This is a genomic window from Mycobacterium nebraskense, assembly GCF_002102255.1.
GTDB lineage: Bacteria > Actinomycetota > Actinomycetes > Mycobacteriales > Mycobacteriaceae > Mycobacterium > Mycobacterium nebraskense.
In genome coordinates, this window is sequence record NZ_LQPH01000107.1 from 1 (window position 1) to 57017 (window position 57017).

Annotated in this window: 51 protein-coding genes, 1 tRNA gene and 3 pseudogenes (1 of these 55 running past the window's edge); 17 read left to right on the plus strand and 38 right to left on the minus strand. The window is 69.3% G+C overall.

The window, feature by feature from the left end:
• Positions 1–132 precede the first annotated feature (132 nt).
• Together AWC17_RS11490 and AWC17_RS11495 are read right to left on the minus strand one after the other, a co-directional pair.
• Entirely contained in the window at positions 133–663 is a 531-nt protein-coding gene (locus AWC17_RS11490) for a YbhB/YbcL family Raf kinase inhibitor-like protein (RefSeq protein WP_046186607.1), read from the minus strand.
• Positions 664–692: 29 nt separating this feature from the next.
• Complete coding sequence (locus tag AWC17_RS11495) at positions 693–2057, minus strand: M20/M25/M40 family metallo-hydrolase (RefSeq protein ID WP_046186606.1); 1365 nt, start codon at positions 2055–2057, stop codon at positions 693–695.
• Positions 2058–2155: 98 nt separating this feature from the next.
• Here AWC17_RS11495 and AWC17_RS11500 point away from each other — a divergent pair.
• From AWC17_RS11500 to AWC17_RS11520, 5 genes and pseudogenes are all read left to right on the plus strand, one after another.
• Positions 2156–2241 (plus strand) — tRNA-Leu (locus AWC17_RS11500).
• A 187-nt stretch (positions 2242–2428) separates the two neighbouring features.
• On the plus strand, positions 2429–4105 hold the full coding sequence (locus AWC17_RS11505) for a PP2C family protein-serine/threonine phosphatase (protein ID WP_046186605.1): 1677 nt from the start codon (positions 2429–2431) through the stop codon (positions 4103–4105).
• Between the two features lie 17 nt (positions 4106–4122).
• Positions 4123–5205 carry a cobalamin B12-binding domain-containing protein gene (locus tag AWC17_RS11510; RefSeq protein WP_085164690.1) on the plus strand — a complete coding sequence of 361 codons (1083 nt, stop codon included), beginning with the start codon at positions 4123–4125 and terminating at the stop codon, positions 5203–5205.
• The gene (locus AWC17_RS11515; protein ID WP_085164654.1) at positions 5202–5588 is read left to right on the plus strand and encodes an STAS domain-containing protein; all 387 of its coding nucleotides are present in this window, start codon (positions 5202–5204) and stop codon (positions 5586–5588) included. Before AWC17_RS11510 ends, AWC17_RS11515 begins: the two co-directional genes overlap by 4 nt.
• 37 nt (positions 5589–5625) lie before the next feature.
• A pseudogene (locus AWC17_RS11520) lies at positions 5626–6306 on the plus strand (phosphoribosyltransferase); the annotation flags it as partial.
• A gap of 3 nt (positions 6307–6309) precedes the next feature.
• Here the strand turns inward: AWC17_RS11520 and AWC17_RS11525 are convergent.
• The 20 genes and pseudogenes from AWC17_RS11525 to AWC17_RS11620 form a co-directional block, all read right to left on the minus strand.
• Positions 6310–6669, minus strand: a complete 360-nt coding sequence (locus AWC17_RS11525) for a hypothetical protein (protein WP_046187117.1) — start codon at positions 6667–6669, stop codon at positions 6310–6312.
• Between the two features lie 97 nt (positions 6670–6766).
• Positions 6767–7573, minus strand: coding sequence for a DivIVA-like cell division protein Wag31 (wag31, locus tag AWC17_RS11530; protein ID WP_047323638.1), 807 nt, complete (start codon positions 7571–7573; stop codon positions 6767–6769).
• A 260-nt stretch (positions 7574–7833) separates the two neighbouring features.
• Positions 7834–8124, minus strand: coding sequence for a YggT family protein (locus AWC17_RS11535; RefSeq protein ID WP_046187069.1), 291 nt, complete (start codon positions 8122–8124; stop codon positions 7834–7836).
• 145 nt (positions 8125–8269) lie between these two features.
• The gene (locus AWC17_RS11540; protein WP_046187068.1) at positions 8270–8911 is read right to left on the minus strand and encodes a cell division protein SepF; all 642 of its coding nucleotides are present in this window, start codon (positions 8909–8911) and stop codon (positions 8270–8272) included.
• Positions 8912–8973: 62 nt separating this feature from the next.
• The gene (locus AWC17_RS11545; RefSeq protein ID WP_046187071.1) at positions 8974–9762 is read right to left on the minus strand and encodes a YggS family pyridoxal phosphate-dependent enzyme; all 789 of its coding nucleotides are present in this window, start codon (positions 9760–9762) and stop codon (positions 8974–8976) included.
• A gap of 5 nt (positions 9763–9767) precedes the next feature.
• On the minus strand, positions 9768–10475 hold the full coding sequence (gene pgeF, locus AWC17_RS11550) for a peptidoglycan editing factor PgeF (protein ID WP_047323637.1): 708 nt from the start codon (positions 10473–10475) through the stop codon (positions 9768–9770).
• Positions 10476–10566: 91 nt separating this feature from the next.
• Positions 10567–11721, minus strand: coding sequence for a cell division protein FtsZ (gene ftsZ, locus AWC17_RS11555; protein WP_046187108.1), 1155 nt, complete (start codon positions 11719–11721; stop codon positions 10567–10569).
• A 235-nt stretch (positions 11722–11956) separates the two neighbouring features.
• Positions 11957–12892, minus strand: a complete 936-nt coding sequence (gene ftsQ, locus AWC17_RS11560; RefSeq protein ID WP_047323636.1) for a cell division protein FtsQ — start codon at positions 12890–12892, stop codon at positions 11957–11959.
• Positions 12889–14349 (minus strand): UDP-N-acetylmuramate--L-alanine ligase, encoded by a 1461-nt coding sequence (murC, locus tag AWC17_RS11565; protein WP_047323635.1) that lies wholly within the window; start codon positions 14347–14349, stop codon positions 12889–12891. The genes ftsQ and murC overlap by 4 nt, the downstream gene beginning before the upstream one ends.
• A pseudogene (gene murG, locus AWC17_RS11570) lies at positions 14347–15566 on the minus strand (undecaprenyldiphospho-muramoylpentapeptide beta-N-acetylglucosaminyltransferase); the annotation flags it as partial. The gene murC and the pseudogene murG, both read right to left, overlap by 3 nt.
• Positions 15563–17203 (minus strand): putative lipid II flippase FtsW, encoded by a 1641-nt coding sequence (gene ftsW / locus AWC17_RS11575; protein ID WP_047323633.1) that lies wholly within the window; start codon positions 17201–17203, stop codon positions 15563–15565. The gene ftsW and the pseudogene murG, both read right to left, overlap by 4 nt.
• Positions 17204–17209: 6 nt before the next feature.
• The gene (gene murD, locus AWC17_RS11580; RefSeq protein ID WP_141224589.1) at positions 17210–18667 is read right to left on the minus strand and encodes a UDP-N-acetylmuramoyl-L-alanine--D-glutamate ligase; all 1458 of its coding nucleotides are present in this window, start codon (positions 18665–18667) and stop codon (positions 17210–17212) included.
• A gap of 1 nt (position 18668) precedes the next feature.
• Entirely contained in the window at positions 18669–19748 is a 1080-nt protein-coding gene (gene mraY, locus AWC17_RS11585) for a phospho-N-acetylmuramoyl-pentapeptide-transferase (RefSeq protein ID WP_046187176.1), read from the minus strand.
• Positions 19745–21304 (minus strand): UDP-N-acetylmuramoyl-tripeptide--D-alanyl-D-alanine ligase, encoded by a 1560-nt coding sequence (locus tag AWC17_RS11590; protein ID WP_047323632.1) that lies wholly within the window; start codon positions 21302–21304, stop codon positions 19745–19747. Before AWC17_RS11590 ends, mraY begins: the two co-directional genes overlap by 4 nt.
• Positions 21301–22881 (minus strand): UDP-N-acetylmuramoyl-L-alanyl-D-glutamate--2,6-diaminopimelate ligase, encoded by a 1581-nt coding sequence (locus AWC17_RS11595; RefSeq protein WP_047323631.1) that lies wholly within the window; start codon positions 22879–22881, stop codon positions 21301–21303. The genes AWC17_RS11590 and AWC17_RS11595 overlap by 4 nt, the downstream gene beginning before the upstream one ends.
• A gap of 96 nt (positions 22882–22977) precedes the next feature.
• Positions 22978–25044 (minus strand): peptidoglycan D,D-transpeptidase FtsI family protein, encoded by a 2067-nt coding sequence (locus AWC17_RS11600; RefSeq protein ID WP_046187184.1) that lies wholly within the window; start codon positions 25042–25044, stop codon positions 22978–22980.
• Positions 25041–26198: a cell division protein FtsL gene (gene ftsL, locus AWC17_RS11605; RefSeq protein ID WP_085164658.1), complete on the minus strand. Its 1158-nt coding sequence runs from the start codon at positions 26196–26198 to the stop codon at positions 25041–25043. Before ftsL ends, AWC17_RS11600 begins: the two co-directional genes overlap by 4 nt.
• Positions 26195–27385 carry a 16S rRNA (cytosine(1402)-N(4))-methyltransferase RsmH gene (rsmH, locus tag AWC17_RS11610; protein WP_167385573.1) on the minus strand — a complete coding sequence of 397 codons (1191 nt, stop codon included), beginning with the start codon at positions 27383–27385 and terminating at the stop codon, positions 26195–26197. The genes ftsL and rsmH overlap by 4 nt, the downstream gene beginning before the upstream one ends.
• A complete protein-coding gene (gene mraZ / locus AWC17_RS11615) occupies positions 27360–27791 on the minus strand; it encodes a division/cell wall cluster transcriptional repressor MraZ (RefSeq protein WP_046183993.1) in 432 nt (143 codons plus the stop codon). The genes rsmH and mraZ overlap by 26 nt, the downstream gene beginning before the upstream one ends.
• Positions 27792–28236: 445 nt before the next feature.
• The gene (locus AWC17_RS11620) at positions 28237–28641 is read right to left on the minus strand and encodes a DUF3040 domain-containing protein (protein ID WP_046183994.1); all 405 of its coding nucleotides are present in this window, start codon (positions 28639–28641) and stop codon (positions 28237–28239) included.
• Between the two features lie 332 nt (positions 28642–28973).
• Here AWC17_RS11620 and AWC17_RS11625 point away from each other — a divergent pair, with 332 nt between their 5' ends.
• Together AWC17_RS11625 and lppM are read left to right on the plus strand one after the other, a co-directional pair.
• Complete coding sequence (locus AWC17_RS11625) at positions 28974–29582, plus strand: GNAT family N-acetyltransferase (protein WP_047323629.1); 609 nt, start codon at positions 28974–28976, stop codon at positions 29580–29582.
• A gap of 142 nt (positions 29583–29724) precedes the next feature.
• On the plus strand, positions 29725–30372 hold the full coding sequence (gene lppM / locus AWC17_RS11630; RefSeq protein WP_047323642.1) for a lipoprotein LppM: 648 nt from the start codon (positions 29725–29727) through the stop codon (positions 30370–30372).
• Here the strand turns inward: lppM and AWC17_RS11635 are convergent.
• Positions 30369–31265 carry a mycobacterial-type methylenetetrahydrofolate reductase gene (locus AWC17_RS11635; protein WP_046183996.1) on the minus strand — a complete coding sequence of 299 codons (897 nt, stop codon included), beginning with the start codon at positions 31263–31265 and terminating at the stop codon, positions 30369–30371. The two genes, lppM and AWC17_RS11635, sit on opposite strands and share 4 nt — an antisense overlap.
• 284 nt (positions 31266–31549) lie before the next feature.
• Between AWC17_RS11635 and idsA2 the strand changes: the two genes are divergently transcribed.
• Together idsA2 and AWC17_RS11645 are read left to right on the plus strand one after the other, a co-directional pair.
• Positions 31550–32599 (plus strand): bifunctional (2E,6E)-farnesyl/geranyl diphosphate synthase, encoded by a 1050-nt coding sequence (idsA2, locus tag AWC17_RS11640; protein ID WP_046183997.1) that lies wholly within the window; start codon positions 31550–31552, stop codon positions 32597–32599.
• A 4-nt stretch (positions 32600–32603) separates the two neighbouring features.
• Positions 32604–34151: an alpha-(1->6)-mannopyranosyltransferase A gene (locus tag AWC17_RS11645; protein ID WP_046183998.1), complete on the plus strand. Its 1548-nt coding sequence runs from the start codon at positions 32604–32606 to the stop codon at positions 34149–34151.
• A gap of 7 nt (positions 34152–34158) precedes the next feature.
• Here AWC17_RS11645 and AWC17_RS11650 read toward each other — a convergent pair whose 3' ends face one another.
• Positions 34159–34563 (minus strand): Rv2175c family DNA-binding protein, encoded by a 405-nt coding sequence (locus AWC17_RS11650; protein ID WP_046183999.1) that lies wholly within the window; start codon positions 34561–34563, stop codon positions 34159–34161.
• Positions 34564–34643: 80 nt separating this feature from the next.
• Here AWC17_RS11650 and AWC17_RS11655 point away from each other — a divergent pair, with 80 nt between their 5' ends.
• Positions 34644–35885, plus strand: coding sequence for a protein kinase domain-containing protein (locus AWC17_RS11655; protein WP_197083408.1), 1242 nt, complete (start codon positions 34644–34646; stop codon positions 35883–35885).
• Positions 35886–35889: 4 nt separating this feature from the next.
• Here the strand turns inward: AWC17_RS11655 and AWC17_RS11660 are convergent, their stop codons facing one another.
• The 3 genes from AWC17_RS11660 to AWC17_RS11670 are packed head-to-tail and all read right to left on the minus strand — an operon-like array spanning position 35890 to position 38745.
• Positions 35890–37278 carry a class II 3-deoxy-7-phosphoheptulonate synthase gene (locus AWC17_RS11660; RefSeq protein ID WP_046184000.1) on the minus strand — a complete coding sequence of 463 codons (1389 nt, stop codon included), beginning with the start codon at positions 37276–37278 and terminating at the stop codon, positions 35890–35892.
• Between the two features lie 60 nt (positions 37279–37338).
• Complete coding sequence (locus tag AWC17_RS11665; protein ID WP_047323628.1) at positions 37339–37863, minus strand: polyadenylate-specific 3'-exoribonuclease AS; 525 nt, start codon at positions 37861–37863, stop codon at positions 37339–37341.
• Between the two features lie 9 nt (positions 37864–37872).
• Positions 37873–38745 (minus strand): hypothetical protein, encoded by an 873-nt coding sequence (locus AWC17_RS11670; protein WP_141224600.1) that lies wholly within the window; start codon positions 38743–38745, stop codon positions 37873–37875.
• A 108-nt stretch (positions 38746–38853) separates the two neighbouring features.
• Here AWC17_RS11670 and AWC17_RS11675 point away from each other — a divergent pair, with 108 nt between their 5' ends.
• Complete coding sequence (locus AWC17_RS11675) at positions 38854–40137, plus strand: glycosyltransferase 87 family protein (protein WP_085164660.1); 1284 nt, start codon at positions 38854–38856, stop codon at positions 40135–40137.
• A gap of 13 nt (positions 40138–40150) precedes the next feature.
• Here the strand turns inward: AWC17_RS11675 and AWC17_RS11680 are convergent, their stop codons facing one another.
• The 5 genes from AWC17_RS11680 to AWC17_RS11700 all read right to left on the minus strand — a co-directional run bounded on the left by AWC17_RS11680 (position 40151) and on the right by AWC17_RS11700 (position 43555).
• On the minus strand, positions 40151–40888 hold the full coding sequence (locus tag AWC17_RS11680; protein ID WP_085164662.1) for a lysophospholipid acyltransferase family protein: 738 nt from the start codon (positions 40886–40888) through the stop codon (positions 40151–40153).
• 84 nt (positions 40889–40972) lie between these two features.
• The gene (locus tag AWC17_RS11685; RefSeq protein ID WP_085164664.1) at positions 40973–41353 is read right to left on the minus strand and encodes a hypothetical protein; all 381 of its coding nucleotides are present in this window, start codon (positions 41351–41353) and stop codon (positions 40973–40975) included.
• Entirely contained in the window at positions 41350–42600 is a 1251-nt protein-coding gene (locus AWC17_RS11690) for an ArsA family ATPase (protein ID WP_208618373.1), read from the minus strand. The genes AWC17_RS11685 and AWC17_RS11690 overlap by 4 nt, the downstream gene beginning before the upstream one ends.
• Before the next feature lie 14 nt (positions 42601–42614).
• Complete coding sequence (locus tag AWC17_RS11695; protein WP_046184007.1) at positions 42615–43049, minus strand: SRPBCC family protein; 435 nt, start codon at positions 43047–43049, stop codon at positions 42615–42617.
• 116 nt (positions 43050–43165) lie between these two features.
• Positions 43166–43555, minus strand: coding sequence for a hypothetical protein (locus tag AWC17_RS11700; RefSeq protein WP_046184011.1), 390 nt, complete (start codon positions 43553–43555; stop codon positions 43166–43168).
• Between the two features lie 155 nt (positions 43556–43710).
• Here AWC17_RS11700 and AWC17_RS11705 point away from each other — a divergent pair, with 155 nt between their 5' ends.
• Positions 43711–45513, plus strand: a complete 1803-nt coding sequence (locus AWC17_RS11705) for an AMP-dependent synthetase/ligase (protein ID WP_047323626.1) — start codon at positions 43711–43713, stop codon at positions 45511–45513.
• Between the two features lie 68 nt (positions 45514–45581).
• On the opposite strand, the gene pimB is transcribed toward AWC17_RS11705, so the two are convergent.
• The 4 genes from pimB to AWC17_RS33435 all read right to left on the minus strand — a co-directional run bounded on the left by pimB (position 45582) and on the right by AWC17_RS33435 (position 49265).
• A complete protein-coding gene (gene pimB, locus AWC17_RS11710; protein WP_047323625.1) occupies positions 45582–46739 on the minus strand; it encodes a GDP-mannose-dependent alpha-(1-6)-phosphatidylinositol monomannoside mannosyltransferase in 1158 nt (385 codons plus the stop codon).
• A 47-nt stretch (positions 46740–46786) separates the two neighbouring features.
• Positions 46787–47626 (minus strand): hypothetical protein, encoded by an 840-nt coding sequence (locus AWC17_RS11715; protein ID WP_046187295.1) that lies wholly within the window; start codon positions 47624–47626, stop codon positions 46787–46789.
• A 46-nt stretch (positions 47627–47672) separates the two neighbouring features.
• Positions 47673–48824, minus strand: a complete 1152-nt coding sequence (gene ripC / locus AWC17_RS11720) for a peptidoglycan hydrolase RipC (RefSeq protein ID WP_047323624.1) — start codon at positions 48822–48824, stop codon at positions 47673–47675.
• Between the two features lie 186 nt (positions 48825–49010).
• The gene (locus tag AWC17_RS33435) at positions 49011–49265 is read right to left on the minus strand and encodes a hypothetical protein (protein WP_082123251.1); all 255 of its coding nucleotides are present in this window, start codon (positions 49263–49265) and stop codon (positions 49011–49013) included.
• A 169-nt stretch (positions 49266–49434) separates the two neighbouring features.
• Between AWC17_RS33435 and AWC17_RS11730 the strand changes: the two are divergent.
• Positions 49435–51276, plus strand: a pseudogene (locus AWC17_RS11730) (DEDD exonuclease domain-containing protein); the annotation flags it as partial.
• On the opposite strand, the gene trpD reads toward AWC17_RS11730, so the two are convergent.
• Positions 51214–52311, minus strand: a complete 1098-nt coding sequence (gene trpD, locus AWC17_RS11735; RefSeq protein WP_046185787.1) for an anthranilate phosphoribosyltransferase — start codon at positions 52309–52311, stop codon at positions 51214–51216. The pseudogene AWC17_RS11730 and the gene trpD overlap by 63 nt on opposite strands.
• 138 nt (positions 52312–52449) lie before the next feature.
• Between trpD and ctaE the strand changes: the two genes are divergently transcribed.
• From ctaE to qcrB, 4 genes are read left to right on the plus strand one after another with little or no spacing between them, the layout of a single operon-like run.
• The gene (gene ctaE, locus AWC17_RS11740) at positions 52450–53061 is read left to right on the plus strand and encodes an aa3-type cytochrome oxidase subunit III (RefSeq protein ID WP_046185788.1); all 612 of its coding nucleotides are present in this window, start codon (positions 52450–52452) and stop codon (positions 53059–53061) included.
• Between the two features lie 40 nt (positions 53062–53101).
• Positions 53102–53968, plus strand: a complete 867-nt coding sequence (qcrC, locus tag AWC17_RS11745) for a cytochrome bc1 complex diheme cytochrome c subunit (RefSeq protein ID WP_082123140.1) — start codon at positions 53102–53104, stop codon at positions 53966–53968.
• A gap of 49 nt (positions 53969–54017) precedes the next feature.
• Positions 54018–55223 carry a cytochrome bc1 complex Rieske iron-sulfur subunit gene (gene qcrA, locus AWC17_RS11750; protein WP_046185794.1) on the plus strand — a complete coding sequence of 402 codons (1206 nt, stop codon included), beginning with the start codon at positions 54018–54020 and terminating at the stop codon, positions 55221–55223.
• Complete coding sequence (gene qcrB / locus AWC17_RS11755; RefSeq protein WP_046185789.1) at positions 55220–56920, plus strand: cytochrome bc1 complex cytochrome b subunit; 1701 nt, start codon at positions 55220–55222, stop codon at positions 56918–56920. The genes qcrA and qcrB overlap by 4 nt, the downstream gene beginning before the upstream one ends.
• Here qcrB and AWC17_RS11760 read toward each other — a convergent pair.
• Positions 56917–57017 carry the final stretch of a DUF5994 family protein gene (locus AWC17_RS11760; RefSeq protein WP_046185790.1) on the minus strand. It continues 361 nt past the right edge of the window, so the window shows 101 of its 462 coding nt (coding positions 362–462); the start codon falls outside the window, past its right edge — the gene reads right to left on this strand; it ends in the stop codon at positions 56917–56919. The two genes, qcrB and AWC17_RS11760, sit on opposite strands and share 4 nt — an antisense overlap.

Genomic DNA, 57017 nt, shown 5'->3' on the forward strand with positions numbered 1-57017 from the left:
TCCATCCCGCCAACCGGACTCACACCAGCAAAATCCACACCGACCAGCGTAAGTCCACTTAAGCAGATAAGCAGTACGCATGTTCGAATGCTAACGCCGGCCACCGACAAGAAGTGGCGGCGGCCCCGCTGCCTACTTCTGTTCGTAGACGCCGTGGATGACGGCGCGAGCTATCGCGTGCTGGAACAGGTTGAACCCGAGGTAGGCGGGGCTGACATCCTCGGCGAGATCCAGCTTGTCGACGTCCACGGCGTGCACGGCGACGTAGTACCGGTGCGGCCCGTGTCCCGGCGGCGGCGCGGCACCGATGTAGCGACGCATCCCCGCGTCGTTCACCAGCGTCAGCGCATCACCGGGCAGGTTGCTCCCGTCGCCCGCACCCGCGGGCAGTTCGGTAACGTCGGCGGGCAGGTTGGCCACCGCCCAGTGCCAGAACCCCGAGGCCGTCGGCGCATCGGGGTCGTAGACGGTGACGGCGAAGCTGCGGGTCTCCCCCGGGAATCCCGACCAGCTCAATTGCGGGCTGACATCTTCTCCGCCCGCGCCCATGATCCCGCTGACCTGCGGCATGGCCAGCGACTGGCCGTCGGTGATCGAGTCCGACGTCAGGGTGAACGACGGCAGCTGCGGCAGCGCGGCGTACGGGTCGGGCGCGGTGCTCATGGGGAATCCTCTCGTTACGTGTCGTGTGTTCAGCAGTGTGTCAGGAAGTGTGCCAGCACCTCGGTGCCGAACCTCAGCGCATCCACGGGTACCCGCTCGTCGACACCATGGAACAACGCGGTGAAATCGAGGTCCGGCGGCAACCGCAGCGGGCTGAAACCGAAACAGCGAATGCCCAAGCGCGCGAAGGATTTTGCGTCGGTACCACCGGAGAGCATGTAGGGCACCGTGCGGCCATCCGGGTCGAGGGCGAGCACGGCGGCGTTCATGGCGTCCACCAGGTCGCCGTCGAAGCTCGTCTCATACGACTCGAAGTCCTTGATCCACTCCCGTGTCACGTCCGGTCCGAGCAGTTCGTCGACCTCGGCCTCGAACGCCGCCTTGCGGCCCGGAAGGACCCGGCAGTCGACCACCGCTTCCGCCACGGCCGGGACGACGTTGGCCTTGTAACCGGCCTTGAGCATCGTCGGGTTGGCGGTGTCTCGCAGCACGGCCTTGAGCATGCGGGCCATGGGGCCGAGCTTTTCGATCGCTCCCGCCAGGTCGCCCGACTCGACGTCGAACGTCAGCCCGGTCTCCTCCCCGACGGCCGCCAGGAACTGTGCGACGGTGTCGGTCACGACAAGCGGAAACTGGTGCCGGCCCAGCCGGGCGACCGCCTCGGCGACGGCGGTGACGGCGTTCTGGTCATGCACCATCGATCCGTGTCCGGCCGGGCCGCGGGCGGTCAGCCGCATCCACGACAGGCCCTTCTCGGCCGTCTCGATCAAATAGAGCCGGCGCTCACCCCCGTCGCGGCGTGGCACGGTCAACGAGAACCCACCCACTTCGCCGATCGCCTCGGTGACGCCCTCGAACAGGTCGGGCCGATTGTCGACCAGCCATCGCGCCCCGTAGCTGCCGCCGTGTTCCTCGTCGGCAAGAAACGCGAACACCAGATCGCGTGGCGGCACGATCCCGGCCTGCTTCAACTGCCGGGCCACCACGATCATCATGCCGACCATGTCCTTCATGTCGACCGCGCCGCGGCCCCAGACGAAGCCGTCCTTGACCGCACCGGAGAACGGGTGCACGCTCCACTCGGCCGGCTCGGCCGGCACCACGTCGAGATGCCCGTGGATCAGCAGCGCGCCGCGCGAGCTGTCCGCGCCCGCGAGGCGGGCGATCACATTGCCGCGGCCCGGGGCGCCCGATTCCACATACTGCGGCAAGTAGCCGACCTCGGCGAGCTGCTCGGCGACCCACTGCGCGCACTCGGCCTCGCCCCGCGTCGTCTCTGGTTCGCCGGTGTTGGTGGTGTCGAACCGGATCAACCTGCTGACGACCTCGACCACGTCGTCACTCGGGGCGGTCGGGAACTCGGTCTGGGCGGTCACAACCACCTTTCCTACCATTGCGGAGGCCGCTCGGCTCGGTGCTGAGCGGCCCGGCTGGATTGGGTCCCCGTGAGACAATCCGATAGCCTTAGCTGCCAACCCATGCGGTTGGTTTTGTCCGAGTGGCGGAATGGCAGACGCGCTAGCTTGAGGTGCTAGTGCCCTACTAATGGGCGTGGGGGTTCAAGTCCCCCCTCGGACACGCGTGGTGCAGGGTCGTGACGCGACGGGCGCTGCCGAAGTCCCGCCAACCGGGGGTCGAGAAATGGCTCCTCCGCTGCACGTTCGACGCACAGCCAGCACGAACAACCCTCTCCCCCAATCCAGTACGTCTAGAGTCGGCTGTAACGTTAGCCATATCTCATTCCCCGCGTTGACAGGTCAACTGTATGCACGATGGTGCCCACCTAGGCGTCGAGATCGACCTTGACGCTTTGTGGGCGGCCGTGCCCTGCCCCACGCTGGTCATCGATCGCGAGGGAATCGTACGGGCGCTGAGCGGGTCGGCGGGATCGCTGCTGCCCGGCGCCGTACAGGGCGGCCGGATCGACGAATCGGTTGACTGGCTTTCGCGCGCACATCATCGTCTCGTCCAAACTTCGCTCGGCGCGGTTGATCGGGACACGTCGGTGATCTCGGGAAGTGTGATCTCGGGAAGTGTGGGAAGCCGCAAGTTCGACGCGCACGCCGCGGTGCTGCCCAGCGGCGAGGTGGCGTGGTCGCTGGTAGAGGACACCGGCCAGTTATTGCGGGAGGCGCAGGAAGCGCTGGCGCGCGAGCAGGAACGCACGGCGATCCTGCTCGAGGCATCTTCGGTGTTGACGGCGTCGCTGAACGTCGACCGCTGCCGGGAAGCGACGGTGCAGATGGCCGCGCGGCACCTGGCGGACGCGGCGGTGCTGGTGGCCCCCGCGGGCCGGGGCCGGCGCCTGCCCGTCTTCTACAGCGGCGCGACCGGCGCGGTGGAGCAGTGCAGTGTCGACGCCGACCCCGCGGTGGTGGCGGGGTTGAGCGAGGCGCTGCACGGGTTCCCGCCCGTCTCCTCGGGCTGGATCGATCCCGTGACGGTACCGGATTGGCTTGTGCCGCAACATTTCTCGGGTCCAATCGGGTCCGTGATGATCCTGACGCTGCCGGGACACGGCGCTTCGGCGGGGGCATTGGTGTTGCTGCGGCGCACCGATCGGCCGGCGTACAGCGCGGACGAAGAACTCTTCGCCGGCCTGTTCGCCGCCCGAGCCGGGGCGGCGTTGTCGGCCGCGCGGCTCTACGCGGAGCAGGCCGCCATCACCCGCACGCTGATGCGTGACCTGCTGCCCCCACCGCTGCACGGCTTGCACGGCATCGAATTCGCCGGCGGTTACCGGGCTTCGAAGGATTACGAGGTTGTAGGCGGCGACTTCTACGACTTTCACCCGGCGGCACGCCCCGAGGACGAGACGCTGGTGGTGCTGGGCGACGTGTGCGGGAAGGGGCTAGAGGCCGCGGTGATGACCGGCAAGATCCGCAACACACTGCAGGCCCTGACGCCGCTGGCGCAGGACCACGAGGGTGTGCTCACGCTGCTCAACCGCGCCATGTTGTCGTCGGACCACACCCGGTTCGCCACGTTGGTCCTGGCCTCCGTCGCATGCCGGGACGGTCAGGTGGCGCTGCGGTTGACCTGCGCCGGACATCCACCGCCGTTGATCGTGCGCGCCAACGGGCAGGTGGAAGAGGCCAATACCAAGGGCACACTGGTCGGCGCCTTGGAGCGCATCACCGTGCAATCGTTTGAGACTTCCCTGGCGCCGGGCGAAACGTGCGTGCTGTACACCGACGGAATCACCGAGGCACGCGGCGGCCCGCTTGGCGATGACTTCTTCGGTGAGCAGCGGCTGGCGGCCGCACTGACCGGATGTGCCGGAATGCCGGCTGAAGCGGTCGTCGAACGCGTCCTGATGCTGGCCACGCAATGGGTGGGGCAACGCGTGCACGACGACATCGCGGTGGTCGCCATCACCGCCCCGCAGCGCACCCACCTCAGCGCCGTCGACGGCCACACCAGGGGCAGGTACGTGGCATGAGGTCCTACGACACCGAAATGACCGCCTCCCGCGCTACCGGTGCCGCTGATGAAGTCCTTGTCCGCGAGCAACTGTGGGGGGCCCTCGCCGACCGTGACGAGTACGCGGCGGCCGCCACGGTGTTCGCCGCGATGGATGCGGGCATGACGCCCGAGGACGTGCTGCTGGAGGTGATCGCCCCCGTCCAGCACAAGGTGGGCACCGAGTGGGCCGCCAACCGCCTCAGCATCGCGCAGGAACATGCGGCCACGGCCATCAACGATCGCGTCATCGCCGCGCTGGCTCATCACCCCGCCGGCAAAGCCCCGACCCGCGGCGGTCGCGTCACTTTGGCGTGCGTGGACGGGGAGTGGCACGCTTTGCCCGCCCGGCTGCTGGCGGAGGTGCTGCGGCTGCGCGGCTGGCAGGTCGACTTCCTCGGGGCGCAGGTCCCGACCCGCCACCTGATCGCCCACCTGCACCAGCACGGCCCCGATGTCGTGGCACTCTCCTGCTCGATCCCGACCCGGCTGCCCGCCGCGCACGCCGCGATCGTCGCGTGCCAGTCCGCCGGTTTTCCCGTCCTGGCCGGCGGCGCGGCCTTCGGCCGCGACGGCCGCTTCGCCCGCCGGCTGGGCGCTGACGCGTGGGCGCCGGATGCGCGGACCGCCGACGAACGCCTGAGTCGCGGATTCCCCGCCGTGCGAAGCGTTTCCAACCGCCAGCCGGTCGACGATCTGCCGCATCTGGTCGACCAGGAATACACCATGGTGAGCCGGAGCGCGACGCAGCTCGTCAAGTCCACCGTCGCCGACCTGGAGGACCGCTTTCCCGCCATGCGCGCCTACTCCACGCAGCAGCACCAGCACACCGTCGAAGACATCGCCCACATCGTCGACTTCCTCACCGTGAGCCTCTACACCGACGACGACGCGTTGTTCACCGACTTCATCGCCTGGACCGCCGAGATCCTCACCGCGCGCGGCGTTCCGGCGGCATCGCTGCACCCGTCGTTGGATTTGCTGACGGCGCAATTGAAGGACTTCCCCCGCAGCCAGCGCCTACTGCAGGCAGCAAACGATGCCCTCACCGCCGTCGCCGGCCCAGGAGCGTCCGAATGAACCTCTGCCTGAGCGTCGCCACCACTGGGCCGTCGGCCTGCGTGCAGGTGTCCGGTGACCTGGTCTACGAAACCGTGGATGCCATGGTGGACGCGGTCGGTCAGCTGCTGAGCCAGCAGCCCGCCCTGGCGCACCTGCATCTTGACCTCTCCGAGTTGGTTTTCTGCGATTCGTCCGGCCTGTCCGGCCTGCTCCTCGTCCATCGCCGGAGCTGTCAGGCGGACGTGCATCTGCACCTCGACCATCGACCGCGATTCCTCGACCGCATCCTGGACCTCACCGGTACGTTCGAGCACCTGGTCACCGCGTCCAGCTCCGAGGCGGGAACGGCAAGCCCGGACCGGCGGGGCCAGAACACTCCGGGAGAGACCCGGGCTCGCTGACCGGCCCGGCCGCTACGAAAGCCCGTAGGCTGGATCGCGACCGATGACACCCAACGGATTCCTCCGGCGCACTGCGACGCGCACGTTCCGCGACCGTCGCGAGGCCGGTCGCGCGCTGGCCGAGCAGCTGATGTCCTACCGCGACAGGGACGACGTGCTGGTCTTCGGGCTGGCCCGCGGCGGCGTGCCGGTGGCCTGGGAGATCGCCGCGGCGCTGCACGCGCCCCTCGATGTGTTCCTGGTCCGCAAGCTCGGGGTGCCGCACTGGTCGGAACTCGCGATGGGCGCGTTAGCCAGCGGCGGTGGCGTCGTGATCAACGACGACGTGGTATCCAGCTTGCGCATCACCGACGAGCAGGTGCGCGAGGTGATCGAGAGCGAGACGGCCGAACTGGCCCGCCCCGAGTACGCGTACCGAGGCGGGCGCCCGATGGCCGACCCGCGCGCCAAGGTGGTGATCTTGGTCGACGACGGGATCGCCACCGGCGCAAGCATGTTGGCCGCGGTCCGAGCGGTGCGGGCGGCGGGCCCGAAATCAATAATTGTCGCCGTCCCGGTGGGACCGCCGTCGACCTGCCGTGAGCTCGGGCTCGAGGCCGACGGGGTGGTCTGCGTGACGATGCCGCCCGGATTCGAAGCCGTCGGCCAGGTGTACGCCGATTTTCACCAGGTCAGTGACGACGAGGTGCGGGAGACGCTCGCCACGCCCACCGGCTGAGTACTACTTGGCGGCCTCGTCGCCGCGGCCCTCTGCCGACACCGCCGACTCCTCCGTGGCCTCGGCGCCGGGCGCTCCCGACGATTCGTAGCCGCCCTCGTGCGGGGCTTCCTCGGGGTAGTCGACGGCCTCGTCGCCGGCGTCGGCCTCGGAGTGGGCCTCGGAGTGGGCCTGGTCCTCGTGCTCCTCGGCGCCGACCGCGTCGCGCCGCTGCCGCTCCTGCAACGCGTCGACGATCAACAGCACCACGCCGAGCACGCTGGCGCCGATGCACACCCAGGCCACCAACTCATTGCTCGTGACCACGGCGAACACCAACGCGACGAGGCCAACCAGGGCCAGTACCAGCGCAATGATCAGCATCGGTCATCCTCCAAGCGACGAGCGGGACAGCCAGTTCGTGTGCAGGTCTAGTGTGCCAACCGCGCAGCCTGGGCGAGTCTCCGGCACGCCTGTGAGGCTAGTTGTTCCCCCGGTTGAATTGGTCGAATCCACCGGCGTCGGCGCTGGAGTCGACGGGCGCCGCCGATCCGCGCTGGCCGAGCTCCTCCAGCTGCGATTCCAGGTACGTCTTGAGCCGGGTCCGGTATTCGCGTTCGAAGGTACGCAGCTGCTCGAGGCGGCCTTCCAGGACGGTGCGCTGCTGGTTGATCGTTCCCATGATCTCGGAGTGCTTGCGTTCGGCGTCGGCCTGCAGGGCGTCGGCCTTCTCCTGGGCCTGGCGCAACTGGGTCTCCGAGCGGGTCTGGGCATCCGCGAGCATCGCGTCGGCGCGCTGCCGGGCCTCGGTGACGGTGGTCTCGGCGGTCTGGCGGGCCTCGCTGAGGATCTGGTCGGCGTTGGCGCGGGCGTCGGCCAGCATCTTGTCCGACTCCGCCTTGGCGGTGCTGGTCAGCCGGTCGGCGGTGTCCTGGGCCAGGCTGAGCACCCGAGCGGCCTTCATGGCCTGCTCCTCGTTGCTCCCCGCGGCGGCGGCGGGTGCGGCCACCGGTGCCGCCTTGGGCGCCGGCTCCGGCTCGGGGACGGGAATCGCCTGCGTGGGCGCAGCCGCGGCGACGGGAGCGGCACCGGCGCCACCGCCGGCGGCCAGCTCCTGGTCCAACTCCTCGATCCGCTGACGCAGATCGCTGTTCTCTTCGATGAGCCGCGTCAGCTCCGCCTCCACCAGATCGAGGAAGGCGTCGACCTCATCTTCGTTGTAGCCCCGCTTGCCGATCGGTGGCTTACTGAACGCCACATTGTGGACGTCGGCTGGTGTAAGCGGCATTGTTTCGTCCCCTCAAGTTCCTGTCTAACGTTCTGGAAAGTGTAGAACGCAGTGGTAGCCGTCGTGCAACTGCCGTCCATCCTGTCACATGAGGCGCGACCGTTGCTGTTTAGGCCAATAAATAAGAACCAATTTCAAACACTGAGGGCAATAAAATCCGAAACCTTAGATTTTTTAAATCGCGGCCACCAAACCGAGGCTAAAACGTGGCCGAACCGTCTCCGCGCCCGGAGATGGCTCGCGCCGGGGCCCGAACCGGCTTACGCCGCGGCGCCGAAGGCCAGTTGCATGCCGATGAACGCGACCAACAGCAGCACCATGATGGACAGGTCGAAGCGGACCGCCCCGATGGTGAGTTGCGGGATCAGCCGGCGCAACAGCTTCACCGGCGGGTCGGTGATCGACATGATGATCTCGAGGATCACCACGGTGAAACCCGTGGGATGCCAGTCACGGCTGAACGAGCGAATGAACTCGACGACGACCCGGGCGATGAGCAGCAGCCAGAAGATGAACAGCGCGAAGCCAAGGATCTGAAAGAACAGCACCAACTGAGGAGTCCCGACCTTACCGATGAGATTTCAGGTGCCGCGGGCTTGCGCGGCGCCTGCCAGCGTACCGACTCCGAGCCTGGGGCCACATCTCAGCCGGTCGAGCGACGGAACACAGGGACGAAACGACGCTGCCGAACCGGGGTTATTGGTAAGCGTAGAAGCCGGTTTCGGCGATCCGGCGGCGCTCCTCCGGGGAGACATCGACATCGGCGGGCGACAGCAGAAACACCTTGGTCGCCACCTTGTCGAAGGAGCCGCGCAACGCGAAGGCCAGGCCGGCCGCGAAGTCGACGAGCCGCTTCGCGTCGGCGTTGTCCATCGACACCAGGTCCATGATGACCGGGGTGCCGTCGCGGAACCGCTCGCCGATGGTGCGGGCCTCGCTGTAATCCTTCGGCCGCAGCGTGGTGATCTTCGAGAGCGGGTGGCCCTCTTCGAACATCATCGCCATCCGGCGTGGGTCCATCGCCAGCGCGCCGCGGGTGGAGTTGCGCAGCCACGACCCGAAGCGGGGCCTGCCCATCTCGGGCCGCTCGAACTCGCGGGGATGCATGGCGCCGTAGCGCGACTCCTCCCCGTAACCGGCGCGGTAGCCGCTCGGCGGCGGGTAGTCGGCGGGCTCGCGCGGGTCGTCATAGTCGCGCCCCTCGTAGCGGCCGTACCCGTCGTCGAAACGCGGGCGCGGGAAACCGCGGGAGGGAGCGTGGTCGTCGTAGTACTCGTCGTCGTAGTCGTCCATCGGGGCCATACCGAAATAGGCCTTGACTTTGTGCAGTGTGCTCATTGCGTTGACCCCTTCTAGCCCCTGATGCTTGGTGTCAGTGATGAAGATGTGACTACAGTGACTTAATACGGTGACGGTAGCGGCCGTGGACCCAATAGCGCGGTACCGACACGCACACACGTCGAACCGTATTTGACGGCAATTTCGAAATCGTCGGACATGCCGGCGGACAGGCCGACTGCGTTCGGATGGGATTCCAGGACGCGCAGGTGCTCCTGTCGCAGGCGGTCGAAGGCCGCGTCGGGATCCGCGCCCAGCGGCGGGATGGCCATCAGCCCGGCCAGTTCCAGGCATTTTGCCTCCTCGGCCTGCGCGCACAACTGGTCGACCGCCCCCGGCGTGGAGATGTCGACGCCGCCGCGCGTCTCGTCGCCATCGAGACTGATCTGGACGTAGATCCGCATCGGATCGGCGCGGCGGCCCTCCGCCAGGGCCGCCGACACGCCCCGATCGAGGGCGCTGAGCAGGTGTGAGCTGTCGACCGAGTGGGCGGTGTGCGCCCAGCGGGCAACCGAGCGGGCCTTGTTCCGCTGAATGTGGCCCACCATGTGCCAGCGCAGAGCCGGTACATCCGCCCGCGAAGATGACGCTAAAAGTCTGGTGACTTCGCTCACTTTCGCCGACGCTTCCTGATCCCGCGATTCGCCGACGGCCCGGCAACCCAATCGGGACAAAGTCACGACATCGGTTGCTGGAAAGAATTTGGTAATCGGCAGAAGTTCGATTTCACCGACATTGCGACCCGCCGCTTCCGCGGCGGCCGCAAGGCGCGAGCGCACGGCCGCTAATGCGTGTGTCAATTCCGTTTCGCGGTCGCTGTGACTTTCCGGGGCCGGCGTCCTTTCCGCCATCGCGGTCACTCCATCCACACCAGCGAGGCCAGCCGCCCGGTCGGCGCGTCCCGGCGATGGCTGAACAGGGTGCGATCGGCGACCGTGCACCGCGGATCGATGTCGATGGCTGTGACGCCCAAATGCTTTAGCTGACAAGCGATTCCGGTCCGAAGGTCGAGGCCAGGAGTGCCGGCGGCGGTCACGGTGCGGCTGCCGGGCAGTGTCTCCTCCACCTCGTCGGCCATGGCGGCGGGCACCTCGTAGTTGCGCCCGCTGACCGCCGGGCCCAGCAGGGCCGATATGTCCTCGGCGTGCGCGCCCAGCGCCAGCATCGCCTCCACGGTGCGCGCAACCACGCCATACTGGGCGCCGACCCGGCCTGCATGCACCGCCGCGGCCACACCGGCGCGCGCGTCGGCCAGCAGCACCGGGACGCAGTCGGCGGTCACCACCGCCAGCGCCAAGCGCGCGGTGTTGGTCACCAACGCGTCCGTGTCGTCGACCGCGACGTCGCGGGGGCCGTCGACCACCTCGACCCGGTCGCCGTGGACCTGGTTCATCCACACCACGCGCTCAGGCTTGAGGCCGATGGCGGCGGCGAGCCGATTCCGGTTGGCGGCCACCGCCGCCGGGTCGTCACCGACGTGGTCGCCCAGGTTGAAGGTGTCGAACGGTGGACCGGAGACACCGCCCGAGCGGGTCGTGGTCACCCGCCGAATGCGCACGCTCACCTGTTCAGTATCCGGAACGCACCGCCTGCCAGGGGGCAGCGCCATCCGGCCGCGGCCGGTTCGTCGCGCACTGGCAAGCAAATCGAGACCCTCAGCGGCGCATGAATGGCGGCACGTCGACGTCGTCGTCGTCGCCGCCGATATTCAGCGTGGCACCGTTGGTGTGGACCGGCACGCTGACCGCGTCGACCGGCTCGAAAAGCGTGGAACTGAGCTTGCCGGACTTCGCCGACTCGATCCGGTGCGCACCACCGGCTTTCTCTCCGGCACTACCCCCGATGACCGCCTTGCGTCCCGCTCCGGTGGCGTCGAAGCCCGCCGCGATGACGGTGACGCGCACCTCGTCACCCAGCGAGTCGTCGATGACCGTGCCGAAGATGATGTTGGCGTCCTGATGGGCGGCGTCCTGCACGAGCGAGGCCGCCTCGTTGATCTCGAACAGCCCTAGGTCGCTGCCGCCGGCGATGGACATCAGCACGCCCTGGGCGCCCTCCATCGACGCCTCCAGCAGCGGCGAGTTGATCGCGATCTCGGCGGCCTTGAGCGACCGGCCCTCGCCGCGCGCAGAGCCGATGCCCATCAACGCGGTGCCGGCCCCGGACATGATGCCCTTGACGTCGGCGAAGTCGACGTTGATCAGCCCGGGCGTGGTGATCAGGTCGGTGATGCCCTGCACACCGTTGAGCAGCACCTCGTCGGCGCTCCGGAACGCGTCCATCAGCGATACCGCGGCGTCGCCCATCTGCAGCAGCCGGTCGTTGGGGATCACGATGAGGGTGTCGCAGCTCTCCCGCAGCGAGGCGATGCCGCTTTCTGCCTGATTGCCGCGCCGCTTGCCCTCGAAGGAGAACGGCCGGGTGACCACGCCGACGGTCAGCGCGCCCAGCTTGCGGGCGATGCTGGCCACGACGGGCGCGCCGCCGGTGCCGGTCCCGCCGCCCTCGCCGGCGGTGACGAACACCATGTCCGCCCCGCGCAGCAGCTCCTCGATCTCGTCCTTGGCGTCGTCGGCGGCCTTGCGGCCGACCTCGGGGTCCGCGCCGGCGCCCAGCCCGCGGGTGGAGTCGCGGCCGACGTCGAGTTTGACGTCGGCATCGCTCATCAACAGCGCCTGCGCGTCGGTGTTGATCGCGATGAACTCCACGCCCTTGAGGCCCTGCTCGATCATCCGGTTCACGGCGTTGACACCGCCGCCACCGATACCCACGACCTTGATGACGGCCAGGTAGTTATGTGGGGGGGTCATCATTCGTTTTCCTCCCTGGTGGGCTCAAGTTCTTCGCGACGGGGTTCCTCCCGATCGTTCGCGGCCCTTCCTGGCAAACCCTCAACCTCAACCATAGAGTTAGAGTTATGTCAAGTAGTTCCGCGTAACCAGAACGGTATGGGCATGCCGCGCGCTAACCCCGCAGGCGCGCCGACGCGCGGCTCGCAAATTTTTTCCTGTTGCGGCCGTCACACGCCGGGGTTGACGGGCGTCGCTACTTCACCGTGGGCAGGTCGGGGCTGGAGACGTCGTAGGTCCGCCCGGGCTGCGTCAGCAGCGCGGCCAGCTTCTCGGCCTTCTCGTCGGTGCGATCGGTTGTCCCCCAAATGACCACGCGGCCATCGCCGAGCGTGAGCGTGATCGAGGCGACCGAAGGGGCCGCGATCCGGCCCACCTGACCCGCGACCTCGGGCCGCAGCGCGGTCAGCACCTGCAGCGCGGCCTTGGTCGCCGGGTCGGTGGGGCCGGGATTGGCGACGTCGAGGTATGGCAGCGCCGGCGGCGGCGGCCCGGTCGCGAAGTCGACGCCGTCGCGGTCGAAGAGGTGCGGGCCGTCGGGAAAGTCCTTCACGGCCACCGGAACTCGCTCGACGATGGTGATGCGCAGTGCCGACGGATATTGGCGTTGCACCCGCGCGCTGGCCACCCGCCGGATCGCCGCCACCCGGTCGGCCACCTGGTTGGTGTTGATCTGCAGCAGCGGCGTCCCCGGTCGCACCCGCGCCGCATCCAGCACCTCTTCCCGGGTCACCTCCCCGGTGCCGACGACGACGATGTTGCGGGCCGACATCGCGGGCGTGAAATAGAGGATCAGCGCGAGCCCGATCCCGACGGCGACCAGCAGCACCGTCACCAACAGCATCTTCAAGCCACGAACCACGCCCCGTGCGACGGGCTTGGATTCGTCGAGCGGGCGTCCGCTGACCCGGCGTTTGGCCTCCCGGCGGGCTTCCTCGATGGCGGTGGCGCGCTCCTGGGCGGCGCGGCGTTCGGCCCGTTCGCGGCGGGCCCGCCGGCGCGGACCCTCGAATTCGTCCGGGGCCGCCGGGGTTTCGGCCTCGGGCCCTCCGACGAAGAGCGGCTCGGTGACGGCGTCCCCGGCCGCCTCGGCGTCGGCCGGCTCGCCCACGACGCCGTTCGGCTGGGTCATCGCATCACCCCCGGGCGGCCGGGAGCGCTGCGGTTGTCCCGGATCCGCAGCTCGGTCACGATTTCCGGCGCCAGCAAGGTCACGTCGCCCGCACCCATCGTGACGATGACGTCGCCGGGGCCGGCGGCCGCGGCCACCTCCGCGGCGACCGCGGAGAGGTTGGGCAGGTAGCGCACCCGCACGCTGACGTGCTCGGCGACGCTGGCGCCGCTGACGCCGGCGAGTGGTTGCTCGCGCGCGCCGTAGACGTCGAGCACGAACACCTCGTCGGCGGCATCGAGCGCGCGGCCGAACTCCGCGGCGAATTCCTTTGTGCGCGAATACAAATGGGGCTGAAACACCACCAGGCTGCGACCGCCGCCGCTCTGCTCGAGGACCGTGCGGACCGCCGCCAGCGTGGCGCTGATCTCGGTGGGATGGTGGGCGTAGTCGTCGAAGACGCGCACCGACCCGGCGATGCCCACCAGTTCGAACCGGCGGCGCACCCCCTCGAAGCCGGCCAGCCCGTCGAGCACCGCGTCGACCGAGGCGCCGATCTCGATCGCCGCCAGCAGGGCGCCCAGCGCATTGAGCGCCATGTGCCGCCCGGGCACCGACAGCCGCATCACCCGGGCGTGCTGTTCGCCCGCCAACTGGATATGTGCGACCGCCTCGGTGCCCTGCTGCTCCCAGGACAACAGGGTGGCGGCGTGGTCTTGGTCCGGCGCGGATCCGTACCGCAGTACCCGGATTCCCAGCTCGGCGGTGCGCTCCGCCAGCGCGGCCGCGCCCGGGTCGTCGACGCACACCACCAGCGCTCCCCCCGGGGCGAGCCGTTCCACGAAGGCGTCGAACACCCCGACGTAGGCGTCGGCGCTGCCGTAGAAATCCAGGTGATCGGTCTCGATGTTGGTGACGACCGCGACGTTGGGCGTGTACTCCAGCAGCGAGCCGTCGCTCTCGTCGGCCTCCGCGACGAAGCAGTCGCCGCTGCCGTGATGCGCGTTGGTGCCGGCCTCCCCCATCTCGCCGCCGACCGCGAAGGACGGGTCGCGCCCGCAGTGCTGCAGCGCCACGATCAACATCGACGTCGTCGTCGTCTTGCCGTGCGTGCCGGTGACCATCAGCGTGGTGCGCCCGTCCATCAGCCTGGCCAGCACCGCCGGGCGCAGGATCACCGGGATGCCGCGCCGCCGGGCTTCGACGAGCTCGGGGTTGGTCTTCGGGATGGCGGCGTGGGTGGTGATGACCGCGGTCGGGCCGCCGGGCAACAGGTCGAGCGACGATGCGTCGTGGCCGATGCGGATCGACGCGCCCCGGGCCCGCAAGGCGTGCACGCCGCGCGACTCCTTGGCGTCGGACCCGGACACCAGCGCGCCGCGGTCCAGCAGGATGCGGGCGATGCCCGACATGCCGGCTCCCCCGATGCCCACCATGTGCACCCGCTGCAGCTCGGGCGGCAGCTGTTCGGCGTTCACCGTCGTCCTCCCGCCGCTGCCTTCCTGGCGATGTCCAGCGCCGCCTGTGCCACCTGGCGCGCCGCGTCGGGGTGCCCCACGCGCGCGGCGGCCGATGTCATCGCCGCCAACCGCGGCGGGTCGTTGAGCAGCCCGGCCACCTCGCGGGCGACCAGCTCCGGCGTCAGGGCGGCGTCGGCCACCAGCATGCCGCCCCCGGCGTTGACCACCGGCAGCGCGTTGAGCCGCTGCTCGCCGTTGCCGATCGGCAGCGGCACGTAGATGGCCGGCAACCCGACGGCCGAGACCTCGGCGACGGTCATCGCGCCGGACCGGCAGATCGCCAGGTCGGCGGCGGCATAGGCCAGGTCCATCCGGTCGAGGTAGGGCACCGCCACGTACGGCGGATCGCCGGGTTGGCTCTCCCGCAGCTCGAGGGTATTTTTCGGTCCGTGCGCGTGCAGCACCGACACGCCCGCGGCGGCCAGGTCGGCGGCGGCCCCGGACACGGCCCGGTTCAGTGACACGGCGCCCTGCGAGCCGCCGAACACCAGCAACACCCGCGCGTCGCCGGCGAAGCCGAAGTGCTTGCGCGCCTCGGCCCGCAGCGCCGCGCGGTCCAGCGAGGTGATGGCCGCCCGCACCGGCACCCCGACCACCTCGGCGCGCGGTAACCCGCAATCGGGCACCGCGGAGAGCACGCGGTCGGCGCCGCGGGCGCCGATCCGGTTGGCCAGCCCGGCGCGGGCGTTGGCTTCGTGGATCAGCACCGGGACGCGGCGCCTACGGCTGAGACCGCGCGGGATCCCGCGAGCGGCGAGGTATGCGGGTAGCGCCACGTATCCACCGAAACCGATGATGACGTCGGCGTCGACCGCGTCGAGCACGGCGCGGGTCTCCCGGACCGCGCGCCACACCCGCGGGGGCAGCCGCGCCAGGTCGCCGCTGGGCTTACGCGGCAGCGGCACCGGGGTGATCAGCTCGAGGTGGTAGCCGCGCTCGGGCACCAGCCGGGTCTCCAGCCCGCGGTGGGTGCCCAGCGCGGTGATGCGCACCTGCGGATCGAGCGCGCTGAGCGCGTCGGCCACGGCCATCGCGGGCTCCACGTGGCCGGCGGTGCCCCCGCCGGCCAGCACGACCGACAGTGGCTTGAGAGGCTGAAAAGCCGACAACGCGGCACCGGCGGGCTGGGGGCTTGCCCCCCGCCCGCCGGTCGGCTTGCTGACCGTGTCTTTCACCCGTAACGCTGACCTTCCAGTGCGCGAGCGCGCCGCGCCTGACGCTGGCCGGCGTACCGCTGGCCAGCTCCATGATGCACCGCCCTGCGGGCCGGCCGGGCGGCTGTGCGGGAGAACGCCGGCCGCAGCGGTTCCTCGGCCTTTTGGGGGGCCTTGCGGGAGGGCTTGCGCGCGGGCGCCTGGGCGGCCTTCTGCGCGCCGTTGCGGGAGGAGCCACCCTTGGCCGGTTGCTTGTCCCCGCGCTTGCGGTCGCGGAACGACTCCAGCCGGGTCGGCACGTACGGCTGCGGCAGTGGCAGCCGCAGGAACCGGTTCACCTTGTCGTCGCGGCCGGCGCGCAGGGCCGCCACGGCCTCGGGTTCGTGACGGGCCGCATTGGCCATGATCCCGATCATGAAAAGCGTTGCCGCCGTGGATGTTCCGCCCGCAGAGATGAGCGGCAGCTGAATACCGGTGACCGGCAGGATCCCGATCACGTAGCCGATGTTGATGAACGCCTGACCCAGCACCCACATCGTCGTGGTGGCGGTCAGCAGCCGCAGGAAGGGGTCGGCCGAACGGCGGGCGATGCGCATCCCGGTGTAGGCGAACAACCCGAAGAGCACCAGCAGCCCGAACGCGCCGACGAAGCCTAGCTCCTCGCCGATGATCGCGAAGATGAAGTCGTTGTGGGCGTTGGGCAGGTAGTTCCACTTGGCGACACCCTGGCCCAGGCCGTCGCCGAAGACGCCGCCGTGGGCCAGGGCGAACTTCGCCTGGCGGGCCTGGTAACCGGTGTCCATCGGGTCGTTCTCGGGATTCATCCAGGATTTCACCCGGTCGGAGCGGTAGCCCGCGGACATCGCCAGGATCGCGCCGGCCATGAAGACCGCCAGCAGCGAGGTGGCGAAGACGCGCAGCGGCAGCCCGGCGTACCACAACAGCGCCAGCAGGATGATGCCCAGCGACACCGTCTGCCCCAGGTCGGGCTGGGCCACGATGAGCGCCAGCGCGATGACCGCGGCCGGCACCAGCGGGATCAGCATCTCGCGCAGCGAGGCCCGCTCCAGCCGGCGGGCCGCCAGCAGATGCGCGCCCCAGATGGCGAAGGCGATTTTGGCCAGCTCGGACGGCTGCATCGAAAAGCCGGCGACGACGAACCACTTCCGCGACCCGTTGGCCAGGTTCCCGATGCCGGGAACGAGCACGAGCACCAGCAGGATGACGGTGACCACATAGCCGGTGAAGGCGACCCGGCGGATGAACCGCACCGACATTCGCAGCGAGGCGTAGCAGGCGATCAGGCCGATCACCGTCCACAACACCTGCTTGCCGAAGATCACCCAGGCCGACCCGTCGGCGTCGTAGGACCGCACGCCCGACGCCGAGAGCACCATGATGAGGCCGAGCGTGGTCAGCAGCCCGGTCACCGCGATGATCAGGTGAAACGAGGTCATCGGCCGGCTCAGCCACGCGCCGAACCGGTTGCGCCCTTCGGCCGTGACCTGCGTTTTCGTGGATGGCTTGGCTTCGGAGGCGCCGGCGGTGCTCACCGGGCCGGTCGCCTCGTCGGCCGCCCCCGGCTCGGCCGCGGCGGTCTCGGCGGCGGCTTCGGTTGCTTTGCCCCGGCGTCTCAGCCGGGCCAGCGGGTTACCCACGCCCGCCTACCGCGTGGCCGCGCGGACGGCGGCGGCGAAGGCGTCGCCCCGGTCGGCGTACCCGGTGAACTGGTCGAATGATGCGCCGGCCGGTGCCAGCAGCACCGTGTCGCCGGGCCGTGCCAGGTCGCGGGCCGCGGCCACCGCCGCGTTCATGACGGAAGTGCCGAGGTCCCCGCCCGAATGTTTCACTTCTGTCACATCTGCACCAACAACCACAGCCGTCGCATTCATATCAGCATCCTCGCCTGTCACAACCTGGACGACGGGGACATCCGGCGCGTGTCGCGATAACGCCTCTGCAACCTCTTGGCGATCTCGGCCGATGAGCACCGCACCGACCAGCCGGGAGGCGATCCTGGCGACCTCCGCGTCGACCGACGCGCCCTTGAGCAAACCCCCCGCCACCCAGACAACGCGCGGGTAGGCCAGCACGGAAGCCTCGGCGGCGTGCGGGTTGGTGGCCTTCGAGTCGTCGACGTAGGTGATCCCGTCGGCGACCGCGACCACCTCCGCCCGGTGCCGGCCCACCCGGAAGGACGCGATCGCGGACGCGATCGCCTCGGCCGGCACTCCGACGCTGCGCGCCAGCGCCGCCGCGGCCAGGGCGTCGAGGATCCCGACGGGTCCCGGCACCGGGATCGAGTCGACGGGCAGAAGCGCGAGGTCGTCGGCGAAGGCGCGGTCGATCAGTTGGCCGTCACGCACGCCCAGTTCGCCCGCCGCCGGCTCGCCGAGCCGGAAGCCGACGCGCACCGGCGCCGCGGCGGTGTCCAGCAACGCGGCCGCCCGGGCGTCGTCGAGCCCCACCACCGCCACCCGGCCGTTGAGCACCCGCGCCTTCGCCGCCGTGTACTCGGCCATGGTGGAGTGCCAGTCCAGGTGGTCTTCGGCGATGTTGAGCACCACGCCCGCCTCGGGCCGCACCGAGGGCGCCCAGTGCAGCTGGAAGCTGGACAGCTCGACGGCCAGCAGGTCGGCGGGCGCTTCGAGCACGTCCAGGATCGGATCGCCGATGTTGCCGCACAACAGGCTGCGCCGGCCCGCGGCGGTCAACATCGCGTGCAGCATCGACGTCGTGGTGGTCTTGCCGTTGGTGCCGGTCACCACCAGCCAGCGGCGCGGCGGCCCGTACTCGCCGGCGGCGTCGAGCCGCCAGGCCAGCTCCACATCGCCCCAGACCGGCACGCCCGCGGCCGCGGCGGCGACCAGCAGCGGTGTGTCCGGGGAGAACCCCGGACTGGTGACCACCAGCGCATATTCGGCAATGTGCTGCGTGGCCGTCGCCGTCGTCACGGTCGCCACGCCGTTTTCGGCGTAGCGCCGCAGCGTTGCCGGGTCGTCGTCGCACAGCGCCGGGACGGCGCCGAATCGGGTCAGGGCCGCCAGCACTGCCCTGCCGGTCACGCCGCCGCCGGCGACCAGCACGGCCGCGCCCCGCACCAAGGGGTCGAGCCCGGGCACGTCAGGCACCGATCGCGGCCAGCCACTCACCGTAGAAAAGGGCCACGCCCAGACCACAGGTGATGGCCGTGAGCAGCCAGAAGCGGATGATCACCGTTGTTTCGGCCCAGCCGGCCAATTCGAAGTGGTGGTGGAAGGGCGCCATCCGGAACACCCGGCGACCGGTGGTGCGAAACGCCAGGATCTGCAGCACCACGGAGGTGACCTCGGCGACGAACAGCGACCCCAGCACGACGGCGAGGATCTCGGTGCGGCTGGTGACCGACAGACCCGCGATGATGCCGCCCAGCGCCAGCGATCCGGTGTCCCCCATGAAAATCTTTGCGGGCGCGGCATTCCACCACAAGAAGCCGATGCAGGCGCCCGCGGTGGCGGCCGCCACGAGCGCCAGGTCCAGCGGGTCGCGCACGTTGTAACAACCCAGGCCCGGCGCGGTGACGCAGGCGTTGCGGTACTGCCAGAAGGTGATCAACACGTAGGCGGCGGTGACCATCGCCATGCACCCGGCGGCCAGCCCGTCCAGCCCGTCGGTGAAGTTGACCGCGTTGGACCAGGCGCTGACTACGACCACGCAGAACAACACGAACAGGCCCGGAGCCAAAGTGACGGTGGCGATCTCGCGCACGTAGGACAAGTCCGAGCTGGCCGGCGTCAACCCGCTGCCATTGCGGAACTGCAAGACCAGCACCCCGAACAGCACCGCGGCGGCAATCTGCCCGACGGTCTTGGCCGTCTTGTTCAGCCCGAGATTGCGCGACCGGCGGATCTTGATCAGGTCATCGAGGAAGCCGACGCCTCCGAGCACGGTGGCCAGGGCCAACACCAGTAGACCCGACGCCGAGACGCCCTCCCCGTCGAACACCAGCCCGGCCAGGTGCGTCCCGAGGTATCCGGCCCAGATGCCGGCCAGGATGGCCACCCCACCCATCGACGGGGTGCCCCGCTTGGTGTGGTGGCTGGGCGGGCCGTCGTCGCGCGTGTGATGGCCAAAACCCTGCCTGGTGAACAGCCGAATCAGCGCCGGGGTCAACAGGATTGAGACGGCGAGAGCGACGGCCACGGCGATGAGGATCTGCCTCACGAACCCGTCCCCCCGCTTGTGCTCGCGGAACCCTCGGTGGCCAGGGCGTCGGCCAGCGCACCCAGCCCGGCCGCGTTGGAGGCCTTCACCAGGACCACGTCGCCGGGCTGCACTTCGGCTCGCAACAACGCCAGGGCGGCGTCGGCGTCGGCCACGTTGACGGCCCCTCTATCACCGGAAGCTCCCCACGAGCCCTCCATGACCGCTCCGTGGTGCATGGCGCTCATCGACCTCCCACTTCCCACGACGACAAGTCGAGACACATCTAAGCGCACCGCCAGCCGGCCGATGCGATCGTGCTCGGCTACCGCGTCCTCGCCAAGCTCGGCCATTTCGCCCAGCACCGCCCAGCTTCTGCGCTTTTCGGCGGCTCCGGACCCGCGGCCCTGGGCGATCCAGGCCAAAGCTTGCAGCCCGGCCCGCATCGAGTCGGGGTTGGCGTTGTAGGCGTCGTCGATCACCGTGACCCCGTCCGCCCGGGTGGTCACGTGCATCCGGTGCCGCGACACCGGCCCGGCCTGCGCCAGCGCCGCGGCGACCTGCTCGACGGTGGCGCCGCATTGCAGCGCGACGGCGCCGGCGCACAGCGCGTTGGTGACCTGATGGTCGCCGTACACGCCCAGCTGCACCTCGACCGCGCTGTCCATCGCGTGCAGGGTAAAGCGCGGCCTGGCCAGTTCGTCCAGCGACACTCCGTCCGCCCAGACGTCGCTGGGCCCCGAATCGGTGTGGCTGGACCGGCTGACCCGCACCGCCCGCGCCTCGGTGACGCGGGCCATCGCCGCCACGACCGGGTCGTCGGCGTTGAGGATGACCACACCCGACGGCGGAACGGCTTGGGGCAGTTCTGATTTGGTGTGCGCGATGGCTTCCCGTGAGCCGAACTCGCCCAGGTGGGCGGTGCCGACGTTGAGGACCACCCCGATCGCCGGCGGCGCGATCTGGGCCAGCGCGGCGATGTTGCCGGGATGGCGGGCCGACATCTCGAGCACCAGGTAGTCGGTGCGCCGCGTCGCGCGCAACACCGTCCACGGGTGTCCCAGCTCGTTGTTGAACGACCCGGGCGGGGCCACCACCTCGCCCAGCGGCTCGAGCACGGCGGCCACCAGGTCTTTGGTCGACGTCTTCCCCGACGAGCCGGTGATGCCGATGATGGTCAACCCGCCCGCCACCAGCTCCGCGGCCACCGCCTTGGCCAGCTTGGCCAGCGCGGCCAGCACCGCCGCCCCCGAGCCGTCAGTGTCGTGTTCGAGCACCCCGGCCAGGCCGCCGTCGGCGCGGTCGGTCCGCGGCGCCGGGGGCACCACGATGGCGGGCACCCCCACCGGCCGGGCGGCCAGTACCGCGACCGCGCCGGCCGCTGCCGCCGCGCCCGCGTAGTCGTGCCCGTCGGCATGGGCCCCCGGCAGCGCGAGGAATAGCCCGCCGGGACCGACGGCGCGCGAGTCGAATTCGACGGTGCCGGTGACGCGGAGTTCGGCGGCGGCCTGCGGCGAGATGTCGGCGAGCGTGCCGCCCACGATCTCGGCGATCTGCGCGACGGTCAGGTCGATCATGGCCGCGCCTCCAGCGCCCGGGCCAGCTCCACCCTGTCGTCGAACGGGCGGACCTCCCCCGCCCCGCGCTGCCCGGTTTCGTGGCCTTTGCCCGCGACCAGGACCACGTCGCCCGGGCCGGCCCAGGCCACCGCGCGCTCGATCGCGGCTCGCCGGTCGCCGATCTCGACGACCTCGGCGGAACCGCCGTGCGCGCCGGCCAGGATCTCGCGACGGATGGCGGCGGGGTCCTCCCCGCGCGGGTTGTCGTCGGTGACGACGACCAAATCGGCCAGCCCGGCGGCGATCTCACCCATCGGCGCCCGCTTGCCCGGGTCGCGCTCACCGCCCGCGCCGAACACCACGGCCAGCCGGCGACCCGGGCTGCGTAGGGTCGCCAGCACCGAGCGGAGCGCTTCGGGCTTGTGGGCGTAGTCCACCAGCGCGAGGAAATTCTGGCCGCGGTCGATTTCTTCCATGCGGCCGGGCACCCTGGTCTCCAGCAGCCCCGGCGCCGCCTGCTCGGGCGACACTCCGACCGCGTCCAGAATCGCCAGCGCGACAAGGCAATTGGCGACGTTGTAGTGCCCCGGCAGCCGGATGCCGACCCGATGCCGCACGCCGGCCGGGTCGATCGCGGTGAACTGCTGTCCCCCGGCGCCCATCGGCGTCACGTCCATCGCGCGCCAGTGCGCGGGATGGCCGGCGGCGCTGACGGTGATCGCGTCACCGGCCCGGGCGGCCATGGCGCGCCCGGCGTCGTCGTCGACGCAGACCACCACCCGGCGGGCCCGCAGCGGCGACGCGGGGTCGAACAGCTGCGCCTTGGCCTCGAAGTAGTCGGCCATGGTGGGGTGAAAGTCGAGGTGGTCGCGGGACAGGTTGGTGAAGCCGCCCACCGCGAATTCGGTGCCGTCCACCCGGCCCAGCGCCAGCGCGTGGCTGGACACCTCCATGACGACGGTGTCCACGCCGCGCTCGGCCATCGCCGCGAACATCGCCTGCAGCGCGGGAGCCTCCGGGGTGGTCAGCGCGCTGGGGATGTCGGCGCCGTCGATGCGGATGCCGATGGTGCCGATCAGGCCGGCCGTCCGGCCGGCGGCGCGCAACCCGGATTCGACCAGATAGGTCGTGGTGGTCTTGCCGGAGGTTCCGGTGATCCCGACAACCGTCGTCCGCTGCGACGGGTTCCCGTACACGGTGGCGGCCAGGGCGCCGAGCACGCTGCGGGGCTTCGGGTGCACCAGCGTCGGCACGGCCGAGGCCGAAGCCCCCATCTCCGCGACCCCGGCGGCATCGGTGAGGACCGCAACCGCGCCGCGTTCGATCGCCTCGGCCGCGTACCGGGCGCCGTGCGTCGACGCGCCGGGCAGCGCGGCGAACAGGTCGCCGGGCCGCACGTCTTGGGCACGCAGCGTCACGCCGGTGACGGCGGCATCGGGCACCGCCGCGCCCCGGTCCGCAAGTACCGCCCCGACCTGGGCCGCCAGCGCGGGCAGGCGCGTGCCCGCGCCGGCGCTGGGCCGTAGCCCCGTGGGCATCGGCACCACCTGTTCACACCTCCCTGCAGACGCCGCGTGATCCTCATGATCGGCCATGACACCCTACCTAGCCGCATCCGTCCGCGAGGTGCTCCCGCCGTGCGGGAGGCGGCGCCGGTCGGCGCCTTGTGCCCGCCGCGCCGGCGATCGCCGCTAGGTGGCCTGCAACGTCAGCGGCGGGCCGGGGTCGGGCGACAGCGGCACGTTCTCACGCTGCATGAGCCAGCCGGCGATGTTGTGGAACAGCGGGGCGGCCGAGTGGCCCGGCGTACCGTCCGCGTTGCGATCCGGGTTGTCCATCATGATGCCGATGACGTAGCGCGGGTTGTCTACGGTGGCCATGCCGGCGAAGGTGATCCAGTAGACGTTGTCGAAGTAGCAGCCGCAGGCCGGGTTGATCTGCTGCGCGGTGCCCGTCTTGCCGGCCATCTGGTAGCCCGTCACCGCGGCGGCGGGCCCGGTGCCCTGCTGATAGCCCATCGGGTCGCGTTGCACGACGGCGCGCAGCATGTTGCGCACGGTCTGGGCCGTCTGCGGCGAAACCACCCGCACGCCTTCGGGCCGCGGCTCTTCCGTACGGGTGCCGTCGGGCGCGATGGTGGCCTTGACGATCCGCGGCGGTATCCGCACCCCGTCGTTGGCGATCGTCTGGTACATGCCGGCCATCTGCAACAGCGTCATCGAAAGGCCTTGCCCGATGGGCAGGTTCGAGAAGGTGCTGCCCGACCATTGGTCGATGGGCGGCACCAACCCGGCGCTCTCACCGGGCAGGCCCACGTTGGTGCGTTGTCCGAGACCGAATTTGCGGACCATGTCGTAGAAGCGTTCCGGGCCGACGCGCTGGGCGAGCATCAAAGTGCCGACGTTGGAGGACTTTCCGAACACGCCGGTGGTGGTGTAGGGCATCACGCCGTGGTCCCACGCGTCGTGGATGGCCACTCCGCCCATCTGGATCGACCCGGGCACCTGCAGCACCTCGTCGGGGTTGGACAGGCCGTATTCGATCACCGAGGACGCGGTGATGACCTTGTTCACCGAGCCGGGCTCAAACGGCGAGGACACCGCCAGGTTGCCCAGCTGTTTGTCACCCTGACGCCCGATGTCCTGGGACGGGTCAAAGGTGTTGTCGTTGGCCATGGCCACCACTTCGCCGGTCTTCGAGTCCAGCACGACGGCCGAAACATTGTGCGCGCCCGAGAGATTCTTGGCCTGCTGGACCTGCTGCTGCACGTAGAACTGGATGTCGTCGTCGAGGGTCAGCTGAACCATCGAACCGTTGACCGCCCGATGCCGGTTGCGGTAACTGCCGGGGATCACGACGCCGTCGGATCCGCGGTCGTAGGTGACCGAGCCGTCAGTTCCGGACAGCACCGAGTCCAGGGACTCCTCCAGCCCCAGCAGCCCGTGACCGTCCCAGTCGATACCGCCGACGATGTTGGCCGCCAACGACCCGCCGGGATACTGCCGCAGATCCTGCCGCTCCGAACCGACTTCGGGGTACTTGTCGGAGATCGCGCTCGCGACCGCGGGGTCGACCGCGCGCGCCAGATAGACGAAGTTCTCGTCGCTTTGCAGCTTCTTCAAAACGGTCGCGGAGTCCGGCTTGTTGCCCAGCCGGGTGGAGACCTCCTTGGCGATGTCCCGCAGCCGCTCCTGCGGATCGGGGGCCGCCGAGTTCTTGTTCTTGGCCTCTTCCAGTTGCTTGCGAATCCTCTTGGGCTGGAACGTCAAAGCGCGCGACTCGGTGGTGAACGCCAGCTGATCCTTGTGGCGGTCGACGATGCTGCCGCGCACCGCCTTCTCGACGTCGGTGACCTTGAGCTGGCCCGCGGCCTGGGCACGCAGCGCCGGCGCGTTGGTCACCTGCAGTACGAACAGCTGGACCGCCGCCACCACGATCAAGACCGCGATGGCCGTGTTCCCGGCCCGATGCCGGAAGACGAACGACGCGCCACGGGTGCCCGCCTGCACGAGCTGCCGGGTGCGCCGCTCCCGCGCCGAGTGCCCGGTCGCCACCGCGTCCGGCCGGTCGGCCGGGCGGGCTTTCTTGGCGTCCTTGGCTTCCTTGGCTTTCCGGAACCGCTTCGGCTCCCGGACATCCTGAGCTTGCTGTTGCTTCGCGCGCCGCTTCGGCTGCCGAACGCTCTTGGCGTCCTGCGCCTTACGGGGACCGCGCGTCGACTGCGACCGGCGGGTGCGCGTGGAGTCGCCGCGGCTCACCGGGGCGCACCTGGCATCACAACGGGGCCCGGCGCCACAGGCTGCGGCGCGAGCACCGGGGCAGCGGGGGCGATCGGAGCGGCGGGAGCGGCGGGGGCGATCCCCCGTTGCACCGGAACCGGCACCTCCGCGGGTAGCGGTGCGGGCACCTGCCCGGGCGGGGGAATGGGCAAGCCGCCCAACGGGATCGGCACCTCAGCGGGCACCGGAGCGAGTATCGGTCCCGCCGGCGCGGGCAGACCCGGCGCGGGCAGCGCAGTCGGGGCCTGCCCGGTGACCGGCGCACCCGGCACAGCCGGCATTCCCGGCAGCTGAGGTCCGCCCTGTCCCAGGTGCTGGCCGCCCAGCGTCGAGGCTCCGTCTGGTGCGCGCAGCAGCGCCTCGGGCCCTGACCTCGCCGGCGCGGGCGCCGCGGGGTCGGGTTGCATCCGGACCGGGACCTCCGCGGGCGGTGGCGCCGGGGGCGGCGGCGGACCTTGTTCGGGGAGCTTGTTGTTCAACGGTGGCGGCGGCACCCCGTCAGCCGGCTTGGGCGTGCCGACGACCACCCAGTTCCCGGACGGGTCCTGGACCAGGTGCGCGGTGTCTCGCGTCGGGATCATGCCCTGTTTGCGGGCCGCCTCCGCCAGCGCCGGCGCGGATTCCGCCTCGCGCACATCGCGTTCCAGCGCCTCCTTCTGCTGTTGCAGCAGCCGGGTCTTCTCGCGGGCGTGACTCAACTTATAGGAGCGCTCGGCGGAGTCCGTGGACAACCACAGCGTGAGACCGAGCCCGACGCCGAGCGCACCGATGACCAATACGACGAACGGAACCTTGCTCGCCAAAGTGCGGGGCCGCAGGTCGATCGAAGCCAGCCGGGCCGCCAACCGTTCGCTCAGGCGAGGACGAACGACCTTGGGCGCTTTGGCTTTCCGCGCCTTGGCCCGGGCCTTGGCCTGACTGGTGCTTTTGGGCCGCGCCGGCCGCTCGACCGGCCGGGCGATCGGGCTGGTGTGCGGTCCGGACTTGGGCGCGTGGCTCTCCCGGGTCGGCGCCGAGGTCCGCCCGGGCCGGGGGCGGCGCGGCGAGCCGGGATCGGCCGCCGAGCGCCTGCTGCGCCGGACGGAACCGTCGCGTCCGCCGCGGCGGTTCGGCGTCTCGCGCTTTGCTGTCATGCGTCGCCCTTTCCGGTTGCCTGCTGGACCCGTTGCACAGCTCGTAGTCGCACCGCGGCGCTGCGCGGATTGCGTTCGACCTCGGCGGCGTCCGCACGTTCGGCGCCGTGCGTCAGCGACCGGAATCGCGGCTCGTGGCCGGGAAGCTCGACCGGCAGATCCACCGGTGTGCGGGACGCGACCGCGTCCGCGAACAACCGTTTGACGATCCGGTCTTCCAGCGATTGATAGGCCAGCACCACCATGCGTCCGCCGACGGTGAGCGCGTCCAACCCAGCCGGAATCGCGTTGCGCAACGAGTTCAGTTCGTCGTTGACCGCGATCCGCAGGGCCTGGAAGGTCCGCTTGGCGGGATGTCCCCCGGTGCGCCGGGCCGGGGCCGGAATCGCTCGGTAGAGCAGGGCTACCAACTCCGAGGTCGACGTGAAGGGGGTGCGGGCGCGCTGGCGCACGATCTGTGCGGCGATGCGGCGCGCGAATCGCTCCTCGCCGTAGCGGTGCAGGATGTCCGCCAGCGCCGCTTCGTCGTAGGTGTTGAGGATGTCGGCCGCCGTCAACGGCGACTCCGGGTCCATCCGCATGTCCAGCGGCGCGTCCTGGGCGTAGGCGAAGCCCCGCTCGGCGCGGTCGAGCTGCATGGATGACACGCCGAGGTCGAAAAGCATCCCGTCGACCGACCCGGCTGTGCCGTAACCGGATTCGGCCAGGGCCGCGGCGAGGCCGTCGTAGCGGGTGTGTACCAACGTGATCCGGTCGGCGAATCGCGCCAACCGAGCGCGGGCGATTTCCAGCGCGCTGGGATCGCGGTCGAGCCCGATCAGCCGCAGCCCCGGTAGGTCGGTCAGGAACCGTTCGGCGTGCCCGCCCGCGCCGAGGGTGGCGTCGAGGAGGACCGCGCCCGAACCATCGGCGTCGTGACGGGTCAGCGCGGGGGTGAGCAGTTCGACGCAGCGGTGCAGCAGTACCGGCACATGCCCGAAGTCCGGTGAATCGTCAACCACCGCAACACCTCCCCGGGTCGGGCGAGACGCCCCTGACCCCTCGACGGCCCGGAGGGCCGGCACCCTTGCATCGAGGTCCCTGTCCGAAGGCACGAACCTGGCGTTGGGGAAGTACGCCAGGGTCGGTTCGGGCAGAGGCCACGTTGCACGGGCAAGCGCCTCAGATGATGTCGCCGAGTGCTTCATCGCTGGCCGCGGAGAAGTTCTCTTCGTGGGTTTGCTGGTAGTCCTGCCAGGCCTGCGCATCCCAGATTTCGAGGTAATCGACCGCCCCGATCACCACGCAATCCTTGGAGAGGCTCGCGTAGCGACGGTGGTCGGCCGACAACGTGATGCGCCCCTGCGCGTCGGGATGCTGCTCGTCGGTGCCGGCGGCCAGATTGCGCAGGAACGCGCGGGCGTCGGGGTTGCTTCGCGAGGCCTTGCTCGCCCGGCGGGCGAGCTGCTCGAATTCGCCCCGCGGGTAGACGGCGAGGCTGTGGTCTTGGCTCTTGGTGACCATCAACCCCCCTGCCAGCGCGTCACGGAATTTGGCGGGCAACGTCAGCCGCCCCTTGTCGTCGAGTTTGGGCGTGTAGGTGCCGAGAAACACCAGAATTCACCTCCCGCCGAAAGCGGCTGTGCGTCACCCAAACACTGCGGCCACCATACCCCACAATCCCCCACTACGCCCCATTCCTGGAGTGTCGTGGCGGAGTTTTTCGGGTTATCTGCCACCCACGGCCGCTCATGCCGCGGGAAGGCGGCTTCGGGGGTCACGCGGAGCACCTGGGCCGGCAGTAGAAAGCTGCAGTTCAAGGTGCTACCGACGGCCGGGTGGGGCGCAGTGGGAGCCTTCGGTGGGGCACGGTGGGGCTCAGATCCTGCGCCGAAGCTCAGTTGGGACTCGATCCGGCGTCAAAACCGCATCGACGGCCCGGCGATCCTCAGCCGGCCCGGTACGTCTGTGACGATGGAGCGGCCGGCCCGGTGCGGGCATTGAATGCGGGCATTGAAAAGGGGTAGCCGATGGCTACCCCGATGCGTTGGCGATGCGGCTAGTCGTCGAAGCGGCGGCGGAACCGGTCTTCCATCCGGCTGGTGAACGAACCTCCGCCGCCCTTGTTGCGGCGCTGGCGCAGCGACCCGGGTGCCGATCCGGAGTGGTCGGCCCGGCCGGACAACCGGGGACCGGTGATAGCAAACACCACGCCGGCGAACATCACGATGAATCCGAAGACACTGAGAATCGGGAAGTTTCCGATCATGGTGGCCTTGAACGCCACGCCGGAAACCAGCATTGCCAAGCCGATGACGAACAGCGCCGCGCCCTGCAGGCGGCGGCGCGCGGTGGGTGCACGGAGCCCCCCGCCGCGGACGCTCGACGCGAATTTGGGGTCTTCGGCGTAGAGAGCGCTCTCGATCTGATCGAGCATCCGCTGCTCATGATCGGAGAGTGGCATTCGTCCCTCCTTGCCGACAGTTTGGCGCGTAACTATCGATAGCACGCGGATGCCCGTTGCGGGGGCAACTAATTGAAATGATACGAGGTCAATCTGCGCCTTACCACTGGTTCGGTGGCGATTCTATCCTGGGCGCGGCCCGGCACCCATAGGAGCCGGAACGGCCGTGCGCTACAAGCGGCTTCCCCAACCGGGGTGGTTGGTGGGTTCGTTGCCGCGACCGCTCGTCGAACGGCCTCCCCCGGGTCTGATAATGACGATGGCGGCGAGGGCCGAGCGGCTGGGCGAAGCCGAAGCACCGGGAGCACAGAGGATGAGGAGGAAACCGCGAGTTGGCGATATTCCTCATCGATCTGCCACCCGCCGATATGGAGCGCCGTCTCGGTGACGCCCTGAAGGTGTATGTCGACGCGATGCGGTATCCGCGGGGCACCGAGAACCAGCGCGCCGCGATGTGGCTCGAGCACATCCGCCGGCGCGGGTGGCAAGGGGTGGGTGTCGTGGAGGCGGAGCTGGCCGAAGGCGCAGACGCGCCTGTCCCGCCGGCGGCCGAACTGAGCACCGCGCCGTTGCTCGGCGTGGCCTACGGCTACCCCGGGGCACCCGGGCAGTGGTGGCAGCAGCAGGTCGTCCTTGGCTTGCAACGCGGCGGCCTGCCTCCCCAGGAGATCGCCGGCCTGATGAACAGCTACTTCGAGTTGACCGAGCTGCACATCCATCCGCGCGCGCAGGGTCGCGGCCTCGGCGAGGCGCTGGCCCGGCGGCTCCTCGCCGGTCGGGCCGAGGAGAATGTCCTGCTGTCCACGCCGGAGACCAGTGGTGAGCCGAACCGGGCCTGGCGGTTGTACCGGCGGCTGGGCTTCACCGACGTCATCCGCCGCTACCACTTCGCCGGTGACCCACGGGCATTCGCGATCCTGGGCCGCAAGTTGCCGCTGTGATACCGCCGGGCCGAGGGCGCGTCCGGGCCGACGCGCGGACGCGGCACGCCGGATCTGGCACGATGACCTGGTGCGCGCCAGCATCGCCCCGCCCCGAACCCGAGGATTCACCGCTCGGCGGCGCCGGTTGGTGGCCATCGCGATGCTGCTGATGCTGGTGCCGCTGGCCACCGGGTGTCTGCGGGTCCGGGCGTCGCTCACCATCTCGCCCGATGACCTGGTGTCCGGCGAGATCGTCGCCGCCGCTAAACCCAAGACGCCCAAGGACACCGGCCCGCAGCTCGACAGCAACAACTTGCCGTTCAGCCAGAAGGTGGCGGTGTCGAACTACGACAGCGACGGCTACGTGGGGTCGCAGGCGGTGTTCTCCGATCTGACCTTCGCCGAACTCCCGCAGCTGGCGAACATGAACTCCGACGCGCAGGGCGTGAATCTGTCGCTGCGCCGAAACGGCAACCTGGTGATCCTGGAGGGCCGCGCGGACCTGACCTCGCTGACCGATGCCGAAGCCGACGTCGAGCTGACCATCGCCTTCCCCGGCGTGGTGACCTCCACCAACGGCGACCGGGTCGAGTCCACGGTGGTGTCGTGGAAGCTCAAACCGGGCGTGGTGAGCACCATGACCGCCCAGGCCCGCTACACCGACCCGAACACGCGCTCCTTGACGGGGGCGGGCGTGTGGCTGGGCATCGCGTCCTTCGCGGCGGCCGGCGTGGTCGCGCTGCTGGCCTGGATGAACCGCGACCGGTCCCCGCGGTTAACCGCACCGCGCGACCAGCCGCCGAGCTAGCCCTGCCGGGCGGGTGACCAGTACGCCAGCATCTCCGCGAACATCTGGAAGGCGGGCGCCGACACCCCGTAGGTCGCCTCGAGGTGGATGCTCAGCGGGAAGCCCAGCTCGGCGACACCGTCGATCACGCGTTTGTACAGGTCGACCATGAGTTGGCGCTTCTGGGGCGGTTCGCTGGCGGCCAACCGCCTGACGAACTCCTGTTCTTCGGCCACCGTCGCGTTACCCGGGTCCTGAATCAGCCAGTTGATCAGGCCGACCCGGCTCTCCATCTTCGGGACGAACCCGAACGACAGCAGGACCTCCGGCCGATGATCGGTGTTCTCGGCGAATTGGCGCAGGAATCCCACGATCGCGTCGGAGTACAACAGCTGGGTCATGCCGTAGGTCGCGCCCTGGTCGCACTTGAAGTTGAACCGGCCCTGTTCCCCTTCGCGGGTGGGGATCAGGATCACGCCGCGGTTGGGCACCAATTCGCGATAGATGGACAGGGCGTCGGTCGGGGCGACGCCGGACCCCTCGCCGTCGTTCATCGTGCGCGGGACGCCGACGAATACCACGCCCTCCATCCCGGCCGCGCGCAGATCGGTCAGCCGCGTGCGCAGCGTCGGCTCGTCGGAGAAGGCGGTGACCTGCGTGCACAACCCGTGGATTCCCGGCAGCTCGGGCTTGACGATCGACCAGAAGTCCAGCACGTCGAGCTTGGGTTTCATCGCGATGGGACGGTCGTCGTCCTCGGCGATGATGCCCGGGATCATCACGTGCCGGAGCCGGCCGGTCAGACCGGATTCCGCAGAGTACTGCACCACCTTTCGCGCGTCTTCGAGCGCCCGCTCCCGGCCTTCATCGGCGTTCGGCGGCACCAGCTCGAGCGCAATGGTGTTGAGGGTCACGCGGCTTCTCTCCATCCGACGACTAGTGGCTTGGGGCGTCTCCCGGCCGCACAACAGCGGGCGGCCCCGAACACCCCCGCCAGCATAGGCGTGGGGGTAGCGCCCGCTTGCGGGGGAATAGTGAGGCAGTCGAAGCAAACGCGATGCCCCGCCCACGCCATGTGGGAAAGAATCCGGGTGCTGCGCCCAATACACTGGTCGGGCCTGCCACACACCAGACACGTCGAGCAGAGAGGGGCGCCGCGCTGAGCCCAAAAGCCCCAGCAGCAGCGGCAACCGTCGAGTTGACCCGCGCGATCACCGATCAACTGCGGCGGTATCTGCACGACCGGCGCGCCGACACCGCCTACATCGGCAGCGATTACGAGACCCTGGTCGCCGCCCTGGAAGATTTCGTGCTCAACGGGGGCAAGCGGCTCCGGCCCGCCTTCGCCTACTGGGGCTGGCGCGCCGTAGCGACCGGGGAACCCGATTCCGAAGTGCTGCTGCTGTTTTCCGCGCTCGAGCTGCTGCACGCGTGCGCGCTGGTGCATGACGATGTGATCGACGACTCCTCCACCCGCCGCGGCCGGCCCACCGCGCATGTCCAGTTCGCCGAGCTGCATCGCAACCGGCAGTGGCGCGGCTCGCCGGACCGGTTCGGCATGTCGGCCGCCATCCTGCTCGGCGACCTCGCGCTGTCCTGGGCCGACGACATCGTTTTTCGCGCGGACCTGCCGCCCGACGCCGTGCGGCGGGTCCAGCGGGTGTGGGCCGAAATCCGCACTGAGGTGCTGGGCGGCCAATACCTGGACATCGTCGCCGAAGCCAGCGCCGCCGAGTCGATCGCGTCGGCGATGAACGTCGACACCTACAAGACCGCCTGCTACACCGTGTCGCGACCGCTGCAGTTGGGCGCGGCGGCCGCCGCCGACCGACCCGACGTGCAAGACGTCTTCAGCCGGTTCGGGACGGACCTCGGGGTGGCGTTCCAGCTGCGTGACGACGTGCTGGGTGTGTTCGGGGACCCGGCGGTGACCGGCAAGCCCTCGGGCGACGACTTGCGATCGGGCAAGCGCACCGTGCTGCTGGCCGAGGCGGTGGAGCTGGCAGATAAGTCAGATCCGTTGGCGGCCAATCTGTTACGCGACTCGATCGGGGCGCGGCTGACCGATGCGGAGGTGGACCGACTGCGCGGGGTCATCGAGTCGGTGGGTGCCCTGGCCGCCGCGGAGCAACGCATCGCCGAGCTGACCCAACGGGCGCTGGCAGCACTGGCGGCCGCACCCATCAACGCCGCGGCCAAAGCGGGGCTGGCCGAGCTGGCCAGAATGGCCACCGACCGGTCCGCCTGAGCCCATGACGACTCCGACGCACACCCCGCCGTCCGACTCGCCGGCAACGAAACCGTCTGGTGACGGGTGGTTTTCGCAGCTGCATGCGTTCGCCACCGCCGCGGAGTCCCGGCCGGCGAAGCTGGGCATGCTCGGCGCGGTACTCATCCTCGTGGGCGGCCTGGGCGCGGGCAGCACCCGGCAGCACGACCCGCTGCTGGAGTCAATCCACATGTCCTGGCTGCGTTTTGGCCATGGCCTGGTGTTGTCGTCGGTGGTGTTGTGGATGGGCGTGGGCCTCATGCTGATCGCCTGGCTGGGGCTGGGCCGACGCGTGCTGGCCGGCGAAGTGACAGAGTTCATGATGAAAGCCACCACCGGCTTCTGGCTCGCGCCGTTGCTGCTGTCGGTGCCCGTCTTCAGCCGGGACACCTATTCGTATCTGGCCCAGGGCGCGCTGCTGCGCGACGGCCTGGATCCCTACACGGTCGGACCGGTCGCCAACCCGAACATCCTGCTGGACAACGTAAGTCCCATCTGGACGATCACCACCGCCCCCTACGGCCCGGCGTTCATCTTGGTGGCGAAGCTCGTCACCATGGCGGTCGGCAACAACCTGGTGGCCGGAACGGCGCTGCTGCGGCTGTGCATGCTGCCGGGGCTGGCCCTGCTCATCTGGGCCACCCCACGATTGGCCCGCCACCTGGGCACGGACGGCCCTACGGCTTTGTGGATCTGCGTTCTCAACCCGCTGGTGCTCATTCATCTGATGGGCGGGGTGCACAACGAGATGCTCATGGTGGGACTGATGACCGCCGGTATCGCGCTGAGTTTCGCCGGCCGCCACATCCTGAGCACTTCGCTGATCACGGTGGCGATCGCGGTCAAGGCGACCGCCGGAATCGCCCTGCCGTTCATGGTGTGGGTCTGGACGCGGCATTTGCGCGACCGCCGCGGGTACCGGACGGCCTGGGCATTTGTGGCGGCCACGGCGACTTCGGTGCTGATCTTCGCCGTCGTGTTCGGCATCCTGTCGGCCGTGGCCGGTGTGGGCCTGGGATGGCTGACGGCGCTGGCCGGATCGGTGAAGATCATCAACTGGCTGACCGTGCCGACCGCGGCCGCCAACCTCATCCACGCCGTGTTCAGCGGGCTTTTCGCGGTGCACTTCTACCCCATGCTGCGGATCACCCGGTTCGTCGGGATCGCCATCATCGCGGTGTCGCTGCCGCTGTTGTGGTGGCGGTTTCGGCGCGACGACCGGGCCGCGCTGACCGGCATCGCGTTCTCGATGGTGGTCGTGGTGCTGTTCGTCCCCGCGGCTCTGCCGTGGTACTACTCCTGGCCGCTCGCGGTGGTGGCCCCGCTGGCGCAGTCGCGAAGGGCGCTCGCGATCATCGCCGGCCTGTCGACGTGGGTGATGGTGATCTTCAAACCCGATGGCTCGCACGGGATGTACTCATGGCTGCATTTTTCGCTGGCCACCGTCTGCGCGCTGATCGCCTGGCACAGCCTCTCCCGCGCCCCCGACCGGCGGGCCGACAAAGCCGATGAGGCCCTGGAAAAGGCCTAGCCGCCGCTCAGCAAGCCATGGCCTGCGCCCGGCGCACGACTTCCCGAGCCTGGTGCGCGTGCAGGGCGTCGACGGGGCGAGCGTTGCTGATGGCATCCCGGCTGCCGTCGTGGGTGATCGTCAGCGATGGATCGGGAGTGAACAACCACCGCACGATTTCGGTGTCGTGGTAGCCGCCGTCGTGCAGGATCGTCAACAGCCCCGGCAGGGTCTTGACCACCTCACCGGACTTGGTGAAGAACACCTGGGGTACCACCAGGCCACCATCCCGCTTCACCGCAACCAGGTGGCCTTCCCGGAGTTGCTGCTGCACCTTGCTGACCGAAATCCGGAGCAATTCGGCGACCCGTGGCAGGTCATAGGTTGGCTCGTCGGGATCCAAAACATCGTCGCCGGCAGGAACACTGCTCACCCGCGCAAGTGTAGGCCCTGGCAAGCGGATTGAACCCATGTTCTGACGCCCAATCACACCGACACACCTACGATGGCCCCGTGGCCGGACCCAGGACGGAAGACCCCTTGGACAGCGCGTTGCTGGATGGCCGCTACCTGGTGCAGTCCAAGATCGCCAGCGGTGGCACCTCGACGGTGTACCGGGGCCTCGACACCCGGCTCGATCGCCCCGTTGCGGTGAAGGTGATGGATTCCCGCTACGCCGGCGACGACCAGTTCATGACCCGGTTTCAGCGCGAGGCCCGCACGGTCGCACGGCTCAAGGATCCCGGCCTGGTCGCGGTCTATGACCAGGGCTTGGACGCCCGGCACCCCTTCTTGGTGATGGAGCTCATCGAGGGTGGCACGCTGCGCGAGTTGCTGGCCGAGCGCGGTCCGATGCCGCCCTATGCCGTGGCCGCGGTGCTGCGCCCGGTGCTGGGCGGGCTCGCCGCGGCGCACCGGGCCGGTCTGGTCCATCGCGACGTCAAGCCCGAGAACGTGCTGATCTCCGACGACGGCGACGTGAAGATCGCCGATTTCGGTTTGGTCCGTGCCGTCGCGGCCGCTGGAATCACCTCCACCAGCGTCATTTTGGGCACCGCGGCCTACCTGTCGCCCGAGCAGGTGCGCCACGGCGACGCCAGTCCCCGCAGCGACGTGTATTCCGCCGGGGTCCTCGCGTACGAGTTGCTGACCGGGCGCACCCCGTTCACCGGTGACTCGCCGTTGTCGATCGCCTACCAACGACTGGACACCGATGTGCCGCCCCCCAGCGCGGCGATCGACGGTGTGCCCGCGCAGTTCGACGAGTTCGTGCAGCGTGCGACCGCGCGCGATCCGGCCGTCCGGTACGCCGACGCGATCGAGATGGGCGCCGAGCTCGACGCCATCGCCGAAGAACTTGCGCTGCCGGACTTTCGGGTGCCCGCGCCGCGCAACTCCGCGCAACACCGGTCGGCGGCCCTGCAGCTCAGCCGCACGAGCCAGCGCCCGGTCACCGCGCAACAGCAAGCGCCGCCCGCGGCCGAACCGGTCCGCCACCCCACCCGCCAGTTGACCCGTGGCCCCGAGGACTGGGCCGAGCCGCAGCGCGCACCGGAGGCCGACGAGGAACCCGACGACTACGAATACCAGCCTGTCACAGGCGAATTCGCGGGCATTCCGATCAGCGAATTCGCGTACGCGCGGCAGCACGGCCGGCGCATGGCGCTGATCTGGGTGGCCCTGGTGCTGGCGCTCACCGGGCTGGTGGCCACCGCGGCGTGGACGCTCGGGAGCAACCTGAACGGACTGTTCTAGCGGGCTAGTCGCGCAGCATCTCGGCGACCAGGAACGCCAATTCCAGCGACTGCTGGGTGTTCAGCCGCGGGTCGCAGGCCGTCTCGTAGCGCCCCGCCAGGTCCAGGTCCGAAATGTCTTGCGCCCCACCGAGGCATTCCGTGACGTCCTCGCCGGTGATCTCGACGTGGATGCCACCCGGGTGGGTGCCCAGCGCGCGGTGCACCTCGAAGAAGCCCTGCACCTCGTCGACGACTCGGTCGAAGTGCCGGGTCTTGTAGCCGTTGGACGACTCGTGGGTGTTGCCGTGCATCGGGTCGCACTGCCAGATCACCTGGTGACCGGTCGCCTGGACCTTCTCGACGATGGGAGGCAGCAGATCGCGCACCTTGTTGTTGCCCATCCGGCTCACCAACGTCAACCGGCCTGGCTTGTTGTGCGGGTCAAGCCGTTCCACGTATTCGACGGCCAGTTCCGGGGTCATCGTCGGGCCGATCTTCACGCCGATCGGGTTGGCGATGACCTCCGCGAACGCGATGTGCGCGCCGTCGAGCTGGCGCGTGCGCTCGCCGATCCAGACGGTGTGCGCCGACAGGTCGAACAGCTGCGGCTCCCCGTCCTCGCTCTCCGACAACCGCAGCATGGCCCGCTCGTAGTCGAGCACCAAAGCCTCGTGACTGGCGTAGATTTCGGCGGTCTGCAGGTTGCGGTCGGCCACGCCGCATGCGCTCATGAAGCGCAGGCCCCGGTCGATTTCGGTGGCCAGCGCCTCGTAGCGCGCGCCGGCCGGCGACGTCCGGACGAATTCCCTGTTCCAGTCGTGCACCAGGTGCAGCGACGCCAGCCCCGAGGACGTCAGCGCCCGCACCAGGTTCATCGCCGCGCTGGCATTGGCGTAGGCGCGCACCAGGCGCGACGGGTCGTGCTCACGCGCGGCCGCATCCGGGGCGAAGCCGTTGATCATGTCCCCGCGGTAGGACCGCAAACCCAGGGCGTCGATATCGGCCGACCGCGGTTTGGCGTACTGGCCGGCGATACGGGCCACCTTGACCACCGGCATGCTGGCGCCGTAGGTCAGCACCACCGCCATCTGCAGTAGGGCGCGGATGTTGCCTCGGATGTGGGGTTCGGTGTTGTCGGTGAACGTCTCGGCGCAGTCGCCGCCCTGCAGCAGGAAGGCCTCACCCTTGGCGACCTGGGCCAGCTGCTCCTGCAGCCGGATGATCTCCGACGGCACCGTCACCGGCGGCACGCTCTCCAGGACCGTGCGCATCGCCGCCGCCTGATCGGCCGGCCAGCTGGGCTGCTGGGCGGCCGGCTTGGCCAGTGCGGCGTCCAGCCGCGCCCGCAGGTCGTTCGGCAGCGGGGGCAGCGACGGCAGCTGGTCGATCGGGATGTCGACGGTCCAGTTCATCGGTCCATGGTAACCGGGGCGCGACGGTGACTGATCAGCGCGAACGTCGTCCGGGCGGGCTCAGGCCGGTGCCCCCCCGTTCGGATCGTCCCCGGGGCCGTCCGCGCCCGCCGAGATGATCAGCCGGAATCGGCGCAGCTGGTCGCGGGCGTCGACCAGCGCGTCATGGGCATCGCGCGACCGCGACGGCATCGGCGGGCACCCCCGGTCCTCCCACAATTGCCGCAGGTCCCGGGTGAAGCGGGGCAACGCCCGCGGCAACTCGGGCATCGTGCCCCACAGCTGACACAGGGCCACGTGGTCGTAGGCGCCGACCCACGCCCACAGTTCGATCGGTTCGGCGCCCTGGACGCCGAAGAAGTCCTCGAGATCCGCGCGAATCTGCCTGCGCGAGCGCCACAGCTGCGACGCCGGGGGCGGCAGCTTGGGCAGCACGTTGGCGCGCACCCAGCCACCGGCGCGTTCGGGGTCGAACTCGGTGGACACGGCGTAATACTCGCGGCCGTCCTCGGCCACCACCCCGATGGAGATCAACTCGATGGTGCGGCCGTCCTCGATGAATTCGGTGTCGTAGAAGTACCGCACCGGCGCAGCTTATCTGCTGATCAGGATGGGCTCGGTGCCCTCCGGCGGCGGTGCCGCGTGCACGTCGTGGTCGAGCTGGGCGTCGACCGCGCGTTCGTCGGGCAGCCGCGGCGTGCCGGCGATCGCGCACTGCAGATAGAGCTTGGCCCGCACGACCGGGCGGCGCAGCGTCCGCTCCCGTTGCAGCGCGCGGCGCATCTTCTCCGGCTGGGTGGTGTATCGCCACCGGGCCCAGGGCGCGTGCGGGCGCGACAACCGGATCGCGCCGATGACCAGCAGGACGACGATGAACATGCCGAGCAAACCGGTCCACACCTTGCCCTTGAGCACCACCACCACGGCCATCGGCAGCGTCAGCACCAGAGCGCCGGCCACCACGGCCCGCAGCGCCCACGAATCGGCGCCTTCCCAGATCGGCAGGAAAAACATCAAGGGGTGCAGGCCCATGATCAACAGACCGGCCACTCCCACCGCCGCGAACACGGCGTCCACCGAGGTGCGCCCGTCCTCTTCCCAGTAGACGTCGGACAGGTGCAGGATCAACGCGTACTCGTCGAGCACCAAGGCGGCGCCGATCCCGAAAAAGATTGCGGCCAAGGTGAATTCGGGTTCATGACCGTCGATGGACAGGGTGACCAAGGTCAGCCCGGAGAGCAACACCAAGACCACGCCGAACGTCACGTGGTGGATGTGGACCCCGCTGACATGGACGTTGCGCGGGTGCCACCACCTGGCCGGGCGGCCGGCGCCGGCGCGGTGACGGATGAAGCGCACGAACGTTCGCGTGACGAAAAAGGTCAGGATGAACGCCACCAGGCAGGACAGCAGGGGCAACCGGCCGCCGCCGAGGATGTCGTGCGCGAACCAGTGCGTCACCCGCAGCACGAACCAGTGGAGCACTCTTGAAACGTACGCCTGTGGGCATCGACCCCGCGGGAGCCGCGCTGGTCCACGTGCCACGCCCACGCACCGATTACGCTGTTGTGCGACATGAGTAGATCGCGGGCGCCCGGTGTGGGCAGTAAACCCGGGCAGGTCCTGTTGTGGTGCGGGCTTTGGCTGCTGGCGGCGGCGGGGCTGGGCTACGTGGCCTGGCAACTGTTCCGGCAGACGCCCTATCGCATCGATATCGACGTGTATCAGATGGGCGCCCAAGCCTGGATGCACGGGCATTCGCTGTACCACGGTGATGTGTTGTTCCACACACCGATCGGGCTCGATCTGCCGTTCACCTATCCCCCGTTGGCGGCGATCGTGTTCTGCCCGTTCGCCTGGCTGCAGATGCCGGCCGCCAGCGTCGCGATCACGGTGTTGACGTTGGTGCTGCTCGTCGTGTCGACCGTGATCGTGCTGACCCGCCTCGACGTATGGGCCAAGTCGGCGGCGCTGCCCGGCCCGGCGTGGTTGCGCCGCTGGTGGCTGGCCATCGTCATCACCGTGGGCGCGGCGACCTGGCTGGAACCCATCACCTCGAACTTCGCCTTCGGCCAGATCAACGTCGTGCTGATGACTCTGGTGATCGCCGACTGCCTGCCGCGCCGCACACCGTGGCCGCGCGGCCTGCTGCTGGGACTGGGCATAGCGCTCAAGCTCACGCCGGCGGTGTTCCTGCTCTACTTCCTGCTGCGTCGCGACAACCGCGCAGCATTGACCGCGCTGGCGTCGCTCGTGTTGGCGACAGCGGTCGGTTTCGTTCTGGCATGGAGTGATTCGTGGGAGTACTGGACGCACACCTTGCATCACACCGATCGGATCGGCGAGGCGGCGTTGAACACCGACCAGAACATCGCCGGCGCGCTGGCCCGGCTCGGGCTGGGTGAGCAGCAGCGCTTCCTGCTGTGGGTGGCGGCCTCGCTGCTGGTGCTCGCGCTGACGGTTTGGGCTATGCGCAGGGTGCTGCGGGCCGACGAGCCCGCGCTGGCGGTCATCTGCGTCGCGCTGTTCGGATTAGTGGTCTCGCCGGTCTCGTGGTCGCACCACTGGGTGTGGGGGTTGCCGACGGTCGTAGTGCTCGCCGTATTGGCCTGGCGGCGCCGCAACGTGGTGCTGGCCGTGGTCGGCGTCGCAGGGGTGGCGCTGATGCGATGGTCGCCGATCGACCTGCTGCCCAAGCATCACGAGGCGACGGCGGTCTGGTGGCGCCAACTCGCCGGGATGTCCTATGTGTGGTGGGCCCTGGCGGTCCTCGTCGCGGCCGGGCTGACCGTCAGCGCCCGCAAGCCGTCGCGGGATGCGGCACCGCAGCAATTGACGCCGGTGACAGCGGTCGGCTGATCGACGTCGCGGATCAACCGACGGCGGTCTCGGGGATCCGCGTGGCCTCGCTGGTCGATCCCTGATCCGCCGAGCCGTTGCGGTTTTCCTTGACGCTGGCGGCGTAGATGTCCACGTACTCCTGGTCGGAAAGCCCCATCAGCTCGTAGATCACCTCGTCGGTGACGGCCCGCTCGATGAAGCGGTTGCCGGCCAGCCCCTCGAAACGGGAGAAGTCCATCGGCTTGCCGAAGCGAACGGTGACCCGCCCGAAGCGCAGCATGTTCGTGCCGGGCGGGTTGACGACGTTGGTGCCGATCATCGCCACCGGGATCACCGGTACCCCGGTATGCAGGGCCAGCCGCGCCAGGCCGGTCTTGCCCTTGTACAGCCGGCCGTCCGGCGAACGGGTGCCTTCGGGGTACATCCCGAGCAACTTGCCCTGGGATAGCAGCCTTTCGGCGGTGGTCAGCGCGGCCTGCGCGCTGTCAGCGTCGGTGCGGTCGATCGGCACCTGCCCCACGGCGGTGAAAAACCAGCGCTGAAACCAGCCCTTCAAGCCGGTTCCGGTGAAGTATTCGGCTTTCGCGAGGAAGGTGATCCGGCGGCGCACCACCAACGGCAGATAAAAGCTGTCCATCACCGCCAGGTGATTACTGGCCAAGATCGCCGGGCCGGAACTCGGAATGTATTCCAGGCCTTCAACTTTTGGTCGACCAAGTACGTACAGCAGCGGGCCGAGGAGCACGTACTTGAATAGCCAGTACCACATGGCCCTCCCTCTCGCCCGCCCGCCGGTGTTCTGCGCCAACTGTACCCATCGCATGCGGAAGGGACCACCTTCGGCGCAGCAGGGTCACTCCTCGACGGTGACCGGGATGGCCTGATAGCGGGTCCTGGTCGCGGCGTCAGGAGCCTCCGCCTCGGTGACGCCATCGCCGGGCGGACCGTCCGGTGGCGGTTTCGCCGCGCCGTTGATGTCGTCGAGCATGGCGCGTATCACCTCGAGCAGGGCGACGCTGTGGTCGGCGATAACGGTGATCAGCGGGTGCTGATCACCGGTCGCCAGCGCGGCCAGCGCGCACACCGGACACCACACCTGCTGACACTTGCCGGTCCCGACTCCCCGGCCGGCCGTCAGCGCCGCCGCCGTCCGCACTGCCGGGTCGATTCCGTCCAGAATCGTCTGGGCAAGCCTGCGCAGCTCCGGTCCGAGTTCGGGATGAGCCCCACTCACTTAGGCCACACCTCCGGGTCTGGTCGAAAACGTACTGTCAGCTCGCTGCCCCGCAGGTGGGCGTCCAGCACCGTGCACCGGCGAAGCACGGACGCCAACCGAACCCTGCGCCGCAATCCGCCCGCGCTGATGATCAGGTCGTCATCGACGCGCCCCAGCGTCAGCCCCGACGGATCGAGTTGCGGCAACGCTAGCCGCATTCGGTAAATGGAACCAAGTCCCGTTCCGGATTCCAGGTCTACCGTCGGCCGCAGCGGTCCCGGCGGCGCGGTTCCGCCACGACGGCGGGCGCTGTCGAGCAACGCGCCCAGCGCCTTGGGGCCGATCGGTTCGCCGGACAGGTGCGGAGTCAACACCAGGGCCACCTCGCCAATGGTGGCGTCGAGCTCGTCGAGAACACCACGCTGTTCGGAAATGCGTTCGGCGTACCAGTAAAACGCGGGGTGCTCCGGCAGGTTGCGGTATTCGTAAGACTCGTCTTCGGCCAGCACCTGGTTGACGATCAGTTCTTCGACGCGCACGCCCATCAACGCCAGCGAACCCAGAGTGCGGGCCGCCTCGGCCGCGACCACCCGCTCGGGTGTCAACACCAAATGCGCGCTGACCAACTCGCCGTCGGTGAGCAAGGCGCTGAGCGCCTCGACGCTGGCGCTGATGCGCTCCAGCAGTTCCACCGCCGCCGCCGACCGGGCATCGTCGGCGCTGACGGACAGCCGGCGATGACGCGGCCACGCGCGCTCGACGTAAAGCCCGAAAGTGGCGGGCAGGGTCAACATCCGCAGCGCGTCGGCGGTCGAGGCGCAGTCGACGACGATGCGATCCCAGCGCCCGGAGACGGCCAGCTGACCGACGGCGTGCAGTCCGAGCACTTCCTGAACACCCGGCAGCGCCGAAAGTTCTTCGGGCGCAATGGTACTCAGCTCGGAATCGGGAAACCGCCGGTCCAGGGTGTCGACCACGTCGCGCCAGCGGACCTCGAGCAGGGCCAACGTGTCCAGCGCCAGCGCGTCGAGAAAGCCACCACCGGCCTGCGCGTCGTCGGCAAGGACTCGAACCAGTTCAGCCTGACTGGGCGGGACGGGGACACCGAGCACGTCGCCGAGTGAGTGCGCCTGGTCGGTAGACACCACCAGCACCCGCTGCCCCGCGCTTGCGGCACTGACCGCCGTGGCACACGCGAGCGTGGATTTTCCTACCCCGCCCTTGCCAACGAACAGACTGATCCGGGCCGGGGTGGGGGCCCGCAATTCGCTGGACTCACTCAGCCCTCGACTCGTTTCTTCAGATCCTTCAACGCGGTGTCGGTCAACCGGCGCTCGGCCTTGCGCTTGAGCAAACCGATCATGGGGACGGCGAGGTCGACCGTAAGCTCGTAGGTGACCTCGGTGCCAGATCCCTTGGGGGACAATCGATATGTGCCTTCCAGGGCACGCAACAGCGAGCTGGAGACAAGCGTCCAACTGACCGATTGCCGGTCCTTGGGCCACTGGTAGGACATCACCAACGTGTCCTTGAGCACCGCGGCGTCCAGCACCACCCGCGCGACTTTCGGATAGCCGTCGGCGTCCGTCTCCTGGACCTCGGCTTCCCGGTATTCCGAGATCCACTGCGGGTAGGAATCGATATCCGCGATGACGTCCATCACCGTGCCCGGGTCGGCTTCGATGTAGATGGTCTGCGACGTCTTCTCCGCCACCTGGTGCTGCCCTCTCTCCCGCGAGCGGTCGACGCCGCCGGCGGGGAAACTACTGTGCGGGTCTGACCCCCGGGCCTCCGGTCCGAAACGGTACTCTCCCCGCAAACCTGACCCGGCTAAACTACCGGAGAAACTCCGACCGGACGCGACCGTTCCAGTGTCGTTTTGACCTCGAAGGCCATTTTCTTGCCCGCCACCCGACGGCGGTGTGTCATTTTCGCCAGATTGAGCTTGGCCAACTGCCAGGCCGCCACGCCGGTCGGTTCGGCGTGCAGGAAATAGTGCAGCACCACCCCGTCCAGCGACGGTTCCAGCCAGATCTCCATGGTGCCGGTCAACGCGCCGGTGACCGTCCACCGGATGCCCTTGTCGGCGCGGTCCTCGACGACCTGCAGCCGCAGGTCGGGCCACCAGCGGCGCCAGCACGACCGATCGGCGACGGCGGCGCCGACCCGCGCACCGTCGACGGCGATGAACGTCTCGTCCGCGACCTGGATGCTGTTCACCACCTCAGCTTCACACAACAATCGCCGGTGGCCACGCCGAGGGCCGGTCGGGGCCCGGCAGACTGCCACCGTTCCTGCACGAATGCGCGGATTAGGCTGGACGGCAACAAGCCGTCCCCCCGGACCGTCACCCAAGCCAAACGAGGTCAGTAAGAGTGCGTGAGTACAGTGTCCCCGCCCGCTTCTCCGTCGGCGAGCACGACAACATCGCGGCCATGGTCTTCGAGCACGAGCGCGAGGACCCCAGCTTCGTCATCTTCCGACGCCAGGTCGACGGCGTCTGGACCGACGTCACCTGCGCGGAGGTGGCCAAAGAAGTTCGCTCGGCGGCGCTGGGCCTGATCGCGCTCGGGGTAGAGGCCGGTGACCGGGTGTCCATCTTCTCGGCCACCCGCTACGAGTGGGCGATCCTCGACCTCGCGATCCTGTCCGTGGGCGCGGTCACCGTGCCGATCTACGAGACGTCGTCGGCCGAGCAGGTGCGCTGGGTGCTGCAGGACTCCGAGGCGGTGTTGGCCTTCGCCGAGACCGACGCGCACGCCACGGTGGTCACCGAGCTGACCGCCGACCTGCCCGCCCTGCGCCGCGTGCTGCACATCGACGGCTCGGGCCCCAAGGCGCTCGATCAGCTCGTCGAGGCCGGCGCGTCGGTCGAGCCCGCCGAGCTGACCGCCCGCCAGGAGGCGCTGCGCGCCGACGACCCGGCGACGCTCATCTACACCTCGGGGACCACCGGACGGCCCAAGGGCTGCCAACTCACCCATTCCAACCTGCTGTACGAGACCCGGGGCGCCAAGGAGTGCCTGCCGACACTGTTGGACGAGGGGCAGCGGCTGTTGATCTTCCTGCCGCTGGCCCACGTGCTGGCGCGCTCGCTGACGCTTTCGGCGTTCGCCAACAAGGTGACCGTCGGATTCACCAGCGACATCAAGAACCTGCTGCCGATGTTCGCCGTGTTCAAGCCGACGGTGGTGGTGTCGGTGCCGCGGGTGTTCGAGAAGGTCTACAACACCGCCGAGCACAACGCGGTCAATGACGGCAAGGGGCGGATCTTCGCGGCTGCCGTGCAAACCGCGGTCGACTGGAGCCAGGCGCAGGAACGCGGGCGACCCGGGCTCGTGCTGCGGGCCAAGCATGCGCTGTTCGACCGGCTGGTCTATCACAAGCTGCGCGCCGCGCTCGGCGGTGAATGCCACGCGTCCGTCTCGGGTGGCGCGCCGCTGGGCGCGCGGATGGGCCATTTCTACCGTGGTGTGGGCCTGACCATCCACGAGGGCTACGGCCTGACGGAGACCAGCTCGGCCATCACGGTCAACCAGGTCGGCAACGTGAGGATCGGAACGGTCGGAACGTTGTTGCCGGGCAACAGCATCCGCATCGCCGAGGACGGCGAGCTGCTGGTGCGCGGCGGCGTGGTGTTCAGCGGGTATTGGCACAACGAGCAGGCCACCAACGACGCGTTCACCGACGGCTGGTTCAAGACCGGCGATCTCGGCACGCTGGACGAGGACGGCTTCCTCAAGATCACCGGCCGCAAGAAGGAGATCATCGTGACCGCCGGCGGTAAGAACGTCGCCCCGGCGGTGCTCGAGGACCAGCTGCGGGGGCACCCGCTGATCAGCCAGGCCATGGTGGTGGGCGACGCCAAGCCGTTCATCGGCGCGCTGATCACCATCGACCCCGAGGCGTTCGGCGCCTGGAAGGAGCGCAACCACAAGGCGGCCGGCGCGTCGGTGGCCGATCTGGCCACCGACCCGGACCTGGTCGCCGAGGTGGACGCGGCCGTCAAGCGCGCGAACCAGGCGGTGTCGCACGCCGAATCCATCCGCAAGTTCCGCATCCTGCCGGTCGACTTCACCGAGGACACCGGTGAGCTGACCCCGACGATGAAGGTCAAGCGCAACGTGGTGGCCGAGAAGTTCGCCTCCGACATCGACTCGATCTACGAACAGGACTAGCGGCCGGCACGCCGAGCTGGGGGCACCGCCGGCTTGCGGGGGGACACGCCAGCATGGCGGTGGGGCCGCTAGCGGCCCGCATCGTCACCGCGCAGAAGCTCGGCCAGCCGCGCCGCGAGCGTGTCCCACCGCCAGTGCGCCGTCACCCACTCCCGTCCGGCCGCGCCCATCGCGGCGGCCCGGTCACGGTCGGCGAGCAACTCGGTGACGGCGTCGGTGACCGCGTTCAGCGAGTGCCCATCGACCACTAATCCAGTCTTGTTGTGCTGCACCGCTTCCGGAGCCCCACCGGAGTCGCCGGCGATCACCGGCTTGCCGGTCGCCGACGCCTCGAGGAAAACGATTCCCAGGCCCTCGACGTCCATGCCGGCGCCGCGGGTCCGGCACGGCATCGCGAAGACGTCGGCCAGCGCGTGGTGTGCGGGTAATTCGGCGGCCGGTACGCCCCCGGTGAACGTGACATGCTCGGCCACCCCGCAATCGCGGGCCAGCTTGCGCAGCGATTCCAGGTAGGGACCGCCGCCGACGATGACCAGGGCGGCACCATCGACGCGTTGCCGAATCGACGGCAGCGCCTTGATCAACATGTCCTGGCCCTTGCGCGGGACCAGTCGGGACACGCACACGACCGTGGGCCGCTCACCCAGGCGATACCGGTCGCGCAGGGCGGCGCCGGCCGCCGGGTCGGGCCGGAACCTATCGGTGTTGACCCCGGGCGGCAGGTATTCCAAGGAGGCGTTGGGCCCGAAGGCCGGCGCGAACCGGTCGCGGGTGTAGCGGCTGACGAACGTGATGACGTCGGTGGTGTCGCCGATGCGGCGCAGCACCGACCGGGCGACCGGAAGCATCGACCAGCCCACTTCGTGGCCGTGCGTGCTGGCCACCACCCGGCTCGCCCCGGCCTGCCGGGCGCGCTGCGCCAGCAGCGCCAGCGGGGCCGCCGCGCCGAACCAGACGGTGTCGATGTCGTTGTCGGCGATCAGCCGGCGCATCCGGGCGTCCACCGCCGGCCCGGGCAGCATCAGGGTGCCGGGATGACGGACCACCCGATAACCGGCCGCCCGGGCCGAGTCGTCGAAGGCGTCGGCGCCCTTCCACTGCGGCGCGTACACCGTCACCGAATGCAACCCGGCGTCCACCAGCCGACCGACGAAGTCACTCAGGTAGGACTGGATGCCGCCCGGCCGGGGCGGAAAGTCGTTGGTTACCAGCAGGACCCGACTCACTGCGTCAGGCTAGCCTGGCGGCGCCCACGGTCCGTGCGGGGCATCGGTCAGCCCGAGTGGGTCAACCACTCATGCCAGCGCACGAGCAGGCCGGACGAGTCGGTGGCCAGGACGGCGTGGGCGGCGGCGGGCACGTCGGTGTGCCCGGCACCGCAGCTGGCCAGATACAGATCGTGCAGCTTGCCCGCCCCGAAGCTGTCCGCGACGAAGCGCGCGAACCACCACGCGCGGTCGTAGGCCAGCGAGCGCTGCGACCCGGGCGCGTCCAGGTCGGCGTCCGAGGGCAGCGTCAGTGGTACCGGCAGCGCGTCGGCGGGCACCGGAGTCCGCGGCCGGGCGACGAAATCGGCCACGCCTTCGGTCAGCCATCGGGGCGCATCCGGGGCGGTGTTCACCCGTGCGGCGTAGTGAAAAAGCTCGTGCGTCAACACGATTCGTAGCGCCCCCTCGGTCATGCCGGCCGCGCCGGGCGCGAAAACGATCCGCTGACCGATGGCCACCCGGTGCGCGGGATCGACACGGTCGACGACCGTCACGGCCGCGATGTCAGCCCACTGCGCCGCCGCTCCCCCGCCGGCGGCGGCACGGAATTCCTCGTCCGTGTGGGCCGCAACCACCGAGATGTCGCGCGACCAGCCGACGCCCCAGAACGCCTCGACCGCGTTGATCGCGGCGCCGATGTCGGACGCCACCCGGGACAGCAGGCGGTCACCGGCCGGGTCGCCGAGGCCAACCAGCCGAACGGTGCGGTCACCGACGACCAGCGACTTCGTCGCGGCGCCGACCTGGCTGCGCGCGGGCGTGACCAGCTGCGCGGGTCGTGTCCCGCGATCGCGTCCCGCGTCGAACGGCACGGCAGCCGCCACGATGAATTCGACGACAAACACCCAGGCCAGCAGAGTGGTCAGCCGCCGGCGCCGCGCGCCTGGGCCGCTAGTAGCGGCGGGCGTCGTGGATCGGGCCTGCGGCATTCATCGGCACCACGCGCACCGGCTGGCCGTAGGTGGAGGAATGGATCACCATGCCGTCACCGACGTAGATGCCGCTATGTGACGCGTCGTTATAAAAGGTGATCACGTCGCCGGGCTGCAGGTCCGACACCGCCACCGGCTGACCGCCTTGAGCCTGCGCCTGGCTGGAGTGCGGCAGCGAAATGCCGGCCTGCTGGAACGCCCACATCACCAGGCCTGAGCAGTCGAACCCGCCCGGCGCGGCGCCGCCCCAGACATACGGCGAACCGACCTGGGTCAACGCCGCCTGCACGACGGTCCCGCGGTCACCGCCGCCGACCCCGCCACCGAACGGTCCGGGCATTCCGCCGGGCGGAGGAGCCTCTCCGGGTGCCTGCCCGGCGGGCAGCGGCGCGCCGGGCGGCGCGGCCTCCGGCGCGGGCGACCCGGGTGCCGGGGCAGCGGCCGGGACGGGACCGGGATCGGCGAGCGCGGTGCGCTGCTCAGGCGATAAGGAAACGTACTGCGACTTGACGACCGCGATCTGCACCTGCAGCTGGCTCTGCTTGGACTGCAGGCTCGCTCGCACGGCGGCGGCCTGCTCGGCCGCGCTCTTCGCGTCGGCGGCGGACTTGGCGGCTTCCCGCTCGGCCTTGGCGGCCTGCTCGCCGGCGGCCCGGAAGTTCGTCATCTGGTCGGACATCTGCGTCGCCATCAGCCGCTGCATGGCCAGCTTGTCGATCAGCCCTTGCGGCGATCCTGCGGTCAACATAGCCGTCATGCCGTCGACCCGGCCGCCCATGTAGGTCGCGGCGGCGAGTTTGTTGACGGCGCTCTGGAACGACGCCAGGCGAGCCTTGGCCGCGTCGACGGCGGCCTGGGCGTCGTCGTGCTTCTTGTCGGCCGCACGCTGGGCCGCCAGCTTGTCGTTCAGGTCGAGCTGCGCGCTGTGCATCGCCTCGGTGGTCTGCTCGGCCTGGCGGGACAACTGGTTGAGTTTCGCCAGCGCGTCGTCGGCGGGGTCGGCCGAGACGTTCGCCGCAAGGACACCGGATAACACCGTGAAGCCCGCTAGCGTCCCGATGGCAACTCGTGTGAGGACACGCGCAAACGGGTATCTAGAGTCAAGCCTCAAGATTTTGCTTCCTTAAACGGCCATCGACGACCGGATGCGCCGGCGAGCTGGGTTTAGGTCTCAAACAGGTTACGAAACGATATCGACGTTTGTCCAAAGCGAGCGGTTAAGAAATTGGATAGATTTCTGTCATTATCATGTGAACGACGCTGACCCCCCTCGTAAACCTTTGGCACGCAAAGCATCTTAGGCGACGCCTGAATCGCGTCCGCGGCGGATAGGCACTAACCGTAATCGCGGTGCCAGGCCGACATCGGCAAGCACCGCCAATGCAGCGCATTCATCCTCCAATAAAGTTTCCGGGACCCCGAGTAACACGCTGACTACGCAATCGCGGCATCCCGCTCCGCGCACCGCGCAGTCGTCGCAGTCGATCACCACCGGCGCCCCCGCTTCCGGCGCCGCGGCGCCGTAGCTGTCGGGTCCACTGCTTCGTGCCATCAGGATCGGTCCTCTCGGTCAGGCTTTGGTGAACGTCAGGTCGGACTAGCCGAACGGTAACCGCAGCCACCGACAACCAGCCGGCCCGTCGTTTCCGCTGGCAAACGGCTTGGATCCGTTCGGCGTGGGAGCTGCGCGGGTGTCGGTGGTCACGCTTAACGTCGCGGCCATGGGTGCCGGTGGTGCGACTCAGCTCAGTTTCGCCGACTTGGGGTCATCCTTCGCCAGCGCCGACGTCTCGCTGCGCGACACCACCTTCGTGGTGGTGGACCTGGAGACCACCGGCGGGCGCACGAAAAGTACCGACGGCCACGCTCCCGACGCCATCACCGAGATCGGGGCGGTCAAGGTCCGCGCCGGCGTCGTGCTCGGCGAGTTCGCCACGCTGGTCGACCCGCAGCGCAGCATCCCGCCCCAGATCGTGCAGCTGACCGGCATCACCACCGCGATGGTGTCCGACGCTCCGACCATCGACGCGGTGTTGCCGATGTTTCTCGAGTTCGCCGGCTTGGACAGCGGGACGGTGCTGGTCGCCCACAACGCCGGGTTCGACATCGGATTTCTGCGCGCCGCAGCGGCGCGGTGCGATATCCCCTGGCCCCGGCCGCAGGTGCTGTGCACGGTGCGGCTGGCCCGGCGGGTGCTCAGCCGCGAGGAAGCCCCCAGCGTCCGGCTGGCCGCGCTGGCGCGGCTGTTTGCCGTCGCCACCCAGCCCACCCACCGCGCCCTCGACGACGCCCGCGCCACCGTCGACGTGCTGCACGCGCTCATCGAACGGGTGGGCAACCAGGGGGTGCACACCTACGCCGATCTGCGCTCCTACCTGCCGGACGTGACCCCGGCCCAGCGGCTCAAGCGGGTCCTCGCCGAGGGCCTGCCCCGCCGGCCGGGGGTCTACCTGTTTCGCGGGCCGTCGGGCGAGGTGCTCTACGTCGGCACCGCCGTCGACCTGCGCCGCCGGGTCGGGCAGTACTTCACCGGCGCCGACCCGCGCGGCCGGATGAAGGAAATGGTCGGCCTCGCCACCGCGGTCGACCACGTCGAGTGCGCCCACGCGCTGGAGGCCGGCGTCCGCGAGCTGCGGCTGCTGGCCGCGCACGCCCCGCCCTACAACCGCCGGTCCCGGTTCCCGCACCGGTGGTGGTGGGTGGCGCTCACCGACGAGGCGTTCCCGCGGCTCGCGGTGGTGCGAGCGCCCCGCCACGACCGCGCCGTCGGCCCGTTCCGATCGCGGCCAGACGCCGCCGACACGGCCGCGCTGCTGGCCCGCTTCACCGGCCTGCGGACCTGCACGGCCCGGCTGGGACGCTCCGTCCTGCACGGGCCGGCCTGCGCCGAGGCGGAGGTCTCGCCCTGCCCCGCGGCGCGCGACATCACGGCCACGCAGTACGCCGCGGCCGTGGCGCGCGTCGCGGCGTTGATCGACGGGATGGAGAACGGGGCCCTGTCGGCCGCCGTGGATCAGGTCACGGCGCTGGCCGACCGCCGCCATTTCGAGAGCGCCGCGCGCCTGCGTGACCGCACCGCCGCCGCCGTCGACATTCTCTGGCGCGGCCAGCGGTTGCGCGCCCTGGCCACGCTGCCCGAGCTGATCGCCGCCGCACCCGACGGCCAGGGCGGCTACCACCTCGCCGTCGTCCGGCACGGCCAGCTCGCCGCGGCCGGCACCGCCAGGCGCGGGGTGCCCCCGATGCCGGTTGTCGAAGCCATTGTGGCTGGGGCACAAGCGATTTTGCCGACGGCGGCCCCCCTGGGCGGTGCGTTGGTGGAGGAATCCGCCCTCATCGCGCGCTGGCTGGCCGGTCCGGGGGTGCGCATCGTCCGTGTCGACGACTCCCCCGACGCCGCGGGCTGGGCTTCACCGCTGCGCGCGGCCGGCGCGTGGGCGGCGTGGGCGGCCTCGGCGCGCTCGGCGCGGCTGGCCTACGAGCAAGCGGCCCAACACGATTCAGACCTGCTGGCCGAACCGCACCCATCGCGCGAGCAGCTGTTCGGCCGCACCGGAATCGATGGCCGCGCTGGCGCGCTGCAACCCGTCCTCCCACGCCGGCAACCATTCAGCGCGGCTGGATAGGCCGGCGTGTGCGACGATCGCCCCGGCGGCGTTGAGCACGACGGCGTCCCGGACCGGGCCCTTGGCACCGGCCAGCACCGCACGCACCTCCGCCGCGTTGGTTTGCGCGTCGCCGCCCAGCAGGTCGTCGAGATCGGCTCGGGCAAAACCGAATCCGGCCGGATCGAACGTCAGCTTGTCCACCGTCCCGGCCTGTACTCGCCAGATCGTGCTGGTGGTGGTCGTGGTCAACTCGTCGAGCCCGTCGTCACCGTGCACCACCAGCACGCTGGACCGGCGCGCGGCGAACACCCCGGCCATCACCTCGGCCAGGTTGGCGAACGCGCAGCCGATCAGGCCGGCCCGCGGCCGCGCCGGATTGGTAAGCGGCCCAAGGAGATTGAACACAGTCGGCACCCCGATCTCGCGGCGCGCCGCGGACGCGTGCCGGTACGACGGGTGAAATAGCGGCGCGAAGCAGAATCCGATGCCCAGCTCGGTCAGGCTCTGCGCGACCTGCTCGGGTTCGAGGTCGATGCGCACCCCGAGCGCCTCCAGCGTGTCGGCGCCGCCGGACAACGACGATGCCGCGCGATTGCCGTGTTTGACCACCGGCACGCCGGCGGCCGCGACCACGATCGCCGCCATGGTGGAAAGGTTGACGGTGTTGACGCCGTCGCCACCGGTCCCGACGACGTCCACGGTGTCGTCGCGCATGGCGGGCATCGGGAGCGCGTGGCTCAGCATGACGTCGGCCAGCTCGCTGACCTCGGCCGAGGTGGGGACCTTCATCTTCATCGCCACGGCGAAGGCGGCGATCTGGGCCGGGCTCGCGTCGCCCGACATGATCTGATCCATGGCCCAGGCGGCCTGGCCGCGCACCAGGTCGTGACGGTCCGTCAACCGGGCCAGCACCCGCGGCCACGACGGTGCCGCCCCGGGCGCGCCCGCGACGGACCCGCCGAGGGACGAATCCTCAGATGACAGAGCCACGGGCCGATGGTCCCACGAGGACCGAACCTCCCCCAACAGGCGCGGAAAGCCGCCCGCTCCGGACCCGGTCGCGACGCGAAAACATCAAATGCCGCCCCGGGTGGAGTTGAACAACTACAAAGCGTCATACTTGCGGATGTGACCAGCGCTGTAGGGACCTCAGGTACTGCAATCACGTCGCGGGTTCATTCGTTGAATCGACCCAACATGGTCAGTGTCGGCACCATCGTTTGGCTCTCCAGCGAGCTGATGTTCTTTGCCGGCCTGTTCGCGATGTACTTCACCGCGCGTGCCCAATCCGGCGGAAAGTGGCCGCCGCCACCGACCGAACTGAACCTGTATCAGGCCGTGCCGGTGACGCTCGTGCTGATCGCGTCGTCGTTCACCTGCCAGATGGGGGTGTTCGCCGCCGAGCGCGGCGACGTCTTCGGGCTGCGCCGCTGGTACGTGATCACCTTCCTGATGGGCCTGTTCTTCGTCCTCGGCCAGGGCTACGAGTACTACCACCTGGCGACGCACGGGACGACCATTCACGGCAGCGCTTACGGCAGCGTGTTCTACCTGGCGACCGGGTTCCACGGCCTGCACGTCACCGGCGGTCTGATCGCCTTCATCTTCCTGCTGGCCCGCACCGCGATGAGCAAGTTCACCCCGGCGCAGGCCACCGCGAGCATCGTCGTCTCCTACTACTGGCATTTCGTCGACATCGTGTGGATCGCGCTGTTCACCGTGATCTATTTCATCCGATGAAGGCCGGCGCTTTCAAAAAGGAATGAACAGGAGTGCTGGGTTGAAGAAACTGGGGTCTATCCGATCCGGTGCGCGGCCCGGGCAGCCGCGAAAAGCCGCCAGTGATCGCTCCCGGCGGCGCCTTCGCCGCCGGCTGTCGGGCGGGCTGTTGCTGCTGATCGCGCTGACCATCGCCGGCGGGCTGGCCGCCGTGCTGACGCCGCGCCCGCAGGTGGCCGTCGCCGACGAGTCGTCCTCGGCGCTGCTGCGGACCGGCAAACAGCTGTTCGACACGTCGTGCGTGTCCTGCCACGGCGCCAACCTGCAGGGGGTGCCCGACCGCGGGCCCAGCCTGATCGGCGTCGGCGAGGAGGCCGTGTACTTCCAGGTGTCCACCGGCCGGATGCCCGCAATGACCGGCGAGGCCCAGGCACCCCGCAAGGAGCCGATCTTCGACGAGGGGCAGGTCGACGCGCTGGGCGCGTACGTGCAGGCCAACGGAGGCGGCCCGACCACGGTGCGCAACCCGGACGGCAGCTTGGCCATGAAGTCGCTGCGCGGCGAGGACCTGGGCCGTGGCGGGGACCTGTTCCGGCTGAACTGCTCCTCGTGCCACAACTTCACCGGCAAGGGCGGCGCGCTGTCGTCGGGCAAGTACGCGCCGGCCCTGGAGCCGGCCAACGAGCAGCAGATCCTGGCGGCGATGCGGACCGGCCCGCAGAACATGCCCAAGTTCTCCGACCGTCAGCTGTCCTTCGAAGCCAAGAAGGACATCATCGGCTACATCAAGGCGGTCACTGAAGAGCGCCAGCCCGGCGGCTACGGCCTCGGTGGATTCGGGCCCGCACCCGAGGGCATGGCCGCGTGGATCATCGGGATGGTCGCCGCCATCGGTTTGGCACTGTGGATTGGGGCACGAGCATCATGAGCCGCGCCGAGACGATGCAGCGCGCAGCGATGAAGAGGAGCGGCGCAAAATGAGCGACGTCAATGCCGTAGGCGGCTCTGACACCGACAAGGGTGCCGCGCCGAACGAACCCGACGAGGCGGCGCTGGCCGCCATGTCGCAGCAGGAGCTGGTGGCGCTGGGCGGCAAGCTCGATGGCGTCGAGACGATCGTCAAGGAGCCCCGCTGGGGCGTCGAGGGAACCAAAGCCGAGAAGCGCGCCGAGCGCGGAGTTGCGCTGTGGCTCTTGCTCGGCGGTGGTTTCGGGCTGGCCCTGCTGCTGGTCTTCCTGTTCTGGCCGTGGGAGTACAAGCCGAAAGAATCCGCGGGCAGCCTGCTGTACGACCTGGCCACCCCGCTGTACGGGCTGACCTTCGGCATGTCGATCCTGTCGATCGCCGTCGGCACGATCCTCTACCAGAAAAGGTTTATCCCCGAAGAGATTTCGATCCAGGAGCGGCACGACGGGGCCTCCCGGGAGATCGACCGCAACACGGTCGTGGCGAACCTGACCGACGCCCTGGACGGCTCGACCATCCGGCGCCGCAAGGTGATCGGGCTGTCGTTGGGACTTGGCCTCGGCGCCTTCGGCCTGTCGACTCTGGTGGCCTTTGCCGGCGGCCTGATCAAGAACCCGTGGAAACCGGTGGTGCCCACCGCCAACGGGAAGAAGGCCGTGCTGTGGACATCCGGCTGGACACCGCGGTATGCGGGCGAGACCATCTTCCTCGCCCGGGCCACCGGCTCTGCCGGTACGTCACCGTTCGTCAAGATGCGCCCGGAAGACCTCGACGCCGGCGGCATGGAGACGGTCTTCCCGTGGCGGGAGTCCGACGGTGATGGCACCACCCCGGAATCGCAGGAGAAGCTCCGCGCGATCAACCAGGGCGTGCGCAACCCCGTGATGCTCATCCGGGTCCGGCCGTCCGACATGCCCCGGGTGGTCAAACGCCAGGGCCAGGAGAGCTTCAACTTCGGCGAGTTGTTCGCCTACACCAAGGTCTGCTCGCACCTGGGTTGCCCCGCGTCGCTGTACGAGGAGCAGTCCTACCGAATCTTGTGCCCTTGTCACCAGTCGCAGTTCGACGCCCTGCACTTCGCCAAGCCGATCTTCGGCCCCGCGGCCCGTGCCCTGGCGCAACTGCCCATCACGATCGACACCAACGGGTATCTGGTTGCCAACGGTGACTTCGTCGAGCCCGTCGGACCGGCATTCTGGGAGAGGACGACAGCATGAGTCCGAAACTGAGTCCCCCGAAACCGCCCAAGATCGGCGATGTCTTGGCCCGTCAAGGGGAAGACATCGACACCCGCTATCACCCGTCGGCGGCGGTGCGCAGGCAGCTCAACAAGGTCTTCCCGACGCACTGGTCGTTCCTGTTGGGCGAGATCGCGATGTACAGCTTCATCGTGCTGTTGCTCACGGGCGTGTACCTGACGCTGTTCTTCGACCCGTCCATGGCGGAGGTCACCTACAACGGCGCCTACCAACCGCTGCGCGGCGTCGACATGTCGAAGGCCTTCGCGTCCACCCTCGACATCTCCTTCGAGGTGCGTGGCGGCCTGTTCGTCCGTCAGGTCCACCACTGGGCCGCCTTGCTCTTCGCCGCGTCGATCATGGTGCACCTGGCGCGCATCTTCTTCACCGGCGCGTTCCGCCGGCCCCGCGAAGCCAACTGGGTCATCGGCTCGCTGCTGTTTATTCTGGCGATGTTCGAGGGTTTCTTCGGCTACTCGCTGCCCGATGACCTGCTCTCGGGCATCGGGATCCGGGCGTCGCTGTCATCGATCACGCTGGGGATGCCGGTGATCGGCACCTGGCTGCACTGGGCGCTGTTCGGCGGCGACTTCCCCTGCGGCGGTGTGGGTAACGAGTGCGCGACCGCGGGCTACATCATCCCGCGCATGTACGCGCTGCACATCCTGCTGCTACCCGGGATCATCCTGGCGCTGATCGGCCTGCACCTGGCCATGGTGTGGTTCCAGAAGCACACCCAGTTCCCCGGGCCGGGCCGCACCGAGCACAACGTGGTCGGCGTGCGGGTCATGCCGATCTTCGCCGTCAAGTCCGGCGCGTTCTTCGCTGCGATCGTCGGCGTCCTCGGCCTGATGGGCGGCCTGCTGCAGATCAACCCGATCTGGAACCTGGGTCCCTACAAGCCATCTCAAGTCTCGGCCGGCTCGCAGCCCGACTTCTACATGATGTGGACCGAGGGCCTGGCCCGTATCTGGCCGCCGTGGGAGTTCTACTTCTGGCACCACACCATTCCCGCGGTGGTCTGGGTCGCCATCCTCATGGGCCTGGTCTTCATCCTGCTGATCGTCTACCCCTTCCTGGAGAAGCGGTTCAGTGGCGACTACGCCCACCACAACCTGCTGCAAAGGCCCCGTGACGTCCCGGTGCGCACCGCCATCGGCGCCATGGCGATCGCGTTCTACATGGTGCTGACGCTGAGCGCGATGAACGACATCATCGCGTTCAAATTCCAGATCTCGCTGAACGCGACGACGTGGATCGGCCGTATCGGGATGGTCGTCCTCCCGCCGATCGTCTACTTCATCGCCTACCGGTGGTGCGTTGCGCTGCAGCGCAGCGACCGGGAAGTGCTCGCGCACGGCATCGAGACCGGCATCATCAAGCGGCTGCCGCACGGCGCTTACATCGAGCTGCATCAGCCGCTCGGCCCCGTCGACGACCACGGCCACCCGATCCCGCTCGAGTACCAGGGCGCGGCGCTGCCCAAGCGGATGAACAAGCTGGGCTCGGCCGGTTCACCGGGCCACGGCAGCTTCTTGTTCGCCGACCCGGTGTCGGAGGATGCGGCGCTGCGTGAGGCTGCACACAGCTCCGAGCAACGTGCCCTGACCGCGCTGCGCGAGCACCAGGAAAGCACCGTCGGTTCGTCGAACGGCAAGGACGGCGAGCGCCACTAGCCTCGCGCTGGTTCGGTGCAGGCCGTGCCGCACTGTTGCTGCGCGGCCCGCAGGACGGAGCAGGCGGTGAGGAAAGCCGGCTTCAGCTGGTCGCGCG

What these genes read in the sequence shown, in the direction of transcription:
- AWC17_RS11490 (WP_046186607.1), bottom strand. Translation starts at nt 663, where the DNA reads ATGAGCACCGCGCCCGACCCGTACGCCGCGCTGCCGCAGCTGCCGTCG.
- AWC17_RS11495 (WP_046186606.1), bottom strand. Translation starts at nt 2,057, where the DNA reads ATGGTAGGAAAGGTGGTTGTGACCGCCCAGACCGAGTTCCCGACCGCC.
- AWC17_RS11505 (WP_046186605.1), top strand. Translation starts at nt 2,429, where the DNA reads ATGCACGATGGTGCCCACCTAGGCGTCGAGATCGACCTTGACGCTTTG.
- AWC17_RS11510 (WP_085164690.1), top strand. Translation starts at nt 4,123, where the DNA reads ATGACCGCCTCCCGCGCTACCGGTGCCGCTGATGAAGTCCTTGTCCGC.
- AWC17_RS11515 (WP_085164654.1), top strand. Translation starts at nt 5,202, where the DNA reads ATGAACCTCTGCCTGAGCGTCGCCACCACTGGGCCGTCGGCCTGCGTG.
- AWC17_RS11525 (WP_046187117.1), bottom strand. Translation starts at nt 6,669, where the DNA reads ATGCTGATCATTGCGCTGGTACTGGCCCTGGTTGGCCTCGTCGCGTTG.
- wag31 (WP_047323638.1), bottom strand. Translation starts at nt 7,573, where the DNA reads ATGCCGCTTACACCAGCCGACGTCCACAATGTGGCGTTCAGTAAGCCA.
- AWC17_RS11540 (WP_046187068.1), bottom strand. Translation starts at nt 8,911, where the DNA reads ATGAGCACACTGCACAAAGTCAAGGCCTATTTCGGTATGGCCCCGATG.
- AWC17_RS11545 (WP_046187071.1), bottom strand. Translation starts at nt 9,762, where the DNA reads ATGGCGGAAAGGACGCCGGCCCCGGAAAGTCACAGCGACCGCGAAACG.
- ftsZ (WP_046187108.1), bottom strand. Translation starts at nt 11,721, where the DNA reads ATGACCCCCCCACATAACTACCTGGCCGTCATCAAGGTCGTGGGTATC.
- ftsQ (WP_047323636.1), bottom strand. Translation starts at nt 12,892, where the DNA reads ATGACCCAGCCGAACGGCGTCGTGGGCGAGCCGGCCGACGCCGAGGCG.
- AWC17_RS11590 (WP_047323632.1), bottom strand. Translation starts at nt 21,304, where the DNA reads ATGATCGACCTGACCGTCGCGCAGATCGCCGAGATCGTGGGCGGCACG.
- AWC17_RS11595 (WP_047323631.1), bottom strand. Translation starts at nt 22,881, where the DNA reads ATGGCCGATCATGAGGATCACGCGGCGTCTGCAGGGAGGTGTGAACAG.
- ftsL (WP_085164658.1), bottom strand. Translation starts at nt 26,198, where the DNA reads ATGACAGCAAAGCGCGAGACGCCGAACCGCCGCGGCGGACGCGACGGT.
- rsmH (WP_167385573.1), bottom strand. Translation starts at nt 27,385, where the DNA reads ATGAAGCACTCGGCGACATCATCTGAGGCGCTTGCCCGTGCAACGTGG.
- AWC17_RS11620 (WP_046183994.1), bottom strand. Translation starts at nt 28,641, where the DNA reads ATGCCACTCTCCGATCATGAGCAGCGGATGCTCGATCAGATCGAGAGC.
- lppM (WP_047323642.1), top strand. Translation starts at nt 29,725, where the DNA reads ATGCTGCTGATGCTGGTGCCGCTGGCCACCGGGTGTCTGCGGGTCCGG.
- AWC17_RS11645 (WP_046183998.1), top strand. Translation starts at nt 32,604, where the DNA reads ATGACGACTCCGACGCACACCCCGCCGTCCGACTCGCCGGCAACGAAA.
- AWC17_RS11660 (WP_046184000.1), bottom strand. Translation starts at nt 37,278, where the DNA reads ATGAACTGGACCGTCGACATCCCGATCGACCAGCTGCCGTCGCTGCCC.
- AWC17_RS11675 (WP_085164660.1), top strand. Translation starts at nt 38,854, where the DNA reads ATGAGTAGATCGCGGGCGCCCGGTGTGGGCAGTAAACCCGGGCAGGTC.
- AWC17_RS11680 (WP_085164662.1), bottom strand. Translation starts at nt 40,888, where the DNA reads ATGTGGTACTGGCTATTCAAGTACGTGCTCCTCGGCCCGCTGCTGTAC.
- AWC17_RS33435 (WP_082123251.1), bottom strand. Translation starts at nt 49,265, where the DNA reads ATGGCACGAAGCAGTGGACCCGACAGCTACGGCGCCGCGGCGCCGGAA.
- qcrA (WP_046185794.1), top strand. Translation starts at nt 54,018, where the DNA reads ATGAGCGACGTCAATGCCGTAGGCGGCTCTGACACCGACAAGGGTGCC.
- qcrB (WP_046185789.1), top strand. Translation starts at nt 55,220, where the DNA reads ATGAGTCCGAAACTGAGTCCCCCGAAACCGCCCAAGATCGGCGATGTC.